The organism is Streptomyces tardus (genome assembly GCF_018101125.2).
Lineage (GTDB): Bacteria > Actinomycetota > Actinomycetes > Streptomycetales > Streptomycetaceae > Streptomyces > Streptomyces tardus.
In genome coordinates, this window is the sequence record NZ_JAELVF020000004.1 from 461,374 (window position 1) to 518,720 (window position 57,347).

47 protein-coding genes, 2 tRNA genes and 2 pseudogenes (2 of these 51 only partly in view) are annotated in these 57,347 nt (G+C 71.2%); 28 read left to right on the forward strand and 23 right to left on the reverse strand.

Features of this window, described 5'->3' with window-relative positions:
• From JGS22_RS24540 to JGS22_RS24585, 10 genes are all read left to right on the forward strand, one after another.
• Nucleotides 1–118 carry the 3' end of a pyridoxal phosphate-dependent decarboxylase family protein gene (locus JGS22_RS24540; protein WP_372454354.1) on the forward strand. It extends 1,541 nt beyond the left edge of the window, so 118 of the gene's 1,659 nt are visible here — the last part of the coding sequence; the start codon falls outside the window, past its left edge; the stop codon is at nt 116–118.
• A gap of 117 nt (nt 119–235) precedes the next feature.
• The gene (locus tag JGS22_RS24545) at nt 236–820 is read left to right on the forward strand and encodes a GNAT family N-acetyltransferase (RefSeq protein WP_211041686.1); all 585 of its coding nucleotides are present in this window, start codon (nt 236–238) and stop codon (nt 818–820) included.
• 209 nt (nt 821–1,029) lie between these two features.
• Nucleotides 1,030–2,304 (forward strand): type III PLP-dependent enzyme domain-containing protein, encoded by a 1,275-nt coding sequence (locus JGS22_RS24550; protein WP_211041685.1) that lies wholly within the window; start codon nt 1,030–1,032, stop codon nt 2,302–2,304.
• 92 nt (nt 2,305–2,396) lie between these two features.
• Complete coding sequence (locus tag JGS22_RS24555) at nt 2,397–4,247, forward strand: IucA/IucC family protein (RefSeq protein WP_211041684.1); 1,851 nt, start codon at nt 2,397–2,399, stop codon at nt 4,245–4,247.
• Nucleotides 4,244–5,638, forward strand: coding sequence for a lysine N(6)-hydroxylase/L-ornithine N(5)-oxygenase family protein (locus JGS22_RS24560; protein WP_211041683.1), 1,395 nt, complete (start codon nt 4,244–4,246; stop codon nt 5,636–5,638). Before JGS22_RS24555 ends, JGS22_RS24560 begins: the two co-directional genes overlap by 4 nt.
• Nucleotides 5,635–7,221 (forward strand): MFS transporter, encoded by a 1,587-nt coding sequence (locus JGS22_RS24565; RefSeq protein ID WP_216815155.1) that lies wholly within the window; start codon nt 5,635–5,637, stop codon nt 7,219–7,221. The genes JGS22_RS24560 and JGS22_RS24565 overlap by 4 nt, the downstream gene beginning before the upstream one ends.
• Nucleotides 7,218–9,074, forward strand: coding sequence for an IucA/IucC family protein (locus JGS22_RS24570; protein ID WP_211040895.1), 1,857 nt, complete (start codon nt 7,218–7,220; stop codon nt 9,072–9,074). Before JGS22_RS24565 ends, JGS22_RS24570 begins: the two co-directional genes overlap by 4 nt.
• Nucleotides 9,071–10,444, forward strand: coding sequence for a glutamine synthetase family protein (locus JGS22_RS24575; protein WP_211040894.1), 1,374 nt, complete (start codon nt 9,071–9,073; stop codon nt 10,442–10,444). Before JGS22_RS24570 ends, JGS22_RS24575 begins: the two co-directional genes overlap by 4 nt.
• A gap of 569 nt (nt 10,445–11,013) precedes the next feature.
• Nucleotides 11,014–11,226, forward strand: coding sequence for a type II toxin-antitoxin system HicA family toxin (locus tag JGS22_RS24580; RefSeq protein ID WP_211040893.1), 213 nt, complete (start codon nt 11,014–11,016; stop codon nt 11,224–11,226).
• Entirely contained in the window at nt 11,223–11,729 is a 507-nt protein-coding gene (locus tag JGS22_RS24585) for a hypothetical protein (RefSeq protein ID WP_211040892.1), read from the forward strand. The genes JGS22_RS24580 and JGS22_RS24585 overlap by 4 nt, the downstream gene beginning before the upstream one ends.
• 373 nt (nt 11,730–12,102) lie before the next feature.
• On the opposite strand, the gene JGS22_RS24590 is transcribed toward JGS22_RS24585, so the two are convergent.
• Nucleotides 12,103–13,314: an acyl-CoA dehydrogenase family protein gene (locus tag JGS22_RS24590; RefSeq protein ID WP_211040891.1), complete on the reverse strand. Its 1,212-nt coding sequence runs from the start codon at nt 13,312–13,314 to the stop codon at nt 12,103–12,105.
• A 14-nt stretch (nt 13,315–13,328) separates the two neighbouring features.
• Nucleotides 13,329–13,790 carry an SCP2 sterol-binding domain-containing protein gene (locus tag JGS22_RS24595; RefSeq protein ID WP_211040890.1) on the reverse strand — a complete coding sequence of 154 codons (462 nt, stop codon included), beginning with the start codon at nt 13,788–13,790 and terminating at the stop codon, nt 13,329–13,331.
• A gap of 68 nt (nt 13,791–13,858) precedes the next feature.
• Here JGS22_RS24595 and JGS22_RS24600 point away from each other — a divergent pair, with 68 nt between their 5' ends.
• The gene (locus tag JGS22_RS24600; RefSeq protein WP_211040889.1) at nt 13,859–14,518 is read left to right on the forward strand and encodes a TetR/AcrR family transcriptional regulator; all 660 of its coding nucleotides are present in this window, start codon (nt 13,859–13,861) and stop codon (nt 14,516–14,518) included.
• A gap of 89 nt (nt 14,519–14,607) precedes the next feature.
• Here JGS22_RS24600 and JGS22_RS27195 read toward each other — a convergent pair whose 3' ends face one another.
• Nucleotides 14,608–15,492: a MaoC/PaaZ C-terminal domain-containing protein gene (locus tag JGS22_RS27195; protein ID WP_211040888.1), complete on the reverse strand. Its 885-nt coding sequence runs from the start codon at nt 15,490–15,492 to the stop codon at nt 14,608–14,610.
• A 4-nt stretch (nt 15,493–15,496) separates the two neighbouring features.
• Nucleotides 15,497–16,846, reverse strand: coding sequence for a 3-oxoacyl-ACP reductase (locus JGS22_RS24610; RefSeq protein WP_211040887.1), 1,350 nt, complete (start codon nt 16,844–16,846; stop codon nt 15,497–15,499).
• A 74-nt stretch (nt 16,847–16,920) separates the two neighbouring features.
• Between JGS22_RS24610 and JGS22_RS24615 the strand changes: the two genes are divergently transcribed.
• From JGS22_RS24615 to JGS22_RS24630, 5 genes are all read left to right on the forward strand, one after another.
• Nucleotides 16,921–18,231 carry an acetyl-CoA C-acetyltransferase gene (locus JGS22_RS24615; protein WP_211040886.1) on the forward strand — a complete coding sequence of 437 codons (1,311 nt, stop codon included), beginning with the start codon at nt 16,921–16,923 and terminating at the stop codon, nt 18,229–18,231.
• 104 nt (nt 18,232–18,335) lie between these two features.
• Nucleotides 18,336–20,252 carry an AMP-dependent synthetase/ligase gene (locus JGS22_RS24620; RefSeq protein ID WP_211040885.1) on the forward strand — a complete coding sequence of 639 codons (1,917 nt, stop codon included), beginning with the start codon at nt 18,336–18,338 and terminating at the stop codon, nt 20,250–20,252.
• A gap of 239 nt (nt 20,253–20,491) precedes the next feature.
• Nucleotides 20,492–21,409: a hypothetical protein gene (locus JGS22_RS24625; protein WP_211040884.1), complete on the forward strand. Its 918-nt coding sequence runs from the start codon at nt 20,492–20,494 to the stop codon at nt 21,407–21,409.
• Nucleotides 21,410–21,752: 343 nt separating this feature from the next.
• Complete coding sequence (locus tag JGS22_RS27505) at nt 21,753–21,866, forward strand: putative leader peptide (RefSeq protein WP_372454355.1); 114 nt, start codon at nt 21,753–21,755, stop codon at nt 21,864–21,866.
• Nucleotides 21,867–22,236: 370 nt separating this feature from the next.
• Nucleotides 22,237–23,133 carry a glutathione S-transferase C-terminal domain-containing protein gene (locus JGS22_RS24630; protein WP_211040883.1) on the forward strand — a complete coding sequence of 299 codons (897 nt, stop codon included), beginning with the start codon at nt 22,237–22,239 and terminating at the stop codon, nt 23,131–23,133.
• A gap of 121 nt (nt 23,134–23,254) precedes the next feature.
• On the opposite strand, the gene JGS22_RS24635 is transcribed toward JGS22_RS24630, so the two are convergent.
• The 6 genes from JGS22_RS24635 to htpG all read right to left on the reverse strand — a co-directional run bounded on the left by JGS22_RS24635 (nt 23,255) and on the right by htpG (nt 29,343).
• Nucleotides 23,255–23,326: transfer RNA gene (locus JGS22_RS24635), tRNA-Cys, on the reverse strand.
• Between the two features lie 294 nt (nt 23,327–23,620).
• Entirely contained in the window at nt 23,621–24,118 is a 498-nt protein-coding gene (locus JGS22_RS24640; protein WP_211040882.1) for a DUF5709 domain-containing protein, read from the reverse strand.
• Nucleotides 24,119–24,260: 142 nt separating this feature from the next.
• The gene (locus JGS22_RS24645; RefSeq protein ID WP_308405883.1) at nt 24,261–25,106 is read right to left on the reverse strand and encodes an ABC transporter permease; all 846 of its coding nucleotides are present in this window, start codon (nt 25,104–25,106) and stop codon (nt 24,261–24,263) included.
• Nucleotides 25,103–26,122, reverse strand: a complete 1,020-nt coding sequence (locus tag JGS22_RS24650; protein ID WP_211040881.1) for an ATP-binding cassette domain-containing protein — start codon at nt 26,120–26,122, stop codon at nt 25,103–25,105. The genes JGS22_RS24645 and JGS22_RS24650 overlap by 4 nt, the downstream gene beginning before the upstream one ends.
• 173 nt (nt 26,123–26,295) lie before the next feature.
• On the reverse strand, nt 26,296–27,132 hold the full coding sequence (locus tag JGS22_RS24655; protein ID WP_211040880.1) for a pentapeptide repeat-containing protein: 837 nt from the start codon (nt 27,130–27,132) through the stop codon (nt 26,296–26,298).
• Nucleotides 27,133–27,420: 288 nt separating this feature from the next.
• Nucleotides 27,421–29,343 (reverse strand): molecular chaperone HtpG, encoded by a 1,923-nt coding sequence (htpG, locus tag JGS22_RS24660; protein ID WP_211040879.1) that lies wholly within the window; start codon nt 29,341–29,343, stop codon nt 27,421–27,423.
• 735 nt (nt 29,344–30,078) lie between these two features.
• On the opposite strand from htpG, the gene JGS22_RS24665 reads away from it, so the two are divergent.
• Complete coding sequence (locus JGS22_RS24665; RefSeq protein WP_211040878.1) at nt 30,079–31,509, forward strand: Glu/Leu/Phe/Val dehydrogenase dimerization domain-containing protein; 1,431 nt, start codon at nt 30,079–30,081, stop codon at nt 31,507–31,509.
• A gap of 211 nt (nt 31,510–31,720) precedes the next feature.
• Here the strand turns inward: JGS22_RS24665 and JGS22_RS24670 are convergent, their stop codons facing one another.
• From JGS22_RS24670 to JGS22_RS24690, 5 genes are all read right to left on the reverse strand, one after another.
• A complete protein-coding gene (locus JGS22_RS24670) occupies nt 31,721–32,386 on the reverse strand; it encodes a LutC/YkgG family protein (protein WP_211040877.1) in 666 nt (221 codons plus the stop codon).
• A complete protein-coding gene (locus JGS22_RS24675) occupies nt 32,383–33,924 on the reverse strand; it encodes a lactate utilization protein B (protein WP_211040876.1) in 1,542 nt (513 codons plus the stop codon). The genes JGS22_RS24670 and JGS22_RS24675 overlap by 4 nt, the downstream gene beginning before the upstream one ends.
• Nucleotides 33,921–34,685: a (Fe-S)-binding protein gene (locus tag JGS22_RS24680; protein ID WP_211040875.1), complete on the reverse strand. Its 765-nt coding sequence runs from the start codon at nt 34,683–34,685 to the stop codon at nt 33,921–33,923. The genes JGS22_RS24675 and JGS22_RS24680 overlap by 4 nt, the downstream gene beginning before the upstream one ends.
• 320 nt (nt 34,686–35,005) lie before the next feature.
• Entirely contained in the window at nt 35,006–35,557 is a 552-nt protein-coding gene (locus JGS22_RS24685) for a hypothetical protein (protein WP_211040874.1), read from the reverse strand.
• A gap of 290 nt (nt 35,558–35,847) precedes the next feature.
• Nucleotides 35,848–38,139: a HelD family protein gene (locus JGS22_RS24690; RefSeq protein WP_211040873.1), complete on the reverse strand. Its 2,292-nt coding sequence runs from the start codon at nt 38,137–38,139 to the stop codon at nt 35,848–35,850.
• A gap of 500 nt (nt 38,140–38,639) precedes the next feature.
• Here JGS22_RS24690 and JGS22_RS24695 point away from each other — a divergent pair.
• Nucleotides 38,640–38,713: transfer RNA gene (locus tag JGS22_RS24695), tRNA-Pro, on the forward strand.
• Between the two features lie 558 nt (nt 38,714–39,271).
• Here JGS22_RS24695 and JGS22_RS24700 read toward each other — a convergent pair.
• Nucleotides 39,272–40,120 carry a hypothetical protein gene (locus JGS22_RS24700; protein ID WP_211040872.1) on the reverse strand — a complete coding sequence of 283 codons (849 nt, stop codon included), beginning with the start codon at nt 40,118–40,120 and terminating at the stop codon, nt 39,272–39,274.
• Between the two features lie 1,028 nt (nt 40,121–41,148).
• Between JGS22_RS24700 and JGS22_RS24705 the strand changes: the two genes are divergently transcribed.
• The 3 genes from JGS22_RS24705 to JGS22_RS24715 are packed head-to-tail and all read left to right on the forward strand — an operon-like array spanning nt 41,149 to nt 43,732.
• Entirely contained in the window at nt 41,149–41,901 is a 753-nt protein-coding gene (locus tag JGS22_RS24705; protein ID WP_211040871.1) for an ATP-binding cassette domain-containing protein, read from the forward strand.
• A 50-nt stretch (nt 41,902–41,951) separates the two neighbouring features.
• Nucleotides 41,952–43,148, forward strand: a complete 1,197-nt coding sequence (locus tag JGS22_RS24710; RefSeq protein ID WP_211040870.1) for a DUF7224 domain-containing protein — start codon at nt 41,952–41,954, stop codon at nt 43,146–43,148.
• Nucleotides 43,148–43,732: a hypothetical protein gene (locus tag JGS22_RS24715; protein ID WP_211040869.1), complete on the forward strand. Its 585-nt coding sequence runs from the start codon at nt 43,148–43,150 to the stop codon at nt 43,730–43,732. The genes JGS22_RS24710 and JGS22_RS24715 overlap by 1 nt, the downstream gene beginning before the upstream one ends.
• 269 nt (nt 43,733–44,001) lie before the next feature.
• Here the strand turns inward: JGS22_RS24715 and JGS22_RS26630 are convergent, their stop codons facing one another.
• Nucleotides 44,002–44,340: a transposase gene (locus tag JGS22_RS26630; protein ID WP_236074420.1), complete on the reverse strand. Its 339-nt coding sequence runs from the start codon at nt 44,338–44,340 to the stop codon at nt 44,002–44,004.
• 462 nt (nt 44,341–44,802) lie between these two features.
• Here JGS22_RS26630 and JGS22_RS24725 point away from each other — a divergent pair, with 462 nt between their 5' ends.
• From JGS22_RS24725 to JGS22_RS27200, 3 genes are all read left to right on the forward strand, one after another.
• Nucleotides 44,803–45,423 (forward strand): TetR/AcrR family transcriptional regulator, encoded by a 621-nt coding sequence (locus tag JGS22_RS24725; protein WP_211040868.1) that lies wholly within the window; start codon nt 44,803–44,805, stop codon nt 45,421–45,423.
• 108 nt (nt 45,424–45,531) lie between these two features.
• Nucleotides 45,532–46,278: an NADPH-dependent F420 reductase gene (locus JGS22_RS24730; protein ID WP_211040867.1), complete on the forward strand. Its 747-nt coding sequence runs from the start codon at nt 45,532–45,534 to the stop codon at nt 46,276–46,278.
• A gap of 468 nt (nt 46,279–46,746) precedes the next feature.
• Entirely contained in the window at nt 46,747–47,001 is a 255-nt protein-coding gene (locus JGS22_RS27200) for an SPDY domain-containing protein (RefSeq protein ID WP_308405884.1), read from the forward strand.
• Nucleotides 47,002–47,584: 583 nt separating this feature from the next.
• Here the strand turns inward: JGS22_RS27200 and JGS22_RS24740 are convergent.
• Nucleotides 47,585–48,847, reverse strand: coding sequence for a beta-ketoacyl-[acyl-carrier-protein] synthase family protein (locus JGS22_RS24740; RefSeq protein ID WP_211040866.1), 1,263 nt, complete (start codon nt 48,845–48,847; stop codon nt 47,585–47,587).
• A gap of 68 nt (nt 48,848–48,915) precedes the next feature.
• Here JGS22_RS24740 and JGS22_RS24745 point away from each other — a divergent pair, with 68 nt between their 5' ends.
• Complete coding sequence (locus JGS22_RS24745; RefSeq protein WP_211040865.1) at nt 48,916–49,533, forward strand: TetR/AcrR family transcriptional regulator C-terminal domain-containing protein; 618 nt, start codon at nt 48,916–48,918, stop codon at nt 49,531–49,533.
• A gap of 7 nt (nt 49,534–49,540) precedes the next feature.
• Here the strand turns inward: JGS22_RS24745 and JGS22_RS27205 are convergent.
• The 3 genes and pseudogenes from JGS22_RS27205 to JGS22_RS24760 form a co-directional block, all read right to left on the reverse strand.
• Nucleotides 49,541–49,840: pseudogene (locus JGS22_RS27205) on the reverse strand (IS630 family transposase); the annotation flags it as partial.
• A 181-nt stretch (nt 49,841–50,021) separates the two neighbouring features.
• The gene (locus JGS22_RS24755) at nt 50,022–52,016 is read right to left on the reverse strand and encodes an ATP-binding cassette domain-containing protein (RefSeq protein ID WP_216815156.1); all 1,995 of its coding nucleotides are present in this window, start codon (nt 52,014–52,016) and stop codon (nt 50,022–50,024) included.
• Between the two features lie 887 nt (nt 52,017–52,903).
• Nucleotides 52,904–53,454: pseudogene (locus JGS22_RS24760) on the reverse strand (transposase); the annotation flags it as partial.
• 71 nt (nt 53,455–53,525) lie between these two features.
• On the opposite strand from JGS22_RS24760, the gene JGS22_RS24765 reads away from it, so the two are divergent.
• The 3 genes from JGS22_RS24765 (at nt 53,526) to JGS22_RS27510 (ending at nt 55,448) form a co-directional block, all read left to right on the forward strand.
• Entirely contained in the window at nt 53,526–53,771 is a 246-nt protein-coding gene (locus tag JGS22_RS24765) for a hypothetical protein (protein ID WP_211039916.1), read from the forward strand.
• Nucleotides 53,772–54,042: 271 nt separating this feature from the next.
• The gene (locus JGS22_RS24770; protein WP_308405885.1) at nt 54,043–54,594 is read left to right on the forward strand and encodes a cysteine hydrolase family protein; all 552 of its coding nucleotides are present in this window, start codon (nt 54,043–54,045) and stop codon (nt 54,592–54,594) included.
• Between the two features lie 476 nt (nt 54,595–55,070).
• Nucleotides 55,071–55,448: a CDGSH iron-sulfur domain-containing protein gene (locus JGS22_RS27510; protein WP_372454356.1), complete on the forward strand. Its 378-nt coding sequence runs from the start codon at nt 55,071–55,073 to the stop codon at nt 55,446–55,448.
• On the opposite strand, the gene JGS22_RS24780 is transcribed toward JGS22_RS27510, so the two are convergent.
• A complete protein-coding gene (locus tag JGS22_RS24780; protein ID WP_211039918.1) occupies nt 55,407–56,435 on the reverse strand; it encodes an iron-containing redox enzyme family protein in 1,029 nt (342 codons plus the stop codon). The genes JGS22_RS27510 and JGS22_RS24780 overlap by 42 nt on opposite strands.
• On the reverse strand, nt 56,432–57,347 hold the 3' portion of the coding sequence (locus JGS22_RS24785; RefSeq protein WP_211039919.1) for a carboxylate-amine ligase. It continues 287 nt past the right edge of the window; 916 of the gene's 1,203 nt are visible here — the last part of the coding sequence; its start codon lies beyond the right edge, outside the window; the stop codon is at nt 56,432–56,434. The genes JGS22_RS24780 and JGS22_RS24785 overlap by 4 nt, the downstream gene beginning before the upstream one ends.

Here is a 57,347-nt window from a genome sequence, read left to right on the forward strand (position 1 = left end):
GGAGCGCGCGGAGTTCCTCGCCGGCCAGGAGCCCGCACCGCGGGTGGGCCCGCAGCCCGAGCCGCTGGGCGGGCCCGGCCCGGCCGCCGCGACGCGCCTCCAGTCGGTGACGCTCTGAGATGACCGTCCTCTTACCCCACTCCCCAACCCGCCGGGCCGCACCGGGTCGACGCCGCTGAGCGACGGCCCCGGCCGCCCGCTCACCGACCCTGCCACCGCCCGAAGGGGATGCCGTATGAAGAACGCCACCACTGAGAGACCTGCCGGCGCACCGAGGCCCGCACCGACGTTCTCGCGCCTGGACGGGCCTGCCGTCGCCGCGGACCCGGAGCCGTTCGCCAGGGCCTACCAGGAGTGCTACGCGCACGCCGCGCAGCTCAGCGACCACAGCGACCCGCCGATCGGCGACCGGCTGGTCCGGCACGGCGACCGCCCCGGTTTCGAGCTCCTCGCAGCGATGGACGGCGAGCGGGTCGCCGGTTACATCTACGGCTACACCCTCCCCGTGGACACCCTCTGGTGGGACGGGCTCACCCCGGCGCCCGCGCCCGAGCTGACCCGGGAGTGGCCGGGCCGCACCGTCGGCGTCTGCGAGCTGCTGGTCGGACGGCCCTGGCGGCGCTCGCAGTTGGGGGCGCAGCTCTTCGACGGGTTCCTGCGGGGACGCACCGAGGAGCGCGCGGCGGCGCTCGTGGCGGAGGGGAACGACGTGGTCCTCGACCGCTGCGAGAAGTACGGCTTCGCGCACGTGGGCCGGATGGAGCCCTACCCGGGCTGGCGTCCCCACCACATGGTGGTCCGCTCCCTGCGCACCGGCTGAACCGCCCGCCTGCGCAGACGTACGGGCGCGGGGCGTGCGGGACGCCGGTTGCCGGGCGCCCGTACGGCCCCCGGTCCGCCGCCCGTACCCAGTCCCGCACACCCGTACGACCCGTGGCCTTCCGTACAGTCCTTGTCCGTCAGCCCGTCAGCCCGTCAGCCCGCCCCGCCCGTCAGCCCGTTCCGCCCCCCAGATTCGAAGGCAGCACCGTGTCCGTTGAGTTCCCCCCGTCCGCCGCCCCGCGTTCCGCGTACCCCGCCGATGCACTGCCCGAGGCCGTCCGCGAACGGCTGCGGGAGCTCTCCGCGCGCAGCGAGGAGCCGCTGGCCACCTATCTCTACGACGGCGAGGTGGCCGCGGGGCGCGCCCGCGAACTGTGCGCCGCGCTGCCCGAGTGGGCGCAGGTGTACTACGCGGTGAAGGCGAATTCCTTCCCCGGCGTACTGGCCGCGCTCGCCCCGCACGTGGACGGGTTCGAGGTCGCCTCGCGCGCCGAACTCGCCCTGGCCCGAGAGGCGTTGGCGCCCGGTACGACGAGATCGGGGTCGGGTTCGGGCCCGGCGGGGACGCTCGCGGTGGTGGCGGCCGGCCCCGCCAAATCCGTGCCGGTCCTGACCGATCTGGTGCGCGCCGAGGTGGAGTCCATCAACGCCGAGAGCCTGCTGGAGCTGCACCGCATCAGCGCCATCGCCGTCCAGGAGGGCACCACGGCTCGGGTCGCGCTGCGGGTGAACCCCCAGGACATCCCGGTCACCGGGTCCCTGCACATGGGCGGCGAGCCCTCGCAGTTCGGTGTCCCCGAGCCGGACGTGCCGGAGGTGCTCACCGAGGCCGCCCGGCTGCCGGGGCTCGATCTCGTCGGCTTCCACATCCACGCCGCCTCCAACAATCTGGACGCCGTCAGCCAGGCCGCCTACCTGCGCTGGTGCGTCGAGTGGTCCGCCGCGACGGCTGCCGCCCACGGCATCGAGCTGCGTCAGATCGACATCGGCGGTGGCATCGGCGTCAACTTCGAGGGCGAGGAGCCCTTCGACACCACTCGGTTCGGTGAACTCATCGCGCGGTCCGCGCCGCCCGAGGGGGCTCGCGTGATCATGGAGCCGGGTCGTTTCCTGGTCGCCGACTGCGGCTGGTACGCGGCCGAGGTCACCGATGTGAAGTCTTCCTACGGGCACGCGTACGCGATGCTTCGCGGTGGCATCAACCACTTCCAGCTGCCCACCTCCTGGGACATCGTGCACAACGTCGCGGTGCTGCCGATCGACACGTGGCCGGCCGGGCTGCCGCGCCCCGAGGCCGCCCGGACGCGGGTCACCGTCGTCGGGGAGCTGTGCACGCCCGAGGACACCCTGCTGCGGGAGGTGCACATCGACCGGGTGCGGGCGGGGGATCTGGTGGTCTTCCCGTACTCCGGCTCCTACGGCTGGGAGTTCGCGATGCCGCACTTCCTCGGCCACCCCGCGGCCGACCGGACGATGCTGTGACCGCCGGGCCCCGGCCCGTTCGGCCGACGACCACCGGATCCGCGCCCGGGCGGACCCCCGCAGCGTCCGAACCGCCGGCCGTCCCGGGCCTGATGGGCGCCCCGGGCTCTCAGGGCTCCCCGCAACCGCCGGACGACCACGACCCGCTCGACGCCCTCGCCCCGCCGGACGACCCCGACCCGCTGGACGACCCCGACCCGGCTCGCGCCGGTGACTCGGCGGCCTGTGAGTCGTTGCTGCGGGCGTACGTGCGGGAGACCGGCACCGAGGTGCCCGCGGCCGGATCGCGGCTCGAACTGGCCCTGCCCGCAAGCGGGTTCGGGCTGAGCATCCCGGTGCGGCACCGTTCGCGCACCGGCTGGCACCGGTTCGGCACGCCCGCCGTGGTCACCCCGGGGGGCCCGGCGCCCGCGGATGTGGCGCTGGTCGCCGCGGCGGCGGTCCGGGAGACGACGGTGACCCGCGGGGTGCCGCCGCATCTGGGGGCCGACGCGGTGGCGAGGGTACTGAACTCCGCACAGCGCACCACCGCCCATCTGGCCGCGCGCCGCGCCGAGTCGGACGTCTCCGGCGCCGTCGAGCCGGGGTTTGCGGAGAGCGAGCAGGCGTTGCTGCTCGGCCACCCCTTCCATCCTGCCCCCAAGAGCCGCGAGGAGGCCTCGGAGGCCGAACTGCGCGACTACTCGCCCGAGTTGCGCGGCTCCTTCGCGCTGCACTGGTTCGCCGCCGACCCGGCGATCGTCGTGGGGGAGTCCGCGGACGGGCGCGAGGCAGCCGAACTGCTCCGGGAGCTGGGGCGGTTCGCCGGCCTCGACCGCGCCGGGCTGCTGCCGCGAGGAATGCTGGCGCTCCCCGCCCACCCGTGGCAGGCCAGAGACATCCTGCAACGGACCGCGGTCCAGGGCCTGTTGGCCGACGGCACGCTGCGCCCCCTGGGCGCACACGGGCCCCGGTGGTCGCCCACGTCCTCACTGCGCACCGTCCACCACCGGGCGAGCGAGACGATGCTGAAGCTCTCCCTCGGGATGCGCATCACCAACTCCCGCCGCAACAACCTGCGCGGCGAGATGCGGCTGGGCGTCAACGCGGCGCGGCTGCTGGCCGCCGGGCCCGGCGACTGGCTGCGCCGCGAACACCCGGAGTTCACCGTGCTGCGCGACCACGGTTGGTTCTCCGCCGGCCCCGGCCAGGGTGAGACCGGACTGGAAACGGCGCTGCGGGACAACCCGTTCACCTCCGGCGGCGGCTCCGAGGGCCTGTGCGTAGCCGGCCTGCTGGCCGAACGCACCGGCCCCGGCGACGGCTCCCCGCCGCGCCACCGCGCGCTGCTGTGCCGCGCCGTGGAGCACACCGCCGCCCGCCACGGGCTGTCCACCGCCGAGGCGTCGGCGCGCTGGCTGGAGCGCTACCTCGACGTGCTCGCGGTGCCGCTGCTGCGGCTCCAGGCCCGCTACGGCCTCGCGCTGGAACCACACCACCAGAACACCCTGGTCGCCCTCGGCGCGGACGGGCTCCCCGAGGCCGGCTGGTACCGGGACAGCCAGGGCTACTACCTGGCCGCCTCCCGCGCCGAGGAACTGGAGGCGCTGCTCCCCGGCGTGGCCGACGGGGTGGAGCTCGTCTTCGACGACGCCCTCGTCGACGAACGAGTCGTCTACTACCTGGGCATTAACAACCTGCTCGGCCTGATCGGTGCCTTCGGCGCCCTGCGGCTGGCCGACGAGGAGGCCCTGCTCGTGCGGCTGCGCGCGCGTCTGGAGCAGCTGCGCGCCACCGAGCCCGGCGTGCGCGGCGTGCTCGACCTGCTGCTCGACGCCCCCACCCTGCGCTGCAAGGGCAACTACCTCACCTGTGTCGACGGGCTCGACGAACTCGTCGGCGACGTCCACACCCAGTCCGTCTACGTCGATCTCCCCAACCCTCTCGCGGAGGCCACGCGGTGACCGCTTCCACAGACCACTCCCGCTACGACCTGGTCGGAGTGGGCATCGGCCCGTTCAACCTGTCGCTGGCCGCGCTCGCCGACGGCGCCCCGGAACTGAGCACGCTCTTCCTCGACGGCAGGCCCGCCTTCTCCTGGCACCCCGGCCTGCTGCTGGAGGGCACCGTCCTCCAGGTCCCCTTCCTCGCCGACCTGGTGACGATGGCGGACCCGACCAGCCGGTGGTCGTATCTGAACTATCTGCGCGCCCACGACCGGATGTTCCCCTTCTTCTTCTCCGAGCGCTTCCACATCCCGCGCCGCGAGTACGACCACTACTGCCGCTGGGTGGCGCAGTCCCTGCCCTCCTGCCGTTTCGACGCCCGGGTCACCGAGCTGCGCTGGGAGGAGTCGGAACAGGCGTTCGCGCTGGTGCACCGCTCGGCGGAGGGCACCGAGCAGCTGGTGTACGCCCGGCAGGTCGTCCTCGGCGTCGGCACCGCCCCGCAACTCCCCGCGCCGCTGCGGCAGTTCCTCACCGAGGAGCACCGGGGCCGGATTCTGCACAGCGCCGACTACGGACACCACCGCGCCGCCCTCGCGGAGGCGGCGGACGTCACGGTGATCGGGGCCGGGCAGTCGGGAGCCGAGGTGGTGCTGGACCTCGTACGCCAGCAGGACGGCGAGGGCTCGGGCGGCCCGTACGTGCGCTGGCTCGCGCGCACTGAGGCGTTCGCGCCCATGGAGTACTCCAAGCTCGGGCTGGAGCACTTCACCCCGGACTACATCCACTACTTCCGCGCGCTGCCCGAGGAGCGCCGAGAGGAACTGGTCGCCCGGCAGTGGCAGTTGTACAAGGGCGTCAGCGCCGAGACACTCGCCGACATCCACGACGAGCTCTACGAGCGCACCATCGGCGGGGGCGCTCCCCGGGTCGGACTGCATCCGGGAGTGGAGCTGCTGGCCGCCGAGCAGGAGGGCCCCGGGTATCTGCTCACCTGTCGGCACCGCCAGCAGGACAGCGAGTTCACCGTGCGCACCGACGCGGTCGTCTCGGCCAGCGGGTACGCCGCCCGCCGTCCGGACTTCCTGGACGGCCTCGGTGATCTGATCGACTGGGACGAACGGGGGCGCTACCGGGTCGACGGGGAGTACCGGGTCGCGCTGGACGCCCGCGTGGCCGGCAGCCTCTACGTCCAGAACGCCGAGATGCACACCCACGGCGTCGGCGCCCCCGACCTCACCCTGGGCGCCTGGCGGGCCGCGACCATCCTCAACTCGGCCGCGGACCGGGTCGTACATCCCGTTCCCGAGCGCGCGGCCTGGACCACCTTCGGCGCCCCCGACCCGGGCGTCCGTGCCGTGCCCGCCGCCCGCCACGGCGCCGACGAGCAGACGGGCAGCCGTCCGTGAACGGTTCCCCGGCCGAGGCGCCCGTCCCGGACACCGGCGGTGGGCGCCGCGCACGTCTGGTGCTGATCTCGGTGATCGGCCTCTACCTGGTCTCCGAGACCGCGCTGGCGCCGTTCCTGCCCCAACTCTTCGAACGCCTTTACGGCATCGACGACCCCTCGGCCACCGGCGTCTACCTCTGGGTCTGCCGCGTCGTCGGTCTCGCGGCGCTCCCGCTGTGGGGCCTGGCCGCGCGTCGCTGGCCGCTGCACCGACTGGTCCTCACCGGGCTGTGCGGGGCCGCGGTGCTCGACCTCTCGCTCGGCCTGGCGCCGAGCCACGCGGCGTTCACGGCCCTCTCGGCCGCCTCCGTCGCCACCAACGCGGCGCTCCTGCTGGCCTACCCGGCCTTCATCGCCGAGCACGCCCGGCACCACAGCCGGCAGCGGAGCTCCGGCCTGCCGGAGGCCTCGGAGGACGGCGACGGAGCGCGTCTGGCCGGTATCTGTGCGGTGGTGGTGGTCTTCCACCTGTCGATCGTCGCCTCCACGATGGCCGGTGCCGGAGTGCTGGCCCTGCCCGACCCCCGTATCGGCATCTCCGCCTTCGCGCTGCTCGACGTGGTCCTCGCCGTGCTGATCCACCGGTCGCTGGGCCGCCTGCCCGCAACCCCGGAGCCGGACGAGGCCGCTCCTGTCGCGGCCTCGTCGACCACCGCAGCGGCGCCCACTGCGCCCGCCGCCGGGCCCGGTGCGCCCGCCACTGCGCCCGCCGCCGGACTGCGTCCCGGCCGACGCGGCTGGCTGCTGCTGCTCGCCCAGGTCGCCCTGATCGGCGTCGCGTTCGACTTCGCCGCGGCGCTGGTGCGTCCCTTCTTCACGGCGTACGCCCTGGACCTGGAGAGCGGGGCGACCGGCGCCGCCGTGCTGTTCTTCCTCCCCAGCGTGGCGGCGCTGGCGGTGCTGCCGTTCGCCGCGCGCTGCCGGCGACTGCTCGGCGAACGGCTGCTGCCCGCCGGCCTGCTGCTGACCGCCGCCGGACTCTGGTGGCAGTACGCGGCCGACTCCGTGCCCGGCCTGGTCTGCGGCAGGCTGCTGTTCGGCGTGGGCCTCGGACTGGCGCAGGTCGCCGTCGAGCTGCGGATGTTCCGCGCCACCGGTACGGCGGGCCCGGCGTTCACCGTGGTCCAGACGGTGCGGTCGGCCGGGCTGATCGCAGCGCCGCTGATCGCGGCCACCGCGGTCGCCCGGGACCTCGCGCTGCCGCTCGCGATCGCCGCGCTCGCCCTGGTGGTCGCCGGTCTGCTCGCCACCGTGCGACCCCGCGCCGTCCGCCGCCCGGACGCTTCTCGCCCCGACGCCGACGTCTTCCGTGCCGACGACGCCCGTCCCGCCGCCACCGCCGAGGACGTCAACACACCCACCGACGGCGGAAGTTCGACGGCCCCGAGCCCGTCCGCGTCCGCCCCGCCCGCGTCGGCCCCGCCTGCGTCCGCCCCGCCCGTGCCCGGCGGCGCTCCCGGAGCGTCCGCCGAGCCCGCCCACGTGCCCGTTGCCGTCCCGCTACGTGCCGGCCGCGGCCTTCCGGAGGAGAAGCACCAGTGAACCCATCCACCCACCAGGCGTGGCAGCGCGCCGGCGAGCGGCTGCTGCTCAAGGCGGTCGAGGAGTTCGCCTACGAGGAGCTGCTCGTCCCCGTGGCCCTCGACCCCGCCGAGGCGGTCGAGGGCCGAGAGGCGTCGTACCGGCTGGAGTTCGGGGCGGTCCACTGGATCTTCCGCGCTCGCCGGGGCACCTTCGGCACCTGGCGCGTCACCCCGGGCAGCGCGGTCCGCCACCCCGCCGCCGAGGGCGAGGCGGGACCCGAACGGCTGCTGCTGGACGCCCGCGCCGTGCTCGACTGGGACGGGTCCACCACCGCCGAGGTGCTGCGCGAACTCACCGCCACCCGCCGCGCCGACGCCCTTTCGCTGGCCGCCGCGCTGCCCGCCGCCGCGCTCGCCGACCTGGACCACCTCGATCTGGAGGCCCACCAGGACGGCCACCCCTGCATGCTCCTGAACAAGGGCAGACTCGGCTTCTCCGCCGCCGACACCGCGGCCTACGCGCCGGAGTCCGCGGGCGAGGTACGGCTGGTGTGGGTCGCCGCGCACACCTCGCTGGCCGCCTACTCGGGGGTCCCGGGCCTGGACGCCGAAACACTGCTCGGCGAGGAGTTGGACCCCGGCACCCGACAGGGTTTCGCCGACGCGCTCCGCGAGTCGTGCGCGGTCGGCGGTTTCGAGCCGGAGGACTTCGTCTGGCTGCCGGTGCACCCCTTCCACTGGGACGAGGCCGTGCGGACCCTCTACTGCGCGGAGCTCGCCGAGGGCCGCATCGTCCACCTGGGGGAGGGGCCGGACCGCTACCGGCCGCTCCAGTCCATACGCACCCTGGCCAACCTCGACCACCCCGGGCGCCGCAACGTCAAGGTGCCGTTGATGATCCGCAACACCCTGGTCTGGCGCGGGCTCTCGCCGGGGCCCACGCACGCCGCACCCGACATCAGCCACTGGCTGCACCGGCTCCGCGCCGAGGACCCCTTCCTCTCCGACGAGCTGCGCTTCCACCCGCTCGGGGAGGTCGCCGCCGTCTCGGTGCGCCACCCGCTCTACGAGTCGGTGGCCGACGCGCCCTACCGGTACCACGAGCTTTTCGGCGCGGTGTGGCGCGAGCCGGTGAGCCAACTGCTCGGCGAGGGCGAACGCGCCCGCACCATGGCCGCGCTGCTGAAGACCGGCTCCGACGGGGCCACCCTGGTGGGCGAGTTGGTGAACCGCTCCGGGCTCAGTGCCGCGCAGTGGCTCGACCGCTTCCTCGGCGCCCTGCTGCCGGGGCTGCTCCACCATCTCTACCGGTACGGCGTCGCCTTCTGCCCGCACGGCGAGAACACGGTGATCCTCTACGACGCCCGGGACGTCCCGATCGGCATCGCGGTCAAGGACTTCGCCGAGGACGTCAACCTGCTCCCCGGCGAACTGCCCGAGTACGCCGCGCTGACCGACCGCGCCCGCGAGGTGCTGCTGCGCTGGCCCGCGCACGAGCTGGCGCACTCGTTGCTGAGCGCCGTCTTCGCCGGCCACTTCCGGTTCTTCGCCCCGCTGCTGGCCGACGAACTGGACGTGCCCGAGGCCGAGTTCTGGTCCATGGTGCGCCGGGAGATCGAGCGCTACCACGACAGCCGGCCCGAACTGGCCGACCGTTTTCCGGAGTTCGGGCTGCTCGCCGCCGACTTCGACCGGGTGGCGCTCAACCGTGAGCAGCTGCTCGGCGGCGGATTCCACGACCGCGCCGAGCGCGACGAGGGGTTCGACGTCGTACACGGCCGTATCGCCAACCCGCTCGCCGCGCCCGGAGCGCCGGCCGCGCCCGTCCCACCCGCCGCCGCATCCGGCACGTCCCCCCGGGAGACCCGATGACCACCGACGCACTCGACACCCCGCCCCTGGCACGACTGCGCGCGGAGGTCGCCGCCGGCCGGGTGCAGGAGGTCATCGTCGCGGTGCCGGACCTCCAGGGACGTCTCCAGGGCAGCCGGCTCTCGGCGGAGCACTTCCTCGACGAAGCCGCCGAGGAGGGTTTCGGCGCCTGTGTCTATCTGCTGGCCACCGACGCCGAGATGGAGACCGGGCCCGGATACGCCATCGACGCCTGGCAGTCGGGCTTCGGCGACTTCGTCCTGCGCTCCGACCCGGCCACCCTCAGGCTCCTGCCCTGGGACGAGGGCACCGCACAGGTCATCGCGGACGCCACCTGGCCCGGCGGGGAGCCGGTGGAGATAGCCCCGCGCCGCGTACTGCGCACCCAGCTGGACCGGCTGGCCGACCGCGGACTGACGGCCTTCGCAGGCACCGAGCTGGAGTTCCTGGTCTTCGACGAGACCTACCAGCAGGCGTGGGACCGCAACTACCACGGGCTGCGCCCCGCCACCCGCTACAACGTCGACTACGCCCTCCAGGGCCTGTCCTCCATCGAGCCCGTGGTGCGGCGCATCCGCCGCGAGATGGTGCGCGCCGGGCTGCGGATGGAGACCGCGCGCGCCGAGGTCCACCCCGGCCAGTACGAGATCGTCTTTCGCTACGCCGAGGCGATGGAGACCTGCGACAACCACGTCGTGTTCAAGAACGGCGCCAAGCACATTGCCGCCGAGATGGGCCACGCCCTGACCTTCATGCCCAAGTTCGACGGGGGCGAGGGCAACTCCTGCCATCTGCACCTCTCGCTGCGCGGCACCGACGGCGACGCGGCCTTCGCCGAGGAGGACGATCCGGCGCAGATGTCCGCGCTGATGCGGCACTTCGTCGCCGGGCAGCTGGCCTGCATGGCCGATTTCGCGTTGCTGATGGCTCCGAACATCAATTCCTTCAAACGCCTCCAGCCCGGCGCCTTCGCGCCCACCGGCATCGGCTGGGGCCGCGACAACCGCACCTGCCCCATACGCGTCGTCGGCAGCGGCCACTCGCTGCGCCTGGAGCACCGGGTGCCGGGCGGGGACGCCAACCCCTACCTCGCGGTGGCCGCGGCCGTCGGGGCGGGGCTGTACGGCATCGACAACTCCCTGCCGCTGCCCGCGCCGCACAGCTCGAACGCGCTGGCCGACCCGGAGGTGCCGCAGCTGCCGCGCACCCTCACCGAGGCGCTGCACCGCTGGGAGTCGAGCGAGATCGCCGCCGCGGTCTTCGGCGAGAGCGTGGTGGCGCACTACGCGCGTGCAGCACGCACCGAGCTGGCCGCCTTCGAGCGCTCGGTCACCGACTGGGAGCGCATCCGGGGCTTCGAACGCCTCTGACCCCACCTCCTCGTGACCGCGCTGACCCCGTGCGCACCTGCGGCACACGCACGGGCGGGGCCGTCAAGCAGAAGCGATATGCCGCAGCGTGCGCCGACAGGGCCGTCCCCCTGAGGGCTGCCCTGTCGAATGCCGTGCGGAGGCCCGGTGATCCTGGTCGACGCCGAATCTGCGGCTGACTGCACGCTGCGGTGGCTGTCCACGATCCGCTGCTGGGCCATCGATGACCGCATTGACCCCTTCGTCCGCGCGCACCTCAACTCCGTGAGGTCGTAGTGGCCTTGCCGGGACTCGCACCCGTATCGGGGGAGCGGCTGGTTGGTGCCCGAAGCTCTCCCCGGCCGCAGCTGGATGGGCGGTAAGCCAGGGCACCAGCCACACTCGCAGTGCCGCCGAAGCCCCACCGGCGGCGCTGCGAGTGTGGCCGGCGAGGGCGCACCCAAGGGTGTGGCGCCAAGCGCTGAGAGCCGAACCGTGCGGGAGTTTCGAGCAGACATGGAGTTTCGCACTCCGGTTGATGCGTCTAGTTCGAATTGACTTGACTCGTCCAGCGTTACTAGACTTATTCTGTGAAGTACAGAGTTCTGGTCAGGAAGATCAGAGACGCCGCGAGTGCTCAGGGCATCGACTTCGAGATGAAACGCCAGAATGGCAGCCACCAGATGTGGAGCTGCGGCGACATCTCCGTCGTGATCCCCAAGCACGCCGAGGTCAACGAGATGACCGCCGAGGGGATCTGCAAGCGGTTGGAAACAGCGCTTGGGAAGGACTGGTGGCGATGAAAACCTACGAGGTCACGGCCCGACGCTCCGGCGACTGGTGGGCGCTTGAAGTACCCGAGCTGCCCGGAGTCTTCAGCCAGACGAAACGGCTCGACCAGGCCGACGAGGCTGCCCGGGAAGCCATTGCCCTCATGGCCGACGTCGAACCCGAGGAGGTGCACGTCCGCGTCGCGCCACTGCTCTCCGGTGAGGAGAAGGAAGCCCTGGCGCGAGTCCGAGAGGCGAGAGCGGAATCGGAGAAGGCTGCGGCAAAGGAGCGCGAAGCCATGCAGTCCGCGGCGGCGATGCTTGCCGAAGGGCTGAGTCAGCGGGACACGGGACGCATCCTCGGTGTCTCGTTCCAGCGCGTCTCCCAGTTGATAAAGGAACGCTCCAAGGGCGAAGCGCTGAAGGCTGAGGGGACGAAGGGCGATCGCGGCTCACGCCGGGCCGAGTCGGATCGGGCGGAGGAGTCGGCCGCACCGGAGCCCGCACCCCGCGGGGAGACACGCTCGGCAGCCTGACGCTCGGGTCGGAGGGCCCATCCAGCCGGATGGGTGATGGGTCCCTCCGACCTGAGCCGAGCTCACCGTCCCCCTCGTCGGCGCAGTGCCGGTCCGTGGTGGCGGCGCCGCATCACGCCGCAGGGCCTGGTGAAGTACCCGCTCGCATGCGACGTGGTCGATGGGCGGAGGGCGCCGAGCGCCTGGGGGAGGTGTGGCGGGAGGCGATGCGTCCGGGTGTGCGTGAGCGGGGGTACGGGCCTGTACCCCCGCTCGTCAAGGAGATGCGGTCTGTCTCCCAGAACTCTCCCGACCCCCGTCGACAGGCCGTGAAACGCCCTGCCGAGTCCCCGTGGGCGCAGCCGTCCTCGGAGAGGCGAGGTGCCGTCTGGCCTCAGCGGATGTGGCGGCCGGAGATGGCCCGGGCGATGACCAGTCGCTGGATCTCGCTGGTGCCCTCGAAGATCGTGTAGATCTTGCTGTCGCGGTACATCCGCTCCACCGGGTGCTCCCGGCTGTAGCCCGCGCCGCCGAGGACCTGGATCGCCTTCTCCGTCGCGCTGACGGCGAGTTCACCGGCCCGCAGCTTGGACATCGAGCCCTGCCCCGCGGTGAAGGACTTCTCGTTGCGCGCCATCCACGCCGCCTGCCAGATCAGCAGCCGTACGGCCTCGATCTCGGTGCGCAGATCGGCCAGGGTGAAGGCGATGGACTGGTTGTCGATGATCGGTCGGCCGAACGCCTCCCGCTCACCGGCGTACTCCAGCGCGTACTCGTAGGCGGCGCGCGCGATGCCGAGCGCCTGGGCGCCGACGGTCGGCCGGCTGACCTCGAAGGTCGCCATCGCCGCCTGGCCCTTGGATGTCCTGCCCTCGCGGGCGCCCGCCAGTCGGCGGTCGAGGCGCTCCTTGCCGCCGAGGAGGCAACTGCCCGGCACTCGCACGTCGTCCAGGAAGACGTCGGCGGTGTGCGAGGCGCGCAGCCCCAGCTTCTTGATCTTGCGGCTGCCCTCCAGCCCCGGCGTCCCGGGCGGCACGATGAACGCGGCCTGCCCGCGCGATCCGAGCCCGGCGTCGACGGAGGCGACCACGACATGGATGTTGGCGATGCCGCCGTTGGTGATCCATGCCTTCTGGCCGCTGAGCACCCACTCGTCCTTGGCCTCGTCGTACCGGGCGCGGGTGCGCATCGCCGAGACGTCGGAGCCGGCCTGCGGCTCGGAGACGCAGAAGGCGGCAAGCTGCGGCTCGGACTCGTCGCCGAAGCACTGCGGAACCCATTCGGCGAGCTGGTCGGGCGTGCCGGAGGAGAAGATCCCGGCGACCGCGAGAGAGGTGCCGAAGAGCGACATGCCGATGCCGGCATCGCCCCAGAACAGTTCCTCGTTGGCGATCTGGAGCGACAACCCGGTCGGGTCGCCGAAGAGTTCGGCGAGCGACTCGAATCCGTAGAGGCCGATCTTCGCTGCCTCCTGGATGACCGGCCAGGGGGTCTCCTCGCGCTCGTCCCACTCGGCCGCGGCGGGGCGCACGACGTCCACGGCGAAGCCGTGCACCCACTCCCGCAGATCCTTCTGGTCCTCGTCGAGTTCGAGAGAGAAGCTCATGTGCGGTGCGCTCCTCAGGCCTTGGGGATGTCGAAGAGGCGAGTGAGACCGGAGGCGAGCGCGACATCGCCGGCGATCTTGAGCTTGCGGGTCATGAACATGGTGACCGGGCCGGCGTTGCCGGAGACGAGCTTGAGGAACTCGGCGTCGCCCATCAGCAGGGTCACGCGCGGCTCGGCCTCGCTGCGGCCCTCGGTGACGGTGCAGGTTCCGTCCGAGATCAGGGTCTCGTAGACGACCTCGCTCTCGCCGTCGATCTTCCATCGGATCAGGGCCTCGGTGGAGCCCGCCGCCTCCGGCTTGAACTGCTTCTCCATCCGACCGAAGACCTCGCCGAGCACGCGGGTCCGCAGCTCGCCCTGAGCCAGCTCCTTGATCTCCTTGTTGGAGAGCTTCTTGACGATGCGGGCGAACTCCTCGGGGGAGACGCTGGCGAAGTCGAGCTTGCTCAGGTCGCTGGTGATGTCGTCAGCCATGACCGATCCTTACTAAGAAGTAATCTTACTGGGAAGTAAGGTAGCTCGGGCTGGGTAGGCTGACAAGGGTGAAGGAGCAACGCAAGCGCAGAGTGCCACGGCGGATCCGCGAACAGCAGATCATCGACGTGGCGGTGACGGTCTTCTCCAAACGCGGCTATCACGCCGCCTCGGTGGACGAGATCGCCGACCTCGCGGGCATTTCCAAGCCGATGGTCTACCTCTACCTGGATTCCAAGGAAGGTCTGTTCGTCGCCTGCCTGCGGCGCGAGGCCGAGCGCTTGGTGACGGCGTTCCAGGCCGCTGCGCGCGGTCAACAGGGGCCGGACGCGAGGCTGTACGCAGGCCTGGGGGCCTTCTTCGGCTTCGTCTCCGAGCACCGGGACAGCTGGGTGGTGCTGCACCGCCAGGCGTCAGAGCTGAGCGAGACCATCGCGGGCGAAGTGGCGCTGGCCAGGCGGGCAGTGATGGAGCAGGTCGCGGGGCTGATCAGCGACGGCATCGCGGAGAGCGGCAGCACCGCCGATCTGCGTGAGGAGGACGCCGACTTCGTCGCGCACGCGCTCGTGGGCGCCGCCGACTACGTGACCGACTGGATGGAGCGCCATCCGGACCAGGCTCCCGACACCGTCACCCTGCGGCTGATGAACATGCTCTGGGTCGGCATGCGCAACGTCCTGAACGGCGAGGCGTGGCTGCCGCCGGTCGCGCCGGACCCGCCGCAGTGAGCCCGGCCCCGCCGCCCGCGCCTCCCCGCGAGGGCGGCGCCGTACGGAGTTGACGACCCGTACGGCGCCGAGCCTGCGCGCGAGTCCTGTCAGTCCAGCGCGGTCAGCGAGCCGCGCAGATGCTCGCGCTCCTTGCCGCTCGCGCCGCGCAGCCCGAAGCGCCAGTCCTCGCCGGTCTGCGTCGCCGCGAACCGCACCGAGGCCGGCAGCAGCACCGGGGACCTGAAGGCGACCTCCACCCGGTACGCGTCCGGGAGCCGCTCCGTACGCTCGGAAAGCGCCGCCAGGCAGCGGGCCTTGGTCCACATGCCGTGTGCGATCGAGCTGCGGAAGCCGAACGGCTTGGCGGCCAGCGGGTGGAGGTGGATCGGGTTGCGGTCGCCGGAGACCGAGGCGTACCGCCGCCCCACCGAGCCCGGCACATGCCACTCCCGGGTCAGCCCGGCGTCCTCGAAGGAAGTCGCCGGCGGCTCGGTGCGGCCGAAGCCACCGGCCTCCTCCTCGCTCCTGCCCCGGCGCAGATACGTGCTGGTCGAACGCCAGACGGTGGCGGTGCCGTCGTCGGCCTCGGCCCGGATGTCGAAGACCCTGCCCTTGGGGTGCGGTCGCAGGTCCTGCGCCCACACCTGGTACGTGAGGGTCTCGCCGGGACGGATCGGACGCAGCTGCTCGACCGTGTTGGCCACATGCACCAGGCCGAGCAGCGGGAAGGGGAAGTCCGCCGCCGTCATCAGGGCCATCGACGGCCCGAAGGCAACCATGTGCGGATAGGTGGCCGGCAGCACCGCGTGTTCCTGGAAGCCGCAGACTCCGGCGTACTCGGCCAGATGCTTCTCCCGCACGGTCCGGCCGCGCAACACCAGCCGTCTGTCCGGCAGTTCGCACGGGGCGCCCTTCTTCGGCAGCACCGCCCTGAGGTACATGCCGGCCAGCCCCGGCACCCCGGTGAGCTCCTGTGTGGTGTACGCGCTCATCCGTTCACGCCCCCAACAGGCCCTGGCCGCACACCCGCAGGACCTGGCCGGTCACCGCACCGCTGGCTGGGGACGCGAAGTACGCCACCGCCTCGGCGACGTCGACCGGCTGCCCGCCCTGCTTCATGCTGTTCAGTCGGCGTCCGGCCTCCCGGATGAAGAGCGGCACCTGCGCGGTCATCTGCGTCTCGATGAAGCCCGGCGCCACCGCGTTCACCGTGACCCCGCGGCCCGCGGTGTACGGCGCCAGCGAGCGGACGTGGCCGATGAGGCCGGCTTTGCTCGCGGCGTAGTTGGTCTGGCCGACGTTGCCGGCGATTCCGCTGATGGAGGAGACGCAGACGATGCGCCCGCCCTCGGCGACGACCGGGTCCTTCTCGTCCAGCAGCCGGTCGTTGAGCCGCTCGACCGAGGAGAGGTTGACGGCCAGCACGGAGTCCCAGCGGTCGCGGCTCATCCGGCCGAGGGTCTTGTCCCGGGTGATGCCGGCGTTGTGCACGACGATGTCCGCGCCGCCGCGCCGCTCCCGCAGCTCACGGGCGAGCGCCTGCGGGGCGTCCTCGGCGGTGACGTCCAGCTCCAGCGCGCTGCCGCCGATCCGCTCGGCCACCGCGCGCAGTTGCTCGCTCTGGGCGGCGATGTCCAGGCAGACGACATGGGCGCCGTCACGGGCCAGTGTCGCGGCGATGACCTCGCCGATGCCGCGCGAGGCACCGGTCACCACGGCGGTCTTCCCCTCCAGCGGCAGATCCCAGCTCTGCGGCACGCCGCCCCGGTCGCCGTCCACCACGAGGACCTGGCCGGAGACGTAGGCCGAGCGCGGCGAGAGCACGAAGCGCGTGGTCGACTCGATCGCCTCCTCCGAACCCGGGGCCACCAGCAGCAGTTGGGCGGTCGCGCCGCGCTTGAGCTCCTTGCCCGCCGACCGTACGAAGCCCTCCAGCGCGCGCTGGGCGGCGGCCTCCCGGGCGGTGGTCGTGTGCTCGGGGGGAGTGCCGATCACCAGGAGCCGGCCGGAGGCGGCGAGCGAGCGGACTCGGGGGTGGAAGAAGGTGTGCAGCGCGTGCAGTTGGTCACTGTCCCGGATGCCGGTGGCGTCGAAGACGAGCGCATCGGGGCGGTGGCCGTCGCGCGGCTCGGTGCCGGTCTCGACCTCGGCACCGGCCGCCGCCAACTGGCTGTGCAGCGACTTCTGCACGCGTCCGGAGGGCTGACCGCCCAGCACTATCGGGCCGGGGAAGGCGGGTGCGCCGGGGAGGTGGCGCCGCAGCGGTTCGGGCTGGGGAAGGCCCAGCCGCTTGGCGAGAAAGCCTCCCGCGCCCCCGGAGGTCAGTTTTTGGTAGCGGTCAGCCATTGATTTCTCCCTACGCGTGAGTAAGTTTACCCAACAGTAAGAACTGTACGGTCAGACCACAAGGAGCAGCAGACATGGCTTCGATCGGGCGCCGCGTCGCGATCATCGGCGGTAACCGCATTCCGTTCGCCCGCTCGGACGGTGCCTACGCCACCGCCTCCAACCAGGAGATGCTGTCGGCTGCCCTGACCGGGCTGGTCGACCGGTACAACCTGGCCGGAGAGGTGCTCGGCGAGGTCGCCGCGGGCGCGGTCCTCAAGCACAGCCGGGACTTCAACCTGGTGCGCGAGGTCGTCCTCGGCAGCGAACTCGACGCCAGGACGCCGGCGTACGACCTCCAGCAGGCGTGCGGCACCGGCCTGGAGGCGGTCATCCTGGTCGCCAACAAGATCGCGCTCGGCCAGATCGACGCCGGTGTCGCCGGCGGCGTCGACACCGCGAGCGATGCACCGCTCGCTCTCAACGACCAGCTGCGCAAGGTGCTGCTGCGCACCCGCCGGGCCAAGAGCGTGCCCGCCAGGCTCGGTTCGCTGGCCGGGATCAGGCCGCGCCACGTGGTGCCGGAGATCCCGCAGAACTCCGAGCCGCGCACCGGGCTCTCGATGGGCGAGCACGCCGCGGTCACCGCCGCGCAGTGGGGCGTCACCCGCGAGGACCAGGACCTGCTCGCCGCCACCAGCCACCAGCGCCTGGCCGCCGCGTACGAGCGGGGATTCCAGGACGACCTGGTGACGCCCTTCCGAGGGCTGGAGCGCGACCAGAATCTGCGTCCCGACAGCAGCGTCGAGAAGCTCGCCAAGCTGAAGCCGGCCTTCGGCGGCTCCGGCGGCACCATGACCGCGGGCAACTCCACTCCGCTCACCGACGGCGCCTCCACCGTGCTGCTGGCCTCCGAGGAGTGGGCCGCCGAGCGCGGACTGCCGGTGCTCGCCTATCTGCGCGCCTCGCGCACCGCCGCGGTGGACTTCGTCGGCGGGCGGGACGGCCTGCTGATGGCGCCGGTGTACGCGGTGCCCCGGCTGCTCAAGGACGTCGGCGCGGGACTCGGCGACCTCGACTACTACGAGATCCACGAGGCGTTCGCCTCCCAGGTGCTGGCCACCCTCGCGGCCTGGGAGGACGCCGACTTCTGCGCCGAGCGGCTCGGTCTGCCGGAGGCGCTCGGCAGCGTGGACCGGGACCGGCTCAACGTCAACGGCTCCTCGCTGGCCGCCGGCCACCCCTTCGCCGCGACCGGCGGACGGATCGTGGCCAACCTCGCCAAGCTTCTCGACCACAAGGCCCGCGAGCGCGGTCCGGCCGAGGACGGCGGCCCCGTCGCCCGCGGACTGATCTCGCTGTGCGCCGCGGGCGGGCAGGGAGTGACGGCCGTACTGGAGCGCTGAGTCGGCCCACTCGGGGGAGCCCGCCGCACTCCGGCGGCGGGCGCTTCATCGACCACGACCGCGACCCGCAGACCGACGCACGAGCCGCGAACAGGAGCCACAGGATGGGCGTACGCAAAGACCTCAAGAAGGCGCAGCAGCATCCCGAACTCGCCAACCGGGTAAGGGTGGAGACCGTCAAGGAGGGCGGCGTCGTACGGGAGGCGCGCGCCTCCCGCCTGGTCGACCCGCCGACGAGCGGCAGCACCGCCGACATCCCGTTCACCAACGCACAGGAGCAGCCGGGGACACTCGCGCTCCGCCGCCGCACCGCCGACGGCTGGGACGAGGTCAGCGCGAAGCTCTTCGCCGACGAGGTGAACGCCGCGGCCAAGGGTTTGATCGCCGCCGGGCTGGAGCCCGGCGGACGGGTCGCGCTGATGTCGCGCACCCGCTACGAGTGGGCGGTGCTGGACTTCGCCATCTGGGCCGCGGGCGGCCAGACGGTCCCGATCTACGCCACCTCCTCGGTGGACCAGGTCCGATGGATCCTCCAGGACTCGGACGCCCGGCTGGTGGTCGCCGAGACCCCGGAGAACGCGCGGACGGTCGAGCAGGCCGCCGAAGGCCTGGAGGAGAGCCGCCGTGTCTGGCAGCTGGACGCCGACGGCATGGACGAACTCGCCGCCGCCGGCCGGGAGATCGAGGATGCGGAGGTCGCCCGCCGTCGCGCGGCGCTGACCCCGGACTCCATCGCCACCATCTGCTACACCTCCGGCACCACCCGCCGCCCCAAGGGCTGCGTGCTCACCCACGGCAACCTGCTCGCCGAGGCCGCGAACACCATCGAGCTGCTGCACCCGGTCTTCCGCGAGGTGACCAAGCAGGACGCCTCGACGCTGCTCTTCCTCCCGCTGGCGCACATCCTGGGCCGCACCATCCAGATCGCCTGCCTGATGGCGCGCATCGAGGTCGGACACTGCCCGAGCATCAAGCCCGACGAACTCCGCCCGGAACTGCGCAGCTTCCGGCCGACGTTCGTGGTCGGCGTGCCGTACCTCTTCGAGAAGATCCACGACGCCGGCCGGGCCACCGCGGAGAACCTGGGCCGCGGCGCCTCCTTCGATCGGGCCGACCGGATCGGTGTCAACTTCGGCGAGGCGTCGCTGGCGAAGTACCTGGGCACGGGGGCCGGCCCGAAGCTGGGGCTGCGCCTGGCGGCGGGCCTGTACGACCTGCTGGTCTACCGCCGCATCCGCAAGGAGCTCGGCGGTCGGCTCAGCTATGCCATCAGCGGCGGCTCCCCGCTCGACAAGCGTCTGAGCCTCTTCTTCTACGCCGCCGGCATCGTCATCTACGAGGGCTACGGACTGACCGAGACCACCGCCGCGGCGACCATCACCCCGCCGCTGAGCCCGCGTCCGGGCACCGTGGGCCAGCCCGTCCCCGGCACCACCATCAGGATCGCGGACGACGGCGAGGTGCTGATCAAGGGCGGCATCGTCTTCGGCGAGTACTGGAACAACCCGGCCGCCTCCCAGGAGGTGCTGCACGACCGGTGGTTCGCCACCGGGGACCTCGGCGCGCTCGACGAGGACGGCTACCTCAGCATTACCGGCCGCAAGAAGGACATCCTGGTCACCTCCGGCGGCAAGAACGTCTCGCCGGCGGTGCTGGAGGACCGGCTGCGCAGCCGTCCGCCGGTCGGGCAGTGCATCGTGCTCGGCGACGGACGCTCCTACATCTGCGCCCTGGTCACCCTGGAGCCGGAGGCCAGGGAGCACTGGCTGGCGATGCGCAAGCGACCCAAGGACACTCCGCTGTCCGAGCTGCGGGAGGACCCCGAGCTGATCGCGGACGTCCAGAAGGCCGTCGACTACGCCAACGAGGCGGTCTCCAAGGCCGAGTCGATCCGCAGGTTCCGTATCATCGACGGGGAGTTCAGCGAGGAGAACGGCATGCTCACGCCCTCGCTGAAGGTCAAGCGGGCCGCCGTGCTGAAGGCGCACGAGTCGGAGATCGAGGCGCTCTACGCACGCTGACCGCCCTCGGTCACGAAGAGAGTGGTGCGGCGTCCTCCGGGCGCCGCACCACTCCTGGTTCGGGGCCGGGAGCCGCTCCCCAAGTGGCCGGAACCTGCCTGCTGTCCAGAGCCCCGTACTACTGCGAGCATGACAAGCGCCAGTGATTGTCCCGGTACACAAGTGACAGCGAGGCTGTGATGAGGAGTAACTGGAATGACACGGAGCAACCCGCGAGGCCGACCGACCCGGCGGCCCCCGTGCCCGACAGCGCGTCCGCGTCCGGCGGAAAATCGTCGTTCGACGACATCTACGACCAGCCCGACCCCCGCGCGTACTACCGCACCCTGGGACCGTACGAGTACCAGATCCCGCACCACGCACAGCAGCTGACCCGCCGTCTGCTGGGCACCAAGCCGCTGGTGGCGGCTGCCGAACACGGCCCCGTCGCAGTGCTGGACCTCTGCTGCTCCTACGGGCTGAACGCCGCCCTGCTCAACCACACGCTCACGCTGGACGACCTCTACCGCCACTACGCGCAGCACGACACCGGCGCCGGGACCGCGAACCCGGGCGGCAGCGCGACCGCCCGGCCCGGACCGGGTGAACTCCTCGCCGTCGACCGGGAGTTCTACGCCGCACACCGCCGCTACGACGCCGTACGGGCCCTCGGCCTGGACGCCGCGGCGAACGCCGTCGGCTACGCCCGGGACGCCGGCCTCCTGGAGGAGGGCCACCACGAGGACCTGGAGCGACACGAACCGAGCGACGCCCTGAAAGCGGCGCTCGGCAGTGTCTCGCTGATCACCGTCAGCGGCGGCGTCGGCTACGTCACCGAACGGACCTTCGCCCGGCTGGTGCGCCATCTGCCGCCGCACGCCTGGGTGTTGGCGCTGGTGCTGCGCACGGTCGGCTACGAGGGGATCGTCCGGACCCTCGCCGAACACGGGCTCACCACGGTCCGCGGGCCGGGCACCCATCGCCAGCGCCGCTTCACCTCCGCGCAGGAGCAACGGCACGCGGTCGAGGCGGTGCGGGCGGCCGGCCTGACGCCCGAGGGGTTCGAGGCGGACGGGCACTACCACGCCGAACTCTGGCTCTCCGGCCCCGGCGACCGCGAGTCCGTCGCCGCCGTGCTCGACGAGGTCGCTGTGCCGGACGGGGCCGCCAGCGGCTGAACGGGCCCCCGTTCGGCGTTCCGGAAGCCGTCTCCAGCCGGTGGCGGCAGAACGGTCGGACCGCCGCCGAGTGCCGGGGCTCTCGGCGGGCAAAGGGTCGGCGAGGTGCCGAGACCGCGGTGAAGGCCGGCTTCTCGCGAGGGGCACCACCGGGCGTCGGCGAGCAACTGCGGACGGGCGGAAGGGAGTTCAGGGGCGTCCGGCGGTGAACAGGCGCTCTTGACCGGTCCCCGGGGCTCACGGAGACTCGACATCGAGCGCCGGTACGGGCTTCGGCGGTCGCAGAGGGCCGTCCGCCGCCGAGGTCCTTCCGGACTCGGCATCGACCGACAGACGGGATGCCATGATCGGCGCACCGGCACCGACGCATATCGAGGCGGCCGAGAAACCGCCCGTGTGTCCGCTGCTGACCTCCCGTCGCCACATCGATCTGCTGCGGGTCGCCGGCGCGAGCTAGGCCCCGCATCTGCCTCCCCCTCCGCTCCCGGGCGGAGGGGGAGGCGTGCGTGCGCCCGCTCCCGACCCCTGCCCGCGTCCGGGTCGGCCGGGGCCGCGCACTTCGACGCCGCGCCGCGGGGCGCCCCGAACTCGGCCCGCCCGCCCGGTTCGGTCCCGAGCGCGCATCGTACCGATGCGCGCCCACCGCTCCGGCAGCGGCGCACCCGCACGCCTCGACGCACTCCATCGACGCGCCCTGCCGACGGGCCGCACCCGCTCTACCGCCCGCCGGCCGCACCCCCGGGGCCGTCCGCAGCCGTCCGCAGCCGCCCGACCGTCCGCAGCCGCAAGGCGCCCGTGTCTCGACCCGCCTCTCCAAGGAGCCAGTCATGTCGGGAAAGAACGCACCCGCACCCACCACGCCCGGTTTCACCGGCCGCCTCGGCGACGCCCGCAGCGGCGGCTTCTACCCCGTCCCCCAGCGGTACGGGCTCCATCTCGCGCTCTCCTGCCCGTCCGGACTGCGCATCGCGATCGCCCACGCGCTGTTGCGGCTCGAGGGGCGGGTCGCTCTGCACCTGTTGCCACCGGTTCCGGGGGAGGGCGGCGACCATCCGGAGCTGCGCGCCTGGTACCAGGCCTCCCGCCACGGCCACCCCGGCCCGTACACCGCGCCGCTGCTCACCGACGCGTGGACCGGCCGTATCGTCAGCGACCGGCCCGGTGACATCGTCACCGACCTCGCCACGCACTACGGGGGCGCGCGTGAACTCCTCCCCGTCGACGCCTCGCAGCGGTCCCGGGCGCAGGAGCTGTCGGACCTGTTCGACCGGGACATCGGCGAGGCGGCCGGAGAAGCGGGCGAGGCCCGGTCAGGGGCCGCCGAGGCGCTGGAAAGGCTGCTGGCCGCACTCGGTTCCCTCGAAGCGCTGCTGGAGCGCCGGCCGTACGTACTGGGGGAGCGGCTGACGACCGTCGACGTCCATCTGTGGACCACTCTCGTACGGCTGGACCACGTGGACCGCTGGCACCTCGACGCCCGGGCCACCCACCGCATCGCGGCGCATCCCCAACTCTGGGCCTACGCCCGGAGGTTGCTCGCCCTGCCGGAGTTCGGGCAGCAGCTGCGCACCTCCGACATCCTCTCCCGGCACCATGTGCACTGCCGGGGTCTGGAGGCGGCCGGAGCGGCGGTGCGCATCATCGACTGGCAGCGACCCGCCCCGCTGCCCGAGTCGTGCACCGAGCAACGCAGCAACGTCGCCGCAGGCTGCCGCCGGCTGTAGCCCCGGCCGCCGGGGCGTACCTCCCCGTGCGCCCCCGCCTTGCCGCCGGTGTTGCCGCGTGGACCGGCGGTCCGCGTCAGCCCGGTCCGGACGAGCGTTCCGGCCCGGCTGACGCGGCCCGAGACCGTGGCGGGATTCGAACCCGCACAACCCGTTTTGCAGGCGGGCCCCTGAGCCACTCGGGCACACGGTCCTGCGTCGGCGAAGACCGGCCGGTGGGCACCGGCCCCGGCCCGCCCCGACGAGTGGTCCGACGCCAACCGGCGCCGCGGCCGACGTGGAAGCGCCCGCGGCTCGCCGCAACACGATCGCCGTACGTCCGTCACGACCGCCCGCGCACCGTGGCACCACTCGCGCAGGGCCACCCGCGCCCTTACCTCCGCCCGCGCCGCCGGGCCGCCCGTGCCGGGTCGTATCCCGTGTCGGGCCACCTCCCGTGCACGGGCCGTCCGCGTCTTGTCAGGCGGTCGCGGTCGGGACGCCCGCGTCAGTCGAGCCGGTACGGGTTGCCGGAATCCTCCGGCTCGTCCGGGTCGTCGACGACGGTGTGCATGGCGGCTTCCTCGGCGGAGGCCGCCGCGCTGTCGATACCGACGTCCGTCGCGTACACGTCGCCCCCCGCGCCGGACCGAACGCCCTCGCCCAGCGCGACGATCCGCCCGGAGCGGAGCGATCCCACCTCCTCGTCCAGCGGTTCGCCCTCGCCGGAGGCCAGGTCGCCGACGCCGTCGCCGTCGGGCACGCCGATCTCGGGGACCTCGTGGGAGAGCCGCACCTCCAGCGGCTCGCCGTCGTGCTGCTCGGAGGCGGTGGTGCCCCAGCTCTCCACCGCCAGAGGCCGTTCGGGCGGCGAGTACCCCTCGACCTCCGGATCGACGCCGCGGTCGATCAGGGTGTCCTCGGGGCCGAGCAGTCCCGCGTCGTCCTGCACCTCCGAGCCGTCGGGCTGGTGGACGTCGTCGCCCATCGCGCTCTCGCCGCTCATACCCCACGCTCCGTTCAGCCGTTCCGTACGGTCCGATCCCCGGGGCCTGCCCAGTCGGGCACCATCAAATCTAAGGACCCGCGACGGGGTGTGCCAGGCAGACCGGCACGGTCCGCATCGGCGGCGGAGCAGCGCGGTCGCCTCACACGGTCAGGCGTCGGCGGCGGAAGAGCGCCGCTGCCAGCGGTACGAGCAGCACCAGCGCCCCCGTCCACCAGGCGGTGGCCAGCCATGCCGAGTCGCCGATCGGCATGTCCAGCAGCAGTCCGCGCACCGCGTCGATCAGCGGCGAGAACGGCTGGTGCTCCGCGATGCCCCGCAGCGCACTCGGCATCGTCTCCGCCGGTACGAAACCACTGCTCAGATAGGGCACGAAGACGATGATCAGACCCAGCCCGCTGGCGCCCTCCGGAGTGCCGGTCACCAGCGCGAAGATCACCGCGAGCCAGGAGACGGCTGTGACGAAGAGCAGCAGCAGCGCCAGCGCGCCGAGCCACTGGCCGGGGCCCGCCTGCGGCCGGAAGCCGACGGCCGCTCCGGCCGCCATGATGATCGTGATCGACAGGAAGTTCCGTGCGACCGAGGCGACGACATGCCCCGTCAGCACGGCGATCTCGAGCGTCGGCATCGAGCGGAAGCGTTCGACGATGCCTTCCTGCAGATCGTTGGCCATGCTCACCGCGGTGCTGGAGGCGTTGAAGCAGACACTGACCACCACCAGCCCGGCGATGACGTAACTGGCGTACTCCGTACTGCCGGTGTCGATCGCGCCGCCGAACAGGTAGCGGAAGACCAGGAGTTGGACGAGCGGCAGCACCATCGCCACCACCAACTGCTCGCCGTTGCGGGTCAGATGGCGCATGCTGCGGCCGATGAGAACCAGCGTGTCGCTCAGGCCCAGGCGTACCCGGTCCACCGGCGACCGATCTGCGCAGGGCAGCCGGTCCTCGTCGAGGGGGAGCGCGGTGGTGCTGGTCGTCGTGGTCACCGTGCGGTCACCGGCCCTTCGGCGGAGTGGGTGTCGGCCGCGGACGTGGGCGCGGGGAAGCGGTGGTCCGGTGCGGGGGAGGCGGGGGCACCGCCGGTGAGGCTGAGGAAGACGTCGTCCAGCGTCGGCCGACTGAGGCCGACCCGTTCGATGTCGACGCCGTGCGCGTACAACGCGTCGAGTGCGCCGTGGAGTTGGCGGGGTCCGAGGACCGGAGCGGTCAGCCGCAGGCGTTCCTCGTCGTACGAGTCGGTGAGCCCGCCCAACACCCGCAGCGCGTCGCGCAGTTCGTCCACGTCGGCGAAACAGAGCTCCAGTCGTTCGGTGCCGACGCGTTCCTTGAGCTGTTCGGGGGTGCCCTCGGCGACCACCGCACCGGCGTCCAACACCCCGACGCGGTCGGCGAGTTGGTCGGCCTCGTCCAGGTACTGGGTGGTGAGGAGGATGGTGGTGCCGTCGCCGAGGAGCCCCTTGGTCAATTCCCACATGGTGGCGCGGCTGCGAGGGTCGAGACCGGTGGTGGGCTCGTCGAGGAAGAGCACCCGCGGCCCGGCGATCAGCCCGGCCGCCAGGTCGAGCCGCCTGCGCATGCCGCCCGAGTACGTCCGCGCCGGCCGGTGGGCCGCGTCGCTCAGATCGAGGCGTTCGATCAGCTCCTCCGCCCTGCGGCGCGACCCGGCTCGGCCCAGACGGTGCAGCCGGCCCATCATCACCAGGTTCTCCCGGCCGGTGAGCAGCAGGTCGAGGGCGGCGTACTGCCCGGTGAGGCCGATGGTGTTCCGGACCGCCCGGGCCTGTCGCACCACGTCGAACCCGCCGACGTACGCGGCTCCACCGTCCGGGGCGAGCAGTGTGGCGAGGATGCGCACGGTGGTGGTCTTGCCTGCGCCGTTGGGGCCGAGCAGCGCGTACATCCGACCGCGCTCGACGGTGAAGTCCACGCCCCGCAGCACGGGTTGACCGTCGTAGGACTTGTGGAGGTCGTGCACCTCGACGGGATCACGAGGGTTGGGCACGGCGGCCACCCGCTTTCTGTGTATGCCATAAACTCAGGTGTGGATAGCGTACGCAGTAAGAGGGTGGCAGAGCAATCGAAAGTCGCGCGGGTGTCCCCGGCCGAGCTGGGAGGGCGCCGGGAGGTGCGCGGGAGAGAAGGCACCTGGGGGGGGCGACCGGGCGTCGGCGGGGTCTACCAGTGGGCGGGGCGCGCCAGCGCGACGGGCAGCACCGTGTCCGCGTCGCCGCGGGCGGAGTCGAGCTGCGCCTGGGTGAGGAAGAGCGCGCCGGCGAGGTTCGCCCCGCACAGGTCGGCGCCGCGAAGGTCCGCACCGATGAGGTCGGCGCCCCGCAGATCCGCGTGCCGCAGATTCGCGGCGACCAGTAGCGCTCCGCGCAGATTCGCCGCGCGGAGCCGGGCCGACTCCAGCCGTGCCCCGGTCAGATCGGCGCCGCGTCGGTTCTGCTTCCTGCCCGGAGTGCGGGAGCGCTGGAGCTCGCCGGCGCGCAGCAGCAGCGCGCTCACCGAGGCACGGTGCGCCTCTACGTCCAGCGCCCGCAGCTCCTGCGACGTGCCCAGCGTGAGCTGTTCGGTCCGGCGCAGCGTCCGGCGCAGCTCACCGCGGAGCGCAGCCGCGCCGGGGAGCCCGAGCGCCTCGGTCAGGTACCACAGCAGCTCGTGCAGGGTGCGCATGACCGGGAAGACCTCGAACATCTCGCGCGCCCGGCCGGCGTCCCCGCGCCAGTCGGTGCCGCCGAACGTCACCCGTGAGACCTTCTGGCCCGCGCCGAAGCACTCGAAGACCGTGCAGCCGGAGAGCCCCCGCTCGCGCAGGTCCGGGTGGACGCCGCAGTGGAAGTCCTGCCGGAGGTTGCGGCAAGGGCTGCCCGCCGGCTTGTCGAACGCGAACTCCGAGGAGGCGAAGAAGGGGAGCGCCACACAGCACAGCCCGAAGCAGTCCCCGCACCGCGCCCGGAGCTCGCTGCCCTCCCGCGGACGGGACGGGGGCGGGTCGGCTGTGTCGGTCATTCGGGCCTTCGGGTTCGTGCGCGCAGTGGAGCGCCGACCGTAGCTGCGCGGCGGCAGCGGGAGCCAACCCTTTTACGCCCGCGGGCGGTGCTCGCGCGACGCGGCCCGCCCAGCCGCCCGGCGACGCGTGCTTACGGACACGTACGCACGTCCCGGACGCGCGGGAGCCCGCGGCGAATGCGACGGCCCGGCACCGGGCGGCCGTACGCCACCGGTGCCGGGCCGTCGCTCGACGCCCTTGCCGCCGCTCGACGAGCGGGCCGCGGCCGGCCCGCTCGACGGCGCGGGTTACAGGCCCGCGGCCAGCCGTCCGGCGAGCAGCCTGCTGAAGCGTGCGGGGTCGCTCAGCTCCCCGCCCTCGGCCAGCAGCGCCATGCCGTGCAGCAGCTCGGCCGTCTCCGTCAGACCCGGGTCCTCGCTGTCCTTGGTGTGCGCCTCCCGCAGCGCCACGACCAGCGCGTGCTCGGGGTTCAGCTCCAGGATGCGCTTGACGTGCGGAAGTTCCTGGCCCATCGCCCGGTACATCTTCTCCAGGGTCGGGGTCACGTCTCCCGCGTCGCCCACGATGCAGGCCGGTGAGGTGGTCAGCCGGGAGGAGAGGCGCACCTCCTTGATGTCCTCACCGAGCGAGTCGCCCAGCCAGGCGAGGAGCGGGCCGAACTCCTCGGTGCGGCGCGCGGTCTCCTCCTCGCTCTCCTCGTCGTCCTCGGAGCTCTCCAGGTCGACCTGGCCCTTGGCGATCGACTGCAGCGGGGTGCCGTCGTACTCCGTGACCTGCTCGACCCACACCTCGTCGACCGGGTCGGTGAGCAGCAGCACCTCGTACCCCTTCTCGCGGAAGGCCTCGATGTGCGGGGAGCTCTCCAGGCGCGCACGGGAGGGGCCGGTGAGGTAGTAGATGTGCTCCTGCCCCTCCTTCATCCGCTCCTTGTAGGCGCGCAGCCCGGTCTCCTCCTTGGGGTCCTCGGTCGAGGGGAAGGAGCAGGCCTCCAGCAGCGTCTCCCGGTTGTCGAAGTCGCTGAGCAGCCCCTCCTTGACCGCGCGGCCGAACTCCTGCCAGAAGGTGCGGTACTTCTCCGGGTCCTTGCCGCGCAGCGCCTTGACCGTCGAGAGGACCTTCTTGACCAGGCGGCGGTGCATCAGCTGGATCTGCCGGTCCTGCTGAAGAGCCTCGCGCGAGACGTTCAGCGAGAGGTCCTGGGCGTCCACGACGCCCTTGACGAAGCGCAGGTAGTCGGGGAGCAGCGTCTTGCAGTCGTCCATGATGAAGACGCGCTTGACGTAGAGGTTCACGCCCCGGCGTGCGTCCTGGTGGAAGAGGTCCAGCGGCGCACGGGAGGGGATGAACAGCAGCGCCTGGTACTCGAAGGTGCCCTCGGCCCTGGTGTGGATCGTCTCCAGCGGATCGGACCAGTCGTGGCTCACGTGCCGGTAGAACTCGCCGTACTCCTCGGCGGTGATCTCCTCGGGCGAACGCGACCACAGCGCCTTCATCGAGTTGACCGTCTCCACGGTCGACTCGACCTCGCCGTCCTCGCCGGTCTTCTCGACGGGCAGCCGTACCGGCCAGGGGATGAAGTCCGAGTGCTGGCGCACGATCGCGCGCAGGGCGTCCGGCTTCGTGTAGTCGTACAGGTGGTCCTCGGTGTCGACCTCCTTGAGGTGCAGGGTCACCGAGGTTCCCTGCGGGGCGTCGTCGACCGTCTGCAGGTCGTAGGTGCCCTCGCCCGCCGACTCCCAGCGCGTGCCCGCCTCCTCGCCGGCGCGGCGGGTCACCAGCGTCACCCGGTCGGCCACCATGAAGCTGGAGTAGAAGCCCACTCCGAAGCTGCCGATCAGGTCGGCCGAGGCGGCGCCGTCCCGGTTCTCGTTCGCCTCCTTGAGTTTCCTGGCGAACTCCGCGGTGCCGGACTTGGCGATGGTGCCGATGAGCGCCACCACCTCCTCGCGGGACATGCCGATGCCGTTGTCACGGACGGTGAGCGTGCGCGCTTCCTCGTCCGGTTCGAGGGCGATGTGCAGATCGGAGGTGTCCGCCTTCAGCTCGCCGTCGCGCAGGGACTCGAGGCGGAGCTTGTCCAGGGCGTCGGACGCGTTGGAGATCAACTCACGGAGAAAGATGTCCTTGTTGGAGTAGATCGAGTGCACCACCAGCTGCAACAGCTGGCGGGACTCGGCCTGGAACTCGTACGTCTCGACCTTGCCGCTCACGGCGCTCCTCCCGAGGAGACTCTCGATGCTCTGTGGAACACCCGGCCGTCGACCGGGTGTGCGGGCGCGTCCCCCGACGCGGCCCGAGGGGACTGATATTGCCCGGTCACCACGCGATTGGTCGAACCGGAGCGACTGTCTTCCGCTGCTCCGGGGCCCCGCCCACGCGGCGCGCGCGGCGCGGGCGGAGGCGCGGCGACCGCCGACGGCGCGACAGGGCACGCTCCGACGCTTTGTCAGCTAAATCCTTAGCCAGCCGTAACACCGCTCTGAGCTGCAATTTCTCGCTCCTCGCGAAGGCCCCCGAGCACCCCGAAAGTTGATGACAGAACGGACCGAAGTCACGCCTTGACAAGGGATCTCCGGCGACCTCACAGTGGGCGCTACGCACAACGCAACGAAATGCGTTCTCTGCGTATTCCTGAAGAACCTTATTGCGCCCCGTCCAGGGTCCGCTCCGGTGTGCTCTTCACCCGGCGCAATCCGTCCCGCCGTATGGCTGCGGTTTCCCCGTCGAGGGTCTCCGCTCACATTGCGGATGAATTCCGCACAGTTGTCGAACGGGTTGTTCCGTCGCTGGTTTCCGCGGCCGGCTCCGGTGTGCCCGTAGGCGCTGACTGTACGTGCCTATCAGTGACTGGAAAGGGTGAGTGCCAAGTGACGAAAACTGCCGTCGAGACGCCAATGCAGGTTCTTGAGCATGAACCTTACCTCCAGGTCACCTGGCGTGACACCGTGACCTCGGCCCGTGGGTACGTCGTCATCGACCAGCTGGTGACGGGCATCGCCACCGGCGGTCTGCGAATGCGGCCGGGCTGCACGCTCAACGAGGTCACCGAACTCGCCCGTGAGATGACGCTGAAGATGGGTGCGTTCGGAATTCACGTGGGTGGCGCGAAGGGCGGAATCGACTTCGATTCGACCGATCCGCGGGCGGAGGAAGTACGGGAACGCTTTCTCGAAGCGGTACGCCCCCTGCTCGAACGCTTCTGGGTCACCGCGGGTGACCTCGGAACCCAGCAGGAGCAACTGGACCGCGCCTTTTCCCGAGTGGGAATCGGCGAGAACTCCTTCCACGCCGCGGTGGTCCGCGCCCCCGCCGCGGACGAGGTGCGCGCACGAATCCGCCACGCCTTCACCGCCGAGACCGAAGGGCTGAAGCTCTCCGAGCTGGTCGGCGGCTACGGAGTCGCCGAGGCGGCGCTCGCGGCCCTCGGACACCGGGGCATCGCGGCCGGCTCTGCCCGTGCGGTGCTCCAGGGCTTCGGCGCCATGGGCGGCTCGACCGCCCGCTACCTGGCCCGTGCCGGAGTGAAGGTCGTCGGCATCACCGACGCCCAGGGGCTCATCCGCAACACCGAGCGAGGTCTGGACGTGGACCTGCTGCTCTCCGCGCGCAGCCCCGGCGGGCTCATCGACCGCTCGGTCCTGCGGGCGGACGACGAGGAGCTGCCCGGCGACAGCTGGCTCGACCAGGACGTCGACCTGCTGGTGCCGGCCGCCGTCTCGTACACCATCACCGCCGCCAACTGCGACCGAATCCGAGGCAGCATCATCGCCGAGGCGGCCAACGTGCCGACCACCCCCGAGGCCGAACAGCGGCTGCTGGAGCGGGGCGTGACCGTCGTGCCCGACTTCATCGCCAACACCGGCGCAGCCGCCGGCGCCTGGTGGGTGATCCTGGGCGAAGTCGTCAGCCCCGGAGGCGCCTGCAGCCGCCTGTCGGACGAGATCCGTCCGCTGGTGCGCGGGCTGATGAGCCGGGCCGACCGGACGGGCACCTCGATGCGCACCGCGGGAGTGCTCTTCGCCCGCGAGAACTCCCAGCGCATGATCCGCGAGTACGGCGAGGCCGTCGCGTACCGGGACCTGTACCCGGCCACGCCGCAGGGCCAGCCGTTCATCGAGCCGGACGCGCCCGCCTTCGTCGAGCTGGCCGAGCCGGTCCAGCCGGTTCAGCCGGTCCGCCGCGAGGAGTCCGCGCCCTTCGCGGAGACCGGTCGCGCCTCCGGGGCAGGCGGCCACTTCGCCGAAACGACCGGATACAACCCGCCGAACGGTGCGTACACCGCAGCGGTCGAGCTGTCCGACTCCGGACGTGAGCCTGCTGCCGCCTGCCCGGCCTACTGGCCCGGGCCGGCCGATCCGGCCGGCGAGCAACTCTGAGGCAGACGTACCTCGCGGTGCCCCCGCTGCCGGATCCGGTCCGGCAGCGGGGGCACCGCGCGTCGTGGGTCGGTGCGCATGTCGAGGCCCGGCCGCGCGGGAGCGTGTGACGGCGCCCCCGCACCCGCGGCGCCGAACCCGCCGCCCCGTTGGTACGGGGCGTCGGACCGCGGCACCGGGCGCTCAAAGCGCGGAGCCCCGCACCGGGTGTTCAGAGCGGGGGATCGAGGAGTACGACCTCCAGCATGCGCGGGCCGTGTACGCCCTCCACCCGGTCCAGCTCGATGTCGCTGGTGGCAGAGGGGCCGGAGATCCAGGTCAGTGGCCTGGTCAGGTCCAGTCGTTCCAGCGCCCGCACCACCGAGTCCACCACCTGCGCGCCGCAGTCCACGACACAGATGTGGTGGTCGGGAACGAGCGTGCTGCGCCGGCGCCCCTGCCCGGGCCCCGAGTCCAGGACGATCGTGCCGGTCTCGGCGATGGCGAGCGCACAGCCCGTCACCACGGTGTCAACACCGTCGAGATCCGCGAGCGTCAGCCCGTCGTGTTCGGTGACGACGGTGGCCACGCCGTCCGGTGAGCCGACGGCCGAGACCCAGGCCGCCGGCAGCCCCGAGGCCGCCAGCACGGTCTCCGCCTCGCGTTCGGCAGTCAGCCGTGCGAGGAGTCCGGGCAGGTCGGCGGCGTCGGTGCGGTGCACCCGGGCGCGGTAGTCGGCGAGGTTCTCCGCGAGCAGGTCGACGGTCTGCGCGGGCGTACGGCTGCCGTGCACCTCCAGATACCCGCGGTCCACCACGACGTCCTGCGGTCGCTCCTCCCGCGGGACGTCGGCCAACGCCCGCCGCACGCGCGCCAGTACGCGTTCACGACTGCTCATCGCTCCTCCTGCCCTCGGTCATCGCCGGACGCTCCGGAGGTACCGGCTCGGCTGCCGCGGCCCGGGCTCTCCTGCGCGCCGCCCCGGGTGCGCCGCCACCAGTCGCGGAACGGTTCCGACGGTACCCGCGGCAGCTCCCTGCTGTCCGTCCACGCCCGGCCGGGCCCGGGCAGCCGCCGAGGATGGAGTCCGCGGGTGCGGGAGGCCAGGCGCTGCGCGGCGCGCAGCGCGCCCGGACGGTCCAGAACCCACTGGGCGGCCCGCAGCACGGCCCGCTCGCTGGTGTGCCCGCGTGCCGGCCGTACGGTGCGGCGCCGGCCACGGACGGTCACCCGTCCGCCCTGTACGACCCGCTCCCGGAGGTGGAGCAGCACCTCGGGAATGTCGATGGCGACCGGGCACACCTCGTAGCAGGCACCGCACAGCGAGGAGGCGTACGGCAGCGAGGCGTCCAACGCGGTTGACGTCCCGCGCAGTTGGGGCGTGAGGATGGCACCGATCGGTCCGGGGTAGGGCGAGCCGTACGCATGGCCGCCGGCCCGCTCGTAGACGGGGCACACATTGAGGCAGGCCGAGCAGCGGATGCAGCGCAGCGCCTGCCGGCCGACGGGGTCGGCGAGCGTGTCGGTGCGGCCGTTGTCCAGGAGCACCAGATGGAAGGTGCTCGGGCCGTCGCCGTCCGTCGTCCCCGTCCACATCGAGGTGTAGGGGTTCATCCGCTCGGCCGTCGAGGAACGCGGCAGCAGTTGCAGATAGACCTCGAGGTCCCGCCGGCTGGGAACGATCTTCTCGATGCCCACCACGGAGATCAGCGTCTCCGGGAGCGTCAGACACATCCGGCCGTTGCCCTCGGACTCGACGACCACCGCCGTCCCGGTGTCGGCGACCAGGAAGTTGGCGCCGCTGATCCCGACTCGGGCCCGCAGGAACTTCTCCCGCAGATGCAGCCGGGCAGCGTCGGTCAGCTGCGCGGGGCTGTCGGTCAGCCCCTCGGGCGCGGCACGGCCCCAACTCGCCATCCGCTCACGGAAGATGTCGCGGATCTCGGACCGGTTGCGGTGGATCGCAGGGACGAGGATGTGGGAGGGGAGGTCGTCGCCGAGCTGGACGATGAGCTCCGCCAGATCGGTCTCGTAGCAGCGGATGCCCTCGCGCTCCAGTGCTTCGTTGAGGCCGATCTCCTGGGTCGCCATGGACTTGACCTTGACCACCTCGCGCTCGCCGGTGGCCCGGACCAGTTCGGTGACGATGCGGTTGGCCTCCGCGGCGTCGGCGGCCCAGTGCACCACACCGCCCGCGGCGGTCACCTTCTCCTCCACCTGTTCCAGGTAGTGGTCCAGATGCCGCAGCACCCGGTTCTTCAACGCCGCGCCCGCGGCCCGCAGTTCGGCCCAGTCCTCCAGCTCCGCGACGGCCTTCGCCCGACGGTCGCGGATCGTGTGGGTGGCGTGCCGCAGATTCGCCCGCAGCCGCTCGTCGCGGGTGGCGGCGGCGGCTGCCTCCGGGAAAGCGGGCATGCCCAGATACGTACTGCTCATACCGCTGCCTCCGCGTAGGGTGCGTCGGCGGTCGACGCCAGGATCTCGGCGATGTGCACGGGCCGCACGGTGGAGCCGCGCCGGGCGAGCAGCCCACCGATGTGCATGCCGCAGGAGTTGTCGACGGTGCACACGGCCTGCGCACCCGTGGCCTCGACACTGCGCGCCTTGTCCTTGCCCATGGCAGTGGACACGGCGCTGTTCTTCAGCGCGAAGGTGCCGCCGAAGCCGCAGCACTCCTGTGCACCTTCGAGCTCCAACAGCTCCAACCCCCGTACGTTCTCCAGCAGTTGGCGGGGCCGGTCGCCGAGGCCGAGCATCCGCAACCCGTGGCAGGTGGGGTGGTAGGTCACCCGGTGCGGGAACCAGGCACCCACATCGGTCACCCCCAGCACATCGACCAGGAACTCGGTCAGCTCGTACGTCCGGTCGGCTGCCTGCTGCGCGGCGGCCGGCGACAGTTCACGGCCCTCCTTCCGTGCCCGCCGCGCCACCTGCGGATGGTGGTCGCGCACCATCGCGGCGCAGGAGCCGGACGGCGTGACGACGTAGTCGTACTCGGCGAAGACGCGGGCGTAGCGCCGTACCAGCGGCTCGGTCTGGTGCCGGTAGCCGGTGTTGAAGTGCGGCTGGCCGCAGCAGCTCTGCTCCTCGGGGAAGTGCACCTGTACGCCGAGTCTCTCCAGCAGCGTGACCACCGCCCTGCCCGTGGCGGGGTAGAGCGTGTCGTTGACGCAGGTGATGAACAGTGCGACCCGCATGGCCTCTCCTCTCCGTGCCCCGGCCGCCGCGCTCCGGTGCGGTACGTGCGCCGCCCCGCTCGCGGCAGGGCTCCGGCAGCACCGCGGACGGGCGGCCGGGGCGGTGTGCGGCATCCTGCACAGTGCGTTCGGACTGGTGCGGGCGCACCGCTCGTGCACGCCCGTACCGGCAGCCTGCCCCACCGCGCGCCGCTCACCGCCCCGGCGCACCGCTCGGGAGCACGGCTGGGGCGTACGGCTCGGGAGCACGGCTCGCGGTTACGTCGTGCGTCGGCAGGACGGTGGAGCCGCCCTCGTCCGGAATGCGGCCGGGGCCGGTGTCAGGAGCGGGTCCACCGCCAGGAGTCGCCGTTCTGCCGGCAGGTGATGCGGGTCCCGGAGGAGGTGGTGGTGCTGGCACCGTGGTCGCTGGTGCGGCAGAATTGGCCCGGGCTGTAACAGTTGCCCGCGTTGGAGACCAGCGAGCAGCTCGCCGCTGCGCCGCCTCCCGTACCACCGCCCCCGCTCACGCTCCCGCCCGAGCCGCTGCCCGTACCGCCGCCCGCGCCTGTGCCGGAGCCGCCCGGGGCGGAGGTGACCGTGACGGTCGGGCCCGGGGTCTTGACCGTTCTGGTCCTGGTGACTGTCGGCGCCGGATCGGGCTCGACGGTCACCCGCTCGGTCGTGGTGGCCTCGACCGTCGCGGTGAGCGTCGGAGTCGGCTTGACGGAATCACCCAACGCCGTTGTGGAGTCCGGCTGTTCACCGGCACTGCCCAGCAGGGCGCCGAACAGGAGGAGCCCGACCCCGCCGCCCCAGACCCGCTTGCGGCGGCGCAGCGGTCGCAGGTCCGGCGGACGGGGAGGCGGACTCGGTCGGTTGTACGGGTTCACGGTGCTCCCTGGGTGGCTGAAGGCCCGGCCGCGCGCGGGAAGAGTGCGGCCGGGACCACTGGGACGCCGGGCCTTGGCGCGGCGTTGAGGAGGACGCCCCTGCCGCCGGCTGCCCCGGGGCGGGCGGGCACGGCGTCGCGTGGAGCGGTGCACAGAAGACATCCGGAGCCGCACGAAGGTTGTGCGCCCTCACCCGCGAGGACGACAGCCACCCGATCCCGTCCAACCCGGCGCTCCCCGAAGGGAGTTGGCCCCTCGCCACCCGCCGTGCTACTGCCGCCGCGCCTGCCTCAGCCGGGCCGCCCGCCCGCGCTCTCCGCCCCGGCCAGCCCATCGAGCCCCCGTGGCAGCCGGCCCGTGTGCAGCACTCCGAGGTGCTGGGTGGCGCGGGTGAGCGCGACATAGAGGTCGCTCAGCGCGTACGCGGCCGGTTCGACCACCAGCACCGAGTCGAACTCCAGCCCCTTGGCACCGCGAGGCGTCAACAGCACCACCTCGCGGGTGAGATCGGGCCCCGCTGCGGAACCGGCGTCCGGCAGCTCGACGAGGAGCGCGGCGTGCAGCTCCTGCGGGGCGATCACCGCGGTCCGACCCCGGCCGCTCCTGCCGTGCGCCTCCTGTGCCACCGCACCGGCCAGTTCCCGCGCTCCCACCGACCGCGCCCACGGCCGCACGCCCGTCCAACGGACCGACTCCGGAGGTGTGAAGTCCGGGTCGTGCGCCCGCACCACGTCGGCCGCGACCTCCATGATCTCCGCCGGCGTACGGTAGTTCACCCGCAGCCGCACCCGTTCCCAGCGGTCGCCCACATGCGGACGCAGCGCACGCGCCCAGCTCCCGACTCCTGCCGGGGCGGCGGTCTGCGCCGGGTCTCCGACCAGCGTCATCGAGCGGGTCGGCACCCGCCTCATCAGCAGCCGCCACGCCATCGCGGACAGCTCCTGCGCCTCGTCGACAATGATGTGGCCGAACGCCCAGGTCCGGTCTCCGGCCGCCCGCTCGGCCGCGCTGCGGTCGTCGGTCTCCTCCTGGCGCTCGGCCATCCGCTCGGCGTCGATGATGTCGTGCGCAGCCAGCGCCTCGGACTCCATGTCCTCGAACTCGTAGGACTGCGATCCGGCGGACACCTCCAACACGCCCTGCGCATAAGCGATTTCCTCCTGACGGCCGGCCTCCGCCCTGGCCCGCGCGGCGCTGTCGTCCTCGCCGAGCAGCTCGGCCGCCTCGTCCAGCAGCGGTACGTCCGCCTCCGTCCACGCACCGCCCTCGCGGCGGATCAGCCCCGCGGACTCCTCGTCCAGGTGCACCGGCTCCGCGAGATAGTCCGCGAGGAAGCGCTGCGGGGTGAGCCGCGGCCACAACTGCTCGACGGCCTCGTGCACTTCGGGACTGGTCGCCACGTCCCGGCCGAGCTGGGCGATGTCGTCGGGGCCCAGCAGATTGTCCCCGCCGAGCGGGTCCGCGCCGATCCGCTCGACGAGCTGGGCGGTCAGCTCGTCGATGATCCGGAACGCGAAGACCGGACGGGCCAGGTTGTGCGGCAGGCGGCTCTCGCGTGCGTGGTGCCGCGCGTCCTCGGCGGTCTCGCGGTGCAGCAGGAGCGTGCCGTACTCCTCGTGATCGATCTCCCGCACCCGTTCGGGCACGGTCTGCCGTCCCCGCAACGCCTTCGCCAGCACGTCGGCCATCTCCGGGCGCCCCTTCACCTCCGCGGCAGCCGGACTGTCCGCACCGGTGGCCCTCACGCCGGGGAAGAGCTCGCCGGGAGTGGCCAGCAGCACCCCGGTCTCGCCGAGCGAGGGCAGCACCTCGCCGATGTAGTCGAGAAACGCCGGGTTGGGACCCACGATCAACACGGCACGTCGGGCGAGCAGTTCACGGTGCTCGTAGAGCAGGAACGCCGCCCGGTGCAGCGCCACCGCGGTCTTTCCGGTGCCGGGCCCGCCCTCCACCACCATGACCCCTCGGGGGGACGCGCGGATGATCCGGTCCTGCTCCGCCTGGATGGTGCGCACGATGTCGTGCATCCGACCGGTGCGCGCCGCGTCCAGCGCGGCGAGCAGCACCGCGTCGGCGTCCCTGCTCTCGTGCCCTGTACGGGTCGGGTCGTTGAGGTCCATCAGCTCGTCGTGCAGCGCGGTGACAGTACGCCCCTCGGTCGTCAGATGCCTTCTGCGCCGCAGTCCCATCGGGGAATGGCCCGTCGCGAGATAAAAGGGACGTGCCGCCTCGGCCCGCCAGTCGATCAGCATCGGCGCGCCTGCCAGCTCTTCGTACTGAATTCCCATCCGCCCGATGTGATGTGTTCGACCGTCCCCGAAATCCAGTCGGCCAAAGCACAGTCCGTTCTCCGCGGCATTGATCGCCGCGAGTCGACGGGACCGCTCCGAGACGGCGACCTCCCGCTCCAACTTGGCCTGGTAGGCGTTCCCGACCTGCGCAAGCGCCCCGTGTGCGGACTCCTGAGCCCGCACCCTGAGCGCGTCGAGACGCTCGTGGAGCGCAGCGACGAATTGCTGCTCCCGCTCGATTTCACTGTTTGACAATTCCGCTCCCGCCGAGTTATTCTGACTCCGGTGCATTAGTGGTGTGTCCAGTCGCAGGCAAATGAAGCATTGAATATACGCTGAGTCGAGTCGTGGATGTCAAATTCATCCGCGACTTTTCTTTTTGCCGGCTCCCTGGCGTTACGCGCTGCTCGTCGTGTGCACGACTCGCAGCCCCCGTGTGCGTCGAATGTGCGCCGGGAGCGCCGACTCGCACGTGAGCGGCGGGACGGCGAGATGTGGCGGGGCGGCGGCCGGGCGGAGTGCGCCCGCCCCCGGTGGGCGGCTCGGCGCCCCGGCGATGATCTCGACGACGGTTCACGCCGCTTGGCGGGTGTTCCGCGATTCCGGGCACTCGCCTCCGGCCTCGAGAAGGCGTTGCCCGGCCCGCGTTCGGCCCTTGATCGTTCTGCTCCCCGCGCCCCCGTCCGCACCGCTGTTGAGCGGCGCCGACGGTGTGCGCGAGCACCCCCCGAAGTGAGGTATTGTTCTCGTGCACGGCCGGTCAGGGGCAGAGCCCAGGGTCGGAGCAGCACCGGGACGTGGCGCAGTTTGGTAGCGCACTTGACTGGGGGTCAAGGGGTCGTGGGTTCAAATCCCGCCGTCCCGACGGTGCGAGAAGGCGCCCTGATCAGGGAGAAATCCCTGATCAGGGCGCCTTCTCTCATTCTCTGACTTCCCCGTCAACCTGACGACCCATCAGGAACTGAACGGTCGACTGGTGGCGGAGCAGGCCGTTGGGGAGCTTCAGGCCTGCTGACCGCGGGATCGTCCCCTGGGGAGCTATTTGTACTCCTGGAGCTATCTGTACTCCTGGACCGCGGCCCGTCGACCTGCCACAACCGCCCTGAGGTGCGCGACGGCGGCACGCCGTCCGCGGCAGCGCAGGGAGTACGCGGCGGTCATGCCCGACGCGCCGCGCGATCTCGCCGGCCAGACTGCCGGTGCGGGTGAAGGGAGAGAACTCAGCCGCTGAGGCGGCGGTGCCACCGATGTCTGGGCCCTCTGCGAGGTGCATCTCCAGCACGCGTACACCGAGCCGCCACGCGCGGCCCGCTCCCGTCGAAGTGGGCCGAGGTATCCAGGAAGTCCGAGTCGACCGAGGCGCTGAAGAGCATGCGCGACGACAGGTCCAACCCAGGAGCCGCTCGCGGCCCAGGCAACTCCCTCAGCCAACTCGGCAACTCCAGCCGAGCCGAATCGACAGGAGGATCTCCGGAACGATGGTCCGTACGGCGACCACCGCTTCCCGGGCAGCCTCAGCCTCCTGCCCGTTTCCTGCCAGGCTCCGTAACACTTGCCGGATCTGGCCACGGTCGGGCAAGCCCCCGTGATGGCCGTAGTCCACAGAAGCGAACGGCGCCACCATCTGTCCATTCCCTGGCTCATCGCCGGGGTCGTCGTCCTGACGTCGCTTCACACTGTTTACGACAGCTGCTTCACGAGCCTGCTGCCCCGCGTGGTCGGGGATAAAGATCTCGGGTTCGCGAACGCCCGGCTGAGCGCATCCCAGTCCACCGCCGGTATCGCGGGCCCTTCCGGCGGGCAGCGTCCGGGTTTCCGTGGGAGCGGACTGGCCCTTCCTCCTGAAAGCCGTCACTTTCGGCGCTTCGGCGGCGTGGGCGGCATCTCTCCCACCCGACACCGGCCGCCGACGGAACGGGCGGGGCCGCGCCGCCGTGGCGTCGTACGTCCGCCGGTGCGGGACGTTGCCGAAGGCATACGACGCGTGCGGCGGCAGTGGCTGCTGTCCCTGCTGTTGGGCAGCGCGGCGGTGAGCAATCTGTGCAACGGCCTCAACTGCAGCGCTGTACCGCTGTTGGCCACCCACACCCTCGGCCGTAAGTATGAGCAGTTCCGGCGCGATCATCGCCGCGAACGCGGCCAGCACGGTCGGGGGCAACTTGCTGGCCGGAGGCATTGGCATGGCGATCCTCGGATTTGGCGCCGGCATGTGGAACTTCCCGTCGCCGACGCTGATGATGCGCTCCGCGCCCGAGGATGTGATCGGCCGCACCAGTGCACCGTTCCGTACCGTCTCGGTGGCCGGGATGCCTCTGGGCGCGGCACTCGGAAAGCTTGTGGCCACCCTCGGTGGGTTGAGGGCCAGCGCACTGGTGGCTGGTGCGCTGTCCGCCGTCCTGTTCGTCAACTTCAGCTACCACGCCCGTCGACTGTCGCGACTCGAAGTCGAGTTGGAGTCGTCGCAACCGAGCCGGAGAGGGACTAGCGCATGCGTACGCTGTCTGTCGACACCACGCACATGTCCCACTTGCGACTACCTGGAACAGGCTCCTCCGCCTGTCGGGCGTGGAGTTGGGCGCAGGCGGTGCGCATAAGCGAATCATCGCCCGCGCCACGGGCAGGCACCCCGCCGACGAACCGGGACCAAGATCACAGGCAGGCCAAGATCGCCCAGCTGATCAACTTCCCGTCCTCACCCGGATGTAAGGTCCGTACGTGCCCATCGGGGGAGGGGCGCCGCGACAAGCATCCCTCCCCTCTTCGCAACGTGTATCTGGGAGCCGAAGGTGCGTCAACTTGTGAAGCGTCAAGCGCTGAATTGAATAGGCTTGGTCGTCGCATCCGCGGCCGTGCTACCACTTGTGATAGCAACGCCGGCTTACGCGGGTAACAAGACCACTTACATCAGCGGGGCTTATCCGACCTTCGAATCGAGTCGCTGGACCGATGACGGTGGCACCGGCCCCACCAAGATCCATTTCACGACGTGCTCGGCGACAATACAGTTTGCGAATACGGACGTCGTTACGTGGGAAGACATTACGGCGTGGCCAGATGATCACAGGGGTAGGAAGACGTTCTCCGCCTGCGCTACGAATGGCTCCACGTCTAAGGGTGATTGGCCTGCTATGAGCAGCGGAGATGACGTGTACTTCGAGATTGACGCCATCAACGGGTATACGAGCAACGTCCAACTATACGTGGACACAGTAAAGATCGCGTACTGATCTACGACCACCAAGGTGGCGGGGCGGCCATCGGTCGATGCCCCGCCGCCTTTGCGCGCAGCAAGGAATTCCCATGCCGATTCGGTTCTCCTCCTGTTCGTTCGGATACCGACGACGCCAACGTGTCATCGAGAACCTGGACTGCGAACTGCCACCCGGGCGAACGGTCTTCCTCGGACCGAACGGAGCCGGAAAGAGCACCGTTCTGGGCCTCGCCTCGTCGGCGTTGTCTCCCCGAACCGGGCAGGTAGTCTACGAAGGCTTGTCCAGTACCGGGCGCGATGTAGGCGCCTATCGCCGGCGTATCGCCTGGATGCCGCAGCAGCTTGCGCGCGTGCCCGGGCTGACCGCCCGCGATCAGGTCGCGTACGCTGGCTGGCTGAAGGGCATGTCGAAGTCGGATGCCTGGCACCAGTCGCTGCGGGCTCTGCGGCAGGTGGAGTTGGGTGATCGGGCCGAGGACAAGATCGATCAGCTGTCAGGTGGGCAGCAGCGTCGCGTGGGTGTCGCACAGGCTCTGGTGCATGGCGCGGAAGTGCTCCTACTCGATGAACCGACGGCTGGAATGGACCCCCGGCAACGACAGGTTTTCCTTGATGTCCTGGGAAACCTCTCGAGTTTCGTGCACGTCGTACTGGCCACCCATGACACCGCCGATCTCGACACAGTGTATGACAACGTTCTGGTGTTGCTTGACGGGAAGTTGGTCTTCTCTGGCTCGGTCGAGGGGTTCCTGGCACACGCGGAAGCGGGGGCAGTGCCAGGCAGGCGAGCGGATTCGGCGTACCACTTGCTCACCGAACGGAGCCACGCGTGCGTTTCCTGAACTCCCTGCGTCGCTCGCCCGTACGTTGGCTTGGAGTACCCGCTCTCGCGATGGGGTACTTCTATGCGGCCCAAACGACCCAGAGTGCGACCGGGTTCGGAGGAGACGCGGTAGCCGGGGGCGCCCGAGCGGCTGTCATTGTCAGCGGTGTGCTTGCCGCGCTTGCGGCGTGGGAGGCAGGGAGGTGCCGGGCGGGCCTGCTGTGGAGTCTGGCGCCCGCTCGTGGCCGGTACCGGATCGCGTTCGACGCTCTTCGGCCGGTTCTCGTCCTTGCCCTGATCGTCGACGTCGTCGCTTTTCTGAGTGCTGCTCTAATGGTGAACGCGTCGCCACGAGCCGCGGACCTACCGGTGATCGGGTTCGCGGTGGCCCTGCAGACGGCACTGATCATCCTCGGTTTCGGGGTGGGATGTGTCCTCTCGCGGATCATCGCCGTCCCGACGGTACTGATCGGTGTCACGCTCTGGCTGGCGATCCCCGCCACCTTGGAGACTCCCTGGGTCCGCTATCTGACTGGTGTACTGAGTGCGGCACTCACCTTCACCGACGACTTGGCACCGAGCGTGCTCCTGGCACCGCTGGTTCTCGCGGCAGGCGTGGTGGCCGCCGTGCTGCTCGGCTCGGTGCCGGTGCGCAGCCGTCTGCTGCGCGCAGGTGTCGCGCTGTGCTGTGTGGTCGCGGGTGCCGTGCCCGCGCAGGCCATGGTCGCCGATGCCGGGTACGAGGCTCCTACCGTCCCGCGGACCGGTGCGCAGACCTGCGACGAGGGAGCCCCGCGCATCTGCGTACCGGAGGAGTTCGCGGACGCGCTACCGCAGTTGCGCGCGGCGGCGAACAAGGCTCTACCGAACCTCGCCGAAGCCGGCGTCGACGTGCCCGGCGCGGTCGCGTACGTCTCCCAGGACGCCCGCTTGGAGCCGGGTGATTGGCGGATGCACCTCGAGCGGCCGGTAAGCGACCTGCGAGCGTTCAACGCGGTGGCCACAGCTGTGATTCCAGCCTTCAGGGAATGCCCCGACCTCCCGGACGACCACGGTCACCCGTCGCCCGGGCCGCTTGCCGCGTGGTTGCGGGTGTCAGCGGGGATGGACGAACGGGACGCGTCCGGCGTCGGTACCGTCCGCGCCCGCCGCGAGGCCGAACGCGTCCGTGGCCTCGACCGCGTAGAGCAGCGACGCTGGTTCGACGTACAGCTACGGGCGCTGCGTAGCTGCGACCCGAAGGCGCACGCGGAGGCACTGCCGTGATGCCGTGGGCGATCGTACGCCGTCCCTGGGTCGTGCTGGCGGCGCTGGTGGCGTACGTCGCTCTGCTGCTGTTCGTTCGGGACGACGTGGTGAACGTTCCGTCGATCACCATGCGCGGCAGCGCCGGGATCAAGCTGATGAACTTCCTCCCGATGATCCCACTTCTGGGGCTGCTGTACTGCTTGGAACGGCGGCTCGGACACGCCGAAGCGACGGCGGTCCGTCCGGTGGTCGCCGCCGACCGAGCGCTGGTCGTGGCAACAGGTGGCGCGGCGGTGATGGTCGGGTTGGTCTTCAACTGGGCGTACGGCATGGACAACGCGGTTGCCGCTGCCCGCAACGTGATCCTCCTCGTCGGCCTCGCCCTGCTGGTGCGGGCTTGGTACGGCGCGCATGCCGCGGCTGCGGCGTCGGTCGGTGCGCTCTTCCTGACCGTTGTCACCGGGCTTCAAGCGCCGCAGAAGCCGTACCCGTGGGCCGTACTCCTGGAACCGGCCTCCACGCCGCACGCCGCCGCGGCCGGGGCGCTGATGCTGCTCGTCGGCCTCGCAGCCATGGGCCGCAACCGGGTGACGACTCCCTGACGGAGGTGGAGCGGACCGTCGAGGCCCAGGCGGTGAGCACCGTGGGTGGAGACGGCCGCCGCCCTCCGTGTCGCGGCGCTGGGCGTCACCGCGGCCTGCTTCGCAACTCGCTGGTACTCCAGCAGGTCTCTCCCGCCGGCCCAGTTGGACGCGACGGGGCTATCCGTCAGCGCCAAGCCCGCCGGGCCGCTCACCAGGTGCGGCATCGCCAGGCTTCCTCGTAGGTGCGCTGGCTCCTCCCGCGCGCTTCTCGCGTTCTCCCGAGGCTGCTATCTCGTGTCAAGCCGCTTGGGCGAGCTTGTGAGGGCTCGGTTGGTCCTTTCGCTCGAGGATCTTGAAGCGCTGTCGGCTGATGGCTCGCTACAGGCAGCGCTGGGCGCCACGGGAGGTCTTTCGTTCGCCGGTGCGTCGGGCGACGTACTCCTCCGTGGCCGGGTTGAGTCGCGTCCTGATGAGCGTGATGGTGTGGAAGGCGCGGTTGAGCTGACGGTCGCCTCTCTGCGGTTGAGGCGGTGCTTGTTCGTGAGTCCTGATGAGGCTGGGATCGGGGCGACGCCGGCGAAGGGAGCGAAGGCAGCTTCGGATCGGAACCTCCGGGGTGGAATCAGCTGACCAGGACCTGTGCTGCAGTGATGGGGCCCACGCCAAGCAGCTCAAGAAGCTCGGGTGCTTCTTGCCGTTCCAACTGGAGGATTCCTCTTCGAGTTGCTTGGCTTCGGGCTGGAAGTGCTTGATCCGCTGAGCGGTGGAGCGTAGCGCTGAGACCGTCGTGCGGTGCTCGACGGACTGGGTGGTCCGGTCCCGCAGCGCGGCGCATCGTGTGACCTGGGCAGGGCGGGTGAGCTTGGGCAGCTCGGCGCGCGCGGCAACCTGGGCGCACGCACCGGACGCGAGGCACAGGGGCGGCCGTGAATGCGCGTCCAACGAGGTGCGGCTGCTGGCGGCCACGAGCGCCGTGGCAGTGCCGGCGGCCTGCCGGCGGTAACGCCGGAGCCGATAAGGAGATAGTCTCCGTTTCGCGGCTGACGATACGGAGATGGTCTCCGCGCTGTCAACGAGAGGTGCACGGCATGAGTGAGGGAGCAGCCGGCGGGCGTCGGCAGCGGACGGACAAGCAGCGCAATCGCACGCACATCCTTGAGGTTGCGGAGGAGCTCTTCGTCGAGCAGGGCATCACCGGCTCCATGGACGCCGTCGCCAAGCGGGCCGGGGTAGGCCCGGGCACTCTGTATCGGCACTTCCCCACCCGTGAGGCCCTACTGGCCGCGTTGCTGCAGGCCCGCGACGAAGAGCTGGAGGCCCGTCGCGTTGCCATCCAGCGCGAGGTGACCGACTCCCGCGCCGCCCTCACGTCGTGGCTTCAGGCGCTGAACGAATGGGTGACCGCATTCGACGGCCTGCCCGAGCCACTCCGGACCGCGCTGAGCAAGGGCACGTCGCCTCTGGCGATCACCTGTCAGGGCTTCGTCACGACCACCGAGGACTTTCTCGGCGCGGCTCAGCGAGATGGTGCCGCTCAGCCCTGGGTACGGGGCCGGGACCTGTTCCTCAGCACGCTGGCCACGGCCTGGGCGCGCGGCGCCGTCATGGCCGACGAGTCATCGCCCGACGCGCTCGTCTCTCTCATGCGCACCGGGTGGGAGACACCCGCGAGGGAAACGGCGCCCGGGAGGTCCGAAGGGCTTTCATGACCGTAGGCGTCCTTGAGGGCAGCTGCCGGCCGGGTCGCCACGCGGCGGCGCTGCGCATGTCGGCCGCAACCGCCTCCCGCACCCCCACTCGATGCAAGGAGATCCACTGTGAAGATCGGCATTCTGGGCGTAGGACACATCGGTAAGACTCTGACCCAGCGGCTCAGTGCCGCGGGGCATGAGGTGAAGGTGGCCAACTCGCGCGGCCCGCGGACGATCGAGGCCGATGTGCTGTCCTCGGGCGGGCAAGCGGTCACCGCGACGGAGGCCGTGGCGGACGTCGACGTCCTGATCCTCTCGATTCCCCTGAACCGTCTTCCGCAGGTCGCGCCGCTCATCGCTGGTGTACCGGCCGGAACGGTCCTCATCGACACATCGAACTACTACCCGGCACGGGACAACCGGATCGAGGCCATCGACGCCGGGCAGATCGAGAGCCTGTGGGTCACCGAACAGCTGGGCCGGCCGGTCGCCAAGGCGTGGAACGCGATCGGTTCCCACTCCTTCGCGACCAAGAGCAAGCCGGCGGGAAGCCCGGACCGCATCGCCATCCCCGTCGCCGCCGACGTCGACCAGGACCGACAGGTGGCCATGGCACTGGTCGAGGACACCGGATTCGACGCCTTCGACGCCGGGACCCTCGCGGACTCGTGGCGTCAGCAGCCGGGCGCGCCGTGCTACTGCACGGACCTCTCCCGCCAGGAGATGCCGGGCGCGCTGTCCGCGGCGGATGCCGACCGCCTGCCCAGGCGCCGCGACCTGGCCGTCGCCGCGATCCAGGAAAGGGTCGGGGACCCCACCACGAACCCCGACGCGGGGTACGGCGTCCGCCTGAACCGGGTCCTGTTCATGTGAGCAGCAGCGGTGCGCGCCGTCTGGGAACATCTCGTCCGCCGCCGAGCGGCCGTCATCAGCTGGTGACGGCCCCGCTCGCCCCAGTCGAGGATCGTGTCCGGACCTTCCCTCGGTGGCCTGGCAGTACGCGTCGGCGGACGCCGCTGCCAGCCGGTGCCTCAGGCGCAGCTGCTCCAGGGCCTCCGGCTCCGGGTCGGCGGTCATGTCGACATGGCCGTTGACGATCACGCGACGGAAGAAGTCGCCCCGCACATGAACAGACCGGTCCAGCCGACTTGCCCGCCGCGGAGATGCCCGACAGGACGAGGACGCCCTGCTCGCCCTGGACGCCCGTGAGCAGCCCACCGCCACGCTCGGCGGCCCCGACCTCGTCGTGTCCGCGACCACTGCCAATGGCTGGATCCCCGACGCCGACGAGCCCGCCGCAGCAGCAGGCCCGATGTACGTCTCGCACCTGAGCCTGGCGAGGTGCCGCCGCTGATCCAGGACGGTGATCCTCGGTCGGCTGTCCCGGAGGCGGACGAGCCAGGTCTGCAGGGTTGGCGGGCGTGGTCCGCGTCCACCGCGGGCGGGCCAGACTTGTGGGCGGCGTCCTTCATCAGCGGCGTGCCGCACGACCTCGTCCCCGCTTTCGCCGCAGCGCTCAGCTCCACGGCGCCGGTCCTGCGCCGCAGACTGCCCGAGCGCACCCGGGACCGCCTCCTGCGCGCCCCCGTCGGCTGAAAGCGCCGCCGGGGCCGTCACTCCCTCGGCAGCCCGTCCGCCTCCAACTGCCGGGGGTCGGCGAGACACGAATCGTCTACGCCGACAGCCCTGATGATCCTGTCGAGCGCCGACCCTGCACTGTTCGGCCGTTGGGTCAGCAGGCGCCGCCACTCGCGTCATGAGGGGGTGTTGGCCTCGCCACAACCTCTGCGGCAGGCCCGGGGCGTGGCCCTGATCGGGGTACTGCGCCGGGCTCCGCGTCTACCGGATGTGCCGACGGCCGGGCGGGACGAGGCGACCATCGGCAGATCCGGTCGTGCAGTTTGCGGTATGTGGCCGGGCCGTCGAGAGTGATCGTTTGCGGCTCTCGTTGGTGTTGCAGTCGGGGTCGATGCACTCCCTCGAGTTCAGACCGGGGGCGGTCAGGCGGCAGGTGACCGCGCCGCGCGAGATCAGAATCCCGTCGACGGCGGCCTCGTGGGCGATGCGAGTGGCCGACCACTCCCCATCTCTGCGGCGACATGCGCGATCGGAAGAGTCTTGGCAATGCTCGATCAACCGGCGGTGACCCCTCAACGGGCAAAGGGTGTGTTCGTGTGGGTCACGGTGTGGTAGTGGCTGCTCGGGACGCGTGATGACATGCGCTGGTGACGACGAGTGAAACGTTCTGCCCACCGAAGCCGAAGGAGTTGCTGAGCACGGCCTCTTGAGGGGCGTCTCGTCGCTCTGCGACGACATCGAGGTCGATGTCGGGGCCGACGCCGGCCACAGTGAGGTTGCGGGTGGGCGGGATGACACCGTGCTCCACGCTGAGGACGGCAATGAGCGCTTCGATTGCGCCAGCGGCGCCAAAGAGATGGCCGAGCGCCGCCTTGGGGGCTGTCACGATGGCGCGGCCGAAGACCTCGCCGATCGCGTGTGCCTCGGCGACGTCACCGACCGGAGTTCCGGTGGCATGGGCGTTGATGTGGCTGATCTGCTCGGGAGCCAAGCCGGCTTGCGAGAGGGCTTTCCGCATGGCGGCGATCTGACCGGAGCCGTCGGGAGCGGGCGCCGTGATGTGGTGTGCGTCGGCGGCGATGCCGGCGCCCGCGAGTGCTGCGTGTACGCGCGCGCCTCGGGCACTGGCGTGCTCGGCGCTTTCCAGCACCACGACAGCCGCGCCTTCGCTGAGGACGAATCCGCTGCGGTCTGCGGCGAACGGCCGGGAGGCTGAGGCGGGTTCGGCGGTGTATCGCGACAGTGCTTGTGCCTGGGTGAAGCCAGCGACGGTGATCGGGGTGATTGCGGACTCGGCCCCGCCTGCGATGACCACGTCCGCTTCGCCGGCACGAATGAGCCTGGCCCCCAGGGCGATCGCCTCGGCGCCGGAGGAACACGCCGAGACGGGTGTGTAGACCCCGGCCCGCGCGCCGTATTCGATACTGATCAGCGCCGCCGCTGCATTGGGCATGAGCATCGGGACTGTGCGCGGCGAGACGCGCCGGGGCCCGGCCGCCTCCAGTACGTCGTCTTCCTTGAGCAGCGTCCGCACACCACCGATGCCCGTGCCGATCGCCGATGCGAGCCGGTCCGGGTCCACCTCCGGGGCGCCGGCGTTGGCCCAGGCTTCGGCCGCCGCAACGAAGGCCGCCTGCTGCGAGCGGTCGAGCCGCCTGGCCTGCACCGGCGGCAGCAGCTCCGCGGGGTCGGTCGCCATAGTGCCCGCGACGGTGCTGGGAAGGCCGGTGCCGTCGTGGCCTGGTAGGACGCCGTCGCGGATGCCGGACTCGCCGGCAAGCAGGGCGTCCCAGGTTGACTCCACGCCTTCACCGAGTGGCGTGATCGCGCCGAGTCCTGTCACGACGACTTCGGTCCGGTGCATGCTCCTGAGCCTTTCTTGTATGCGATACAAATTCAACGATGCCTTGTTGTATCACATACAATCCGGATGTGGAGAAGAAGCGAATGGAAGCTCGATCAACGTCGGCTCGGTCGCGGGGCCGCGGTCGCGCGACGAGGCGCCGGCTGATCGAGGCAACTGCACAACTCTGCAAGGAGCAGCCCGGCGCTGAGGTGAGCGTCGCGGAGATCGCGAACGCGGCTGGGGTCTTCCCCAACCAGGTCACCTACTACTTCGGCTCCAAGGACTCGCTGCTTGTGCATGCCGCCTTTCTCGGCCTGCTGCACGACGCCCGACGGATCGAGCGCCTCGGTCGCCAAGCCCCCGATGCGGCGGCATTTCGACGCAACATTGCCCGCGTCGTACTGGCCATGCCCTCGCTCCCATCGGTCGCGCGAGCACTCGCTGCAGCGATCTCCAAGCCCGAACTCGCCCCTGTGGTCGACCAGCACCTCCGGCTGCTGTTTCAGCAATCGGAGCGCTTCGCAGGCCAGCTCATCGACAGTCGAGGCTGGAGGGCCCGTCGACCGCTCAGTGTGGAGACCAGGACGTTCTGGAGCACCGCGTTCGGCGCAGTGCTACTCGTCCGCGCCGGAGCACACGGCACTGTCGCCGACCTCGACCTCGCCGGAGCATTGACCATCCATGACGAACCCGAGCCTGGCTAGCGCCGCATCAGGCCACGTTCGCCCTGTCGACAAGGGCTCGCAGCCGTTGATCGCCAGCGTGAGGTTCCGTTAGCTGACGTAGCGCCGGATCATGCTGCCCCGCTCTTCGTGGCTGGCGTGGTCGGTGCCGTCAAGGGTGAAGTAGCGCAGGGCGGTGAACTGGGCGTCGATGCGATTGAGCCAGGAGAGGTTGGTGGTCGGGGTGGGTGAACTCCAACGTTGTTGGCCGTGGCCCAGCCCCAACTCGGGTGTCCTTCTTCGTGGTCAGGTGCGGGGAGTAGTTGTCGAGCACGATGGCGGGACGAACGGTAAGACCTGATCACGATGCGCCTGTACCCGTTCATCGGCGAACGCGTCCACGGCGCTGTCTGGTGCTCGCGCAGGAACGGGTGGCGAGTGCAGGTGGCCGGTGCGGTGACTGGGTCTGCGCTCGCCACCCATTCGACCTCCGGCACTACCGGATTTCTCAGTGCGGCGACCTTGCGTGGTCACCCGGGGGTCTCGGGCTCAGGGGCCACGCTCTTGCGGGGTGCGGGAAGTTCGTTTGCGGGGCCGACTTTGTACTGGGCGGCCTGTGCCTGGTACATCCCGTGATACAGGCCGCCGGTGGTCATGAGCTGGTCGTGGGTGCCGTGTTCGGCGACGTGTCCGTGGTCCATGACGTAGATGTGATCGGCGGACGCGGTAGCGGCGAGTCGGTGGGTGATCAGCACGACCGCGGTGCCGTCGCCGGCCAGGGTCCGCAGCCGCTCGAACGCTTCGATTTCGGCGTGGGGGTCGAGGGCGCTGGTGGGTTCGTCAACCAGCAGGAACGGGGCGTTGCGGTATCGGCTGCGTGCGTTGCCGAGTTTCTGCCACTGTCCGCCGGAGAGCTGCACGCCGCGTTCGTAGCCCTTGACGACCATCGAGTTCCATCCGTGTTCCAGGTCCTCGACAAGGGACCTCGCGTCGGCTGACTGTGCGGCGTCTTCGACCTTCTCCATGTTCCGCGGGCGGTCGCCGGCGCCGACGGCGACGTTGGCTGCGGCCGTCATCTGCCAGTGCGGGAAGTCCTGTGCCAACAGGCCGACGGAGTCAAAGACTTGCGAGCGGTCGGCTTCACGTACTTCCACCCGTTCACCGTCGGGGCCCACCCACCACACGGCGCCGCTGCCGGGCAGCAGGAGCCCAGCCAGGATCTTGGCGAGTGTGGTCTTGCCGGAGCCGTTCGCTCCCACGAGCGCGGTGACCTCGCCTCGGCGGATGGTGACGTTGACACCGTTCAACGAGGGTGTTGTCGCGCCGGGGTAGGTGAAGGTGGCGTTCTCGACCTGGATGGCGTGGGTTGGGGTCGGGAGCGGTGTCCCTGTCGTGGGGATGGCGTGTTTCGCTGCGAGTTCGATGGCCCTCTCGGTGTCGGACAGCATCAACATCTCCTCGTACATGCGGTTGACCTGCTGCACCAGGGAAGTGAGCCGAGCAGTGGAGGTGCGAATCGCGACGACGGCAGTACCGCCGACAGCCAGCGGGAGTCCGCCGCTGGTCAGCAGCGCCCACAGGACCCCGTAGCAGCCCACAGAAGCCAGGCCGGAGAACGCGCCGGCGACGAGGTCGGTGTGCGCCTGTGCGCGGGCCAGTCGACGCTGTTCGGTCTCCATCAGCTCCGACATCTCGGCGTACCCCCGCAGCAGGAGGGCGGACGCCTTGTGGACGCGGAGTTCTCCGGCCGCGTGCGGCATCGTCAGGTACTGCACAAGCGTGGCCACCGCGCGCCGGTGGTCGATCCAGTGCAGTCGCGAGATGTACTCGCGGCGAGCGGAGCGTACGGCACCCCAACCCTTTGGCAGCGCGATGACCAGCAACATCGGTAGCAGCGCAGGGTGTAGCGAGGCGAGTACGACAGCGGCCGCAATCATGCTGATCAACACGTTCGCGACGCCGACGGACAGGCCGAGCATGCGCCGGGCGGAAGCCGTCCCGAACTTGCCTGCCTCCAGGTGGCGTTGCACTTCCGGCTGTTCGGTCGCCTCCATCTCGACCTGTGTGACGGCTCGGTAGTACCGCGCAGAGACAGCCCGTTCGACTCGAGGCTCCAACCGCCCCGTCATGGCGGTCGACCACGCCGACAGCACGGCTGCTCCGATGGAGACGACCGCGAGCACCAGCAGCGCGGGCAACGACTGCCGCAGCTTGTCGGCAGTCGGGCCGTCTGCGAACAGGCTGGTCAAAACGCTGTTGACCGCGGCCAGCCCCACCCCGGTGGTCAAGCCGAGCCCGACCTGTGACACCACCAGGCCGGTCAACGCCCGCGGGTCCGCGCTCCATCCGGCCCGTAGCACCAGGCCCACCATGCGTGGCAGCGCAGCGGCCATCTGCCCGAAACGCATGCGCGTGAGGGCGCCTTCGTGCTCGATGTATGACTGCCGCCACCGCAGCCGGCCTCCGAACAGTTCCCGTTCGACCGCCGAGACCTCCGCCTCCGTGGCGTCCTCGCGCCTCCTCATGCGGACACCGTCCCCACGGGGCCGCCATGCAGCGCGGCGGTGCTTCGGGCGGGACCGGGCCGACTACCGGCGAGTTCCTCTGCGTGCCGCATCCGGCGGCGTGCGGCGTCATCTCGACGTCGCAGAGACGGGGCCGGTGGCCCGCAAAGGCCGCCGTGTTCGACCAATTCGGGAGTGAGCGCTGAATGCGGGCGGCGAGCCACGGTGTCCTCCGTACGGATGGGCGAGTGGTACAGGTGCTCTAGAAACGGCACCAACGGGCGCGCGGTAACGGGTATTTCGCGAACCCGTGTGCGAAGGGATCGTGTTGGCCCCGCGTTGCGCGGGTGCGAGCGGCGCAGTTCATTCGAACGAGCGGGGGGTCACTCGGTCGTGCGATTGCGCAAGCGCGAGCCAGGGCGAGGTGAGGCGCGAGCGGCGGGATTGAGGAGCAAGTCAAGCGCGGCTTCCCCACGGTTCGCCGCGCCCACCAGGACGCGTGCGTGGTGGGCCGGCAGGAGTCCAGCCCCGAGGCATGCGCTGACCACGATTTCGAGGCACCGACGCTGTTCGGTAGTCGAATGACCTCTGGTGGTGGGGTGTTGGAGTAGCTCGCGGGCCGCGTGGGCGTCGGAGGCGGCGACGTGGGCGAGCGCTTCGACGAGTGCACCCGTTTCCTGCGAATGTTCAGCCAAGGGCGAGCGTGGCGACGCCTGTTCTGGTGTGGAAGACGGCCGTGATTCCCCCGGATGTTTCGGCTTCTGCGGTGATCTCGGTGACGAGGAGGACGATGTCGGACCGCGGTACGGCGGTGTCTGGGGGGCCTCTAGTCTTTCGTCAAGGCGCCCGGGGTTGGTTGTGGGGTGGTTTGGCTTGCTGGGGTCATGCGGCGAGTTCGACGTCCTTGGGAGGACGCTGATGCGTTGACGGGCCAGGCGGAGGAGGGCCTGGGCGTGGGTTTTGCCGCGGGCTCGCTGGCGGTCGTAGTGGGTGCGGGAGGCCGGGTCGGCGTTCGTGCAGGCGAAGGCGGACAGGAACATGACGCGTTTGAGTTGCCGGTTGCCGCCCCGGGGTGCGTGCTCGCCGTGGATGGAGGTCCCGGACGACTTCGTGCTGGGGCCGGGCCGGCGTAGCAGGCGAGGTGGGCGGCGGTGGGAAAACTGGTGCCGCCGCCGACGGTGGCCAGCAGGACGGCAGCGGTCCTGACGCCGACGCCGGGCATCGAGGTCAGGACCGGGGAAAGAGGGTGAGCCTCCAGCGGAGTGCTGATCTGGGCTTCCAGGGCCCGGCGCTGGGTGTGGACGGTGGCCAGGGCGAAGTCCAGGGTGGGAATGACGATGTCGAGGGTGCCGGAGCCCGGGACGAGGACGGTCTGCTCGTCCAGTGCGTCGAAGGCATCATCGATCAGCCGCTGGGCCATGCGCGGGGCCTTGGGTGGCTCGGAGAGTCGGCGGTGGGCAGTGGGTGTGGCGGTCCGTTGCTCGGTGTGGCAGACGGCGGGTCGGGTCGACGCAGCCGCAGACTGTCCGAATGGCAACTTTGGTCACCGTGTTCCCGCCAGACTCCGAGGGGCGCCGCCGGGTGATGTGCGCCGGCGAGGACCTGGGCCGTGCCGGCAGCCTCTACGAGGTGATGGACCTGCTGAACGGGGCGGGCCTCAACGCCGCCGCCACCGCCTTCGAGGACACGGACATCTTCGACTGGCGGGGCGGCGGCCCCTACGCTTGGGTGCCGGCCCCTCCTCCTGGACCGGGCGGCACCTCGGAAGCGGGGTGAGCAGATCCGCGAGCCTGCCGGAAGCCGGCCCGCCCCGTGCTGTCTGTGGCCGGGTCGCTCACCGACGGTGCCGGCTGGGCCCGCAGAGCGGCCACACAGGGACGACGCCAAGGTGCGCACCGCGGTCCAACCCGTTCGGGCACCGTGGGGGGCAGGGCCCGTGGCCCGTCGCCGGCCACATCCGTGCGCGCGGTGCTCGTCGGCCGGAGCGCGGAGCGCGTGCGACGTGCGGTGGAGGGTGGGCAGGTTTCCCCGATGCAGAGGAGCGGGCGTGAACCCCGGTGGTCGGCGAGCCCTGGTGGTCATCGACATGATCAACACCTATGACCACCCCGATGCGGAAGCACTGCGCGCCTCGGTGCGCGGAGCGCTGCCCGGCATCGGCAAGCTGCTGGAGCAGGCGCGAAGCGCGAACGTTCCCGTCATCTACGTCACCGACAACTTCGGCCGCTGGCGTTCGCACCACGGGGAGCTGATCGAGCATGCGCTCCGCGGCCCTCACGCGGACCTGGTGGCGCCCGTGCGCCCGGACGACACCTCGCTGTTCGTCGTCAAGGCCCGACACTCGATCTTCTACCAGACTCCGCTCGACCACCTGCTCTCCGAACTCGGGGTCGCTGACCTCGTACTCTGCGGCCAGGTCACCGAGCAGTGCGTGCTGTACTCCGCCCTGGACGCCCATCTGCGCCATCTGCAGGTGACCGTGGCGCGCGACTGCGTGGCGCACATTCACCCGATGCTCGCCGAGGCCGCGCTGGAGATGATGTCGCGAAACATGGGCGCGACGGTCACCAGCTCTCGCTCGCTCAGCTTCGACGCGTGAGGCACCCGTTGGAGCGGGTTGTCGAAGCCGCCATGCGTCCCGGCCGGTCGTCCGATCTTGGCGGGACCGGTGGCGTCTGAGCGCTTGACGAGCGGTCGGCGCCGGGGTGGGTGCGCGGCGGTCTGTGCGTCCAGGGTCACGACGTCGCGGTCCGTGCCGCGGGGCTGACCGGCGGCGCCTGCCGTTTGACTGCACGGGCGGCGGGGGACCCGGGGCAGATGTTCGAGAGCCGGGGGCTGATCGCCACCGGTCGACGCGCCGAGGAACGGTGGTGATCCGTGCCGACCAACCCCGCTGAGGACCCGGGGCAGTACGCGCCGCCGCCTGCGGAGCCGAACGGGTCCGCCGGGTGTCCTGAGGGCCCTGACGTCCGCGTCGAGCAGAACGCACCCGCGGGACGGGAGGGGCGCGCGGACCAACAGGCAGGAGCGTCGCCGCCCGAAGCCAGACGGGTGGTCATCGAGCCGGGAGGACCGGTGTTGGTCGAGGGGCCGGTGGAGGTGTGTCTGCCGGGTGGCGGCACCGCCCGCTCCGACCGTTTCCTGGTGGCGATCTGCATGTGCCGCAAGAGCGCCTGCTACCCCTGGTGCGACACCAGCCACCGCCGTCGACAGCGACGAGGCGGCCCCGCTGATTGCGGGGCGGGCCCCGTACCGCGCGGGACGGTTCCTGAATCCACCGGGGCTGGACCCGACCCGGAGGATTCAGTGCCGACCGGCCCCGACCCGGACGAGGGTTCCGGCCCGCGCGGCACCGGCCCCGTCCCGGAGGAGGGCTCCGTGCCGGAGGACGGCGGCGGTGCCGGTCGTGGTTCAGTCGGCGGGGAGGGCAACGGGCAGCGGGATCCGCAGTGACGAACGGCCCTGCTCCCAGGCGTCGCTCAGATGGCGGGCGAAGTCGTCCTCGACCAGCTCGGTGGCGCGTATCCCGAACACCACGTCGGGAGCGAGCGAGGGCTCCCGAGCGAGCAGACCGTCGATCACCTCGTGCCGCATCACCTGCTCGTGCACGGCGTCCGCCTCGATGTGCTCGGCGTAGAAGTGCACACACGCCTCGTCGGCACCCAACCGCCGCAGTGCGCTGACCATCCGTCGTGCGCTCGGGGCGGAGGTGATCTCGGCGGCGGCGAAGTGGCCCACCAGCGCGCCGCGCAGCGACCGGTGCAGCCCGAAGAGCGACATCATGTTGACCCAGGCCAGCGTCGGCGCGGTCACGGACGGCAGATAGTGCAGGTAGCCGGAGCTGAGTCCCGCGCCCTCCAGGAGGTCGGCATACAGCCGGGAGTGTGCGCGATCCGCCCGCCCGCCGCCGAACTCGTCGTACTCCACCGCCACCAGCGCGGCCTTCGCCCGCCCCCGCAGACGGGGAACGACCCAGGAGTGCGGATCGGCCTCCTTCAGGTGGTAGACGGAGCGGTGCGCCAGGAACTCCCTCATCTGCCACCACTCTCCGCGCCTGGCCAGGCGCGGGGCGAGGCCGCCACCGCCGATCGGCTCCACGAGCAGCTCCTCCACCACGGACGACACCTCGCCGCTCTCCGGCAGGCGGTCACGGAGCCCCGCCAGGAACACCGCCTCCGCCTCGCCGCGGAAGCGCAGCAGCACGGGGTCCCACTCCCACTGGTCCGGCACGCCCGGAAAGCCCTGGTAGTGCAGCTCGTAGCAGAGCTGGAGAGCCAGCTGAAGGTCGTCGCCGAAGGGTTCGGCACCGGCCGGGCTCGGCATCCCGGTCACGACGCCGCGGGGCTCGCCGGCCAGCGCCGCGACCACCGCGGCGGAAAGCGGCCCACGGGCCGGCGGCAGCGCGGCCGTGGGCGGGGCGGGATCGGTGAGGGTGGTCATGAGCGGTTTCCTTTCGAGCGCGGATGTCGTACGGGTGCGGTCCCAGGCGGGGCTGCGATCGCCGGCGCACCGGTCACGGGCCGGAGCAGATCCCGGGTGAGCTGCGTCAACAGGGCCTGCCGCCCCCGGGCGCCGGCGCGCAACTGCCGCTCCGCCCCCGTACCGCGGTCCAGAAGGCCCTCGACCGCACCGGCCACCCACTTCTGGTCGCCGCTCGCCCGCAGCGCCTGGTCGACCTCGGCCAGCAGGCGTTGCGCCAGCTCCTGGGCGGGCACCGGGCGAGCCGCCCACGGGTCGACCCCCGCGCCCCGCAAGCCGTGCCGCGCGGCGGCCCACACCGCGGCGGCGGCCGTCTGGTTGCCGAACTCGGCCGGCGGGCGCCCCTCCAGCACGGCGGCGTGCGCGGTGGTGACCAGGGCGCGGGCGAGCGCCGCCTGCAGCACGGCCTCGTCCACCGAGGCCGCGGTGTCCGCGACTCGAAACTCCACGGTCGGCCAGCGAGGGGAGGGGCGAACCAGCCAGAAGCTCATCCGCTCGTCAACCAGGCAGCCGTACGCCGTCAGGCGCGCTACCTCCTCCCGGTGGCCGGCGGCCGAACCGAACAGCGGCGGGATGCCGGAGCCGGGCAGCCGCGCCTGTTCGAGCAGTCGCCAGGAGGCGAACCCGGTGTCCCTGCCGAGGTGGTACGGAGAGTTCACGGACAGTGCGAGCAGGGTCGGCAGCCACGGGCGCACCCGGTCCACGATCTGCACGGCCGTCTCCGCGTCCGGCACACCGACGTGGATGTGGCACCCGCACACCTGGTAGTCGGCGACCGCCTCGCGGTGTGCGGAATGGATGCGCCGGAAGCGCGCGCCCTCGCTCAGCGGCACTCGTTCACCGGGGAACGGGGCTGTGGCGGAGGGCAGCAGC

Bases quoted from the DNA above. Each gene is read 5' to 3' on its own strand.
- JGS22_RS27505 (WP_372454355.1), top strand. From the start codon at position 21,753: ATGATCGGCGCACCGGCACCGACGCATATCGAGGCGGCCGAGAAACCG.
- JGS22_RS24630 (WP_211040883.1), top strand. From the start codon at position 22,237: ATGTCGGGAAAGAACGCACCCGCACCCACCACGCCCGGTTTCACCGGC.
- JGS22_RS24680 (WP_211040875.1), bottom strand. From the start codon at position 34,685: ATGCGGGTCGCACTGTTCATCACCTGCGTCAACGACACGCTCTACCCC.
- JGS22_RS24740 (WP_211040866.1), bottom strand. From the start codon at position 48,847: ATGCACCGGACCGAAGTCGTCGTGACAGGACTCGGCGCGATCACGCCA.
- JGS22_RS24555 (WP_211041684.1), top strand. From the start codon at position 2,397: ATGGGCGCCCCGGGCTCTCAGGGCTCCCCGCAACCGCCGGACGACCAC.
- JGS22_RS24575 (WP_211040894.1), top strand. From the start codon at position 9,071: ATGACCACCGACGCACTCGACACCCCGCCCCTGGCACGACTGCGCGCG.
- JGS22_RS24640 (WP_211040882.1), bottom strand. From the start codon at position 24,118: ATGAGCGGCGAGAGCGCGATGGGCGACGACGTCCACCAGCCCGACGGC.
- JGS22_RS24585 (WP_211040892.1), top strand. From the start codon at position 11,223: ATGAAAACCTACGAGGTCACGGCCCGACGCTCCGGCGACTGGTGGGCG.
- JGS22_RS24690 (WP_211040873.1), bottom strand. From the start codon at position 38,139: ATGCACCGGAGTCAGAATAACTCGGCGGGAGCGGAATTGTCAAACAGT.
- JGS22_RS24780 (WP_211039918.1), bottom strand. From the start codon at position 56,435: ATGACCACCCTCACCGATCCCGCCCCGCCCACGGCCGCGCTGCCGCCG.
- JGS22_RS24655 (WP_211040880.1), bottom strand. From the start codon at position 27,132: ATGACCGACACAGCCGACCCGCCCCCGTCCCGTCCGCGGGAGGGCAGC.
- JGS22_RS27195 (WP_211040888.1), bottom strand. From the start codon at position 15,492: ATGAGCGCGTACACCACACAGGAGCTCACCGGGGTGCCGGGGCTGGCC.
- JGS22_RS24670 (WP_211040877.1), bottom strand. From the start codon at position 32,386: ATGAGCAGTCGTGAACGCGTACTGGCGCGCGTGCGGCGGGCGTTGGCC.
- JGS22_RS24595 (WP_211040890.1), bottom strand. From the start codon at position 13,790: ATGGCTGACGACATCACCAGCGACCTGAGCAAGCTCGACTTCGCCAGC.
- JGS22_RS24755 (WP_216815156.1), bottom strand. From the start codon at position 52,016: ATGAGGAGGCGCGAGGACGCCACGGAGGCGGAGGTCTCGGCGGTCGAA.
- JGS22_RS24715 (WP_211040869.1), top strand. From the start codon at position 43,148: ATGCCGTGGGCGATCGTACGCCGTCCCTGGGTCGTGCTGGCGGCGCTG.
- JGS22_RS24615 (WP_211040886.1), top strand. From the start codon at position 16,921: ATGGCTTCGATCGGGCGCCGCGTCGCGATCATCGGCGGTAACCGCATT.
- JGS22_RS24765 (WP_211039916.1), top strand. From the start codon at position 53,526: ATGGCAACTTTGGTCACCGTGTTCCCGCCAGACTCCGAGGGGCGCCGC.
- JGS22_RS24545 (WP_211041686.1), top strand. From the start codon at position 236: ATGAAGAACGCCACCACTGAGAGACCTGCCGGCGCACCGAGGCCCGCA.
- JGS22_RS24610 (WP_211040887.1), bottom strand. From the start codon at position 16,846: ATGGCTGACCGCTACCAAAAACTGACCTCCGGGGGCGCGGGAGGCTTT.
- JGS22_RS24725 (WP_211040868.1), top strand. From the start codon at position 44,803: ATGAGTGAGGGAGCAGCCGGCGGGCGTCGGCAGCGGACGGACAAGCAG.
- JGS22_RS24705 (WP_211040871.1), top strand. From the start codon at position 41,149: ATGCCGATTCGGTTCTCCTCCTGTTCGTTCGGATACCGACGACGCCAA.
- JGS22_RS24710 (WP_211040870.1), top strand. From the start codon at position 41,952: ATGGGGTACTTCTATGCGGCCCAAACGACCCAGAGTGCGACCGGGTTC.
- JGS22_RS24590 (WP_211040891.1), bottom strand. From the start codon at position 13,314: ATGAGCTTCTCTCTCGAACTCGACGAGGACCAGAAGGATCTGCGGGAG.
- JGS22_RS24675 (WP_211040876.1), bottom strand. From the start codon at position 33,924: ATGAGCAGTACGTATCTGGGCATGCCCGCTTTCCCGGAGGCAGCCGCC.
- JGS22_RS24620 (WP_211040885.1), top strand. From the start codon at position 18,336: ATGGGCGTACGCAAAGACCTCAAGAAGGCGCAGCAGCATCCCGAACTC.